Source organism: Paraburkholderia bengalensis, from assembly GCF_037126505.1.
GTDB lineage: Bacteria > Pseudomonadota > Gammaproteobacteria > Burkholderiales > Burkholderiaceae > Paraburkholderia > Paraburkholderia bengalensis.
Genome location: NZ_JACFYJ010000023.1, coordinates 57,459 through 100,398 on the forward strand (window position 1 = coordinate 57,459; position 42,940 = coordinate 100,398).

Here is a 42,940-nt window from a genome sequence, read left to right on the forward strand (position 1 = left end):
CAATGAATGCACCTTCTCCAAGTTGCCCCAGGCGAAACGAGATATCGACGCCTTCCGTCACGAGATCGACCACCCGGTCATTCAGCACGAGATCCAGGTCCAGTTGAGGATAGGTTGCACGGATGAACTTCAACGCCTCCGGCACGACCGTCTCGCCAAAGCAGTGAGGCGCCGCGATGCGTATGCTGCCGCTGAGGTCCCGCTCGTCGTTCGAGATTTCAGCGATGGCCTGTTCGACTGAGCACAGGATCTTCTTGCTGCGCTCATAGAAAGCCAGGCCTTCCGGCGTGCAGTTGAATGCACGTGCGCTGCGCAGCAGCAGGCGGCAGCCGAGATACTTCTCGAGCCGCTCGATGCGTTCACTGACGGCAGGTTGTCCCATATTGAGGTCTCGTGCCGCGCTCGACATGCTGCCGCGCTCAACCACTCTGGCATAAATGCGCATGGTTTCCAGCAGATTCATGGCGCCCACCCGGCCTTCGCCCCCGTCGCGCGTAGTTCGAACGTCGAAGGGTTGCGCCGTTTCAGCCACTCATGGGCGATATGACTCAGCGCGAGTGTTTCTGCATGTGATTGCCGGTAACCGTTGGCTGATTCCTTCGCTGATGTCCCGTTCATGCTGCGCCTCCTGAAGTGACGTACTGGTCAGCATCGCTGTCGAACGCTCAACGATGCGCGATGAGGCAAAGCGTAAGGCCAGTCTGTCTATCGCAGTGGGCACAAATCCGGGGCCGGTGAATCAGTACAGTTTTGCTAGCATCTCGATACCGCCCAAAACCAGGCCAGTGGCCGTTCTTGGGAAGATCGGACTGTGTTGTCCGTCCGACCGGTACAGCGTCAGGAACACGTCTGATGAATATCTACGAAAAGCTCGCAGACGACATCGAGCGGTTGATCCGTCAGGGCGTCTACCGTCACGGGGAGCGCTTGCCATCGGTGCGTCAGACGAGTCAGCAGCACCGGATCAGCATCTCTACCGTCATTCGGGCGTATTTGTTGCTTGAGAGCCGCGGCTTGCTGACGAGCCGGCCGCAGTCGGGCTACTTCGCGAATTTCCGTGAGGGTGACGAAGCACGGCAGGCGCTCGATCTTCGCCCGTCGAGACCGATCCCGATTTCGTCGCCCGTCGACGTCAGCCGCCTCGTGCTCTCCACCCTGCGCTCGATCGGCGTAGACGATGCGCTGCCGCTTGGCTCGCCGTACCCCGACCCCTGTATGTTTCCGTTCGAACGAATCAACCGATACGCGTATGACATCGGAAGGGGCAAGTCCCGCTGGGGCGTAACAGATGCATTGCCGCCGGGCAATCCGAATCTCGTGCGCCAGATCGCACGCCGCTATCTCGAGAACGGCATGGCCGTCGATCCGAACGAGGTCATCATCACGGTTGGCGCGACCGAGGCGATCAACCTCTGCCTTCAGGCTGTTGCGAAGCCCGGCGACGTGATCGCAGTCGAGTCGCCGACGTTTTACGCGATGCTCCACGCGATCGAACGTTTGGGCATGAAGGCGATCGAGGTGTCGACGCACCCCGAATACGGCATCGATATCGACGCGCTGGATGCTATTGCTGACTCTCAGTCTGTCGCTGCGTGCATGGTCATGCCGAACTTTCAGAACCCGCTGGGGTTTCAGATGCCTGACGAACGCAAGCGCAAACTCGTCGAATTCGCAACCAGACGGGACATCCCTGTCATCGAGAACGGCGTCTATAACGAGCTGTACTTTGGCAACTCACATCCGAGCACCTTGAAGTCTTACGACAGGAAGGGCCTGGTACTGCATTGCTCATCGTTTTCGAAAAGCCTCACGGCCGCCTACCGGATTGGCTGGGCGTTGCCGGGACGCTACCGCGATCAGGTCGAAAAGCTCAAGTTCCTGAATACGTTGACGTCCCCGACGATCCCCCAGCAGGCGATCGCCGAATACCTCGAACGCGACGGCTACGAACATCATCTGCGCAGGGTACGAAAGGCGTATGCCCAACAGGCCAGTCTGATGAAAGTAGTTGTGTCGCGTTTCTTTCCGCCGGGCACGCGCATGTCGAATCCCGCAGGCGGATATGTGCTGTGGATCGAACTGCCGCCCAAGGTCGACGCGATGCGACTCTACAATCTCGCGCTCGATGAAGGCATCACCATCGGACCTGGCTATATGTTTTCCGTGTCTGACGCGACGTATAAGAACTTTATCCGCCTCAACTACAGCAGCCCGTGGACGAGCGAAATCGAGCAGGCGGTGATCGCGATCGGCAAGCTGGCGGCCGCTTGCGCGGCCTAACGCGGAGATGGCTTGTGATTTCGTCAGCCGCCCGTACTGCTTTTACGAATGCTTGCCGATCAGCCTGGTGCGGCAATTGATCAGGCTGCATGCCCGGATGGCATCGCGTGCCGTCCAACGCTGTCTGTGGTGCATTGGCCCAGATTCACGTGAACTGATAGGGACGTACCGCGACGACCTCATCCGGCAGTTCGCATCCACACAGTTCGAGAATCGACCGTTCAATGTTGCGCGTCATGAGGTCGAGAGCGAGCGCGTTGGGCGCAACGCTGAACGGATCGGCAACTTCACTGGCGATCGCTTCGAGCGCGATCAGCGTGTACGAAATGAACACGCAAAGCAGTGGCGTGAAGAATTCTGCAGAGTCGACCAGGCCGAACGGCAGCAAAACGCAATATGTGTAGACGGTACGATGCAGCAACACGTTGTAGGCAAACGGAATGGGTGTGGACGCAATGCGCTCGCATCCACCCACGCACTTTTCGAGTTCGTTGACCTGCTCATTCAGCATCCAGAGCTTCGTATCCGAAATAGATCCTCGACTTTGCAGGTCGGCGAGTTGGCGACGGACCTCGTTAAGCAAGGCAACAGGCCGGTAGCAGATCTCCCGCAGCCGACTGGCTCGGTCGGTTCCGAGCAGTCGAGTGAGATCGATGTCGGGATCTGTGCCGCGCAATTGATGCTTGAGTGCGTAGACGAAGGCAATCAGAGTACGCGCGATGGAAAGCCTTGCTTCGCTCCCGGGCGCATAACATTGCAGCTGTGAGGTGAGGTCGCGAGCCGAAATCAGTAAATTGCCCCAGAGCCGTCGTGCCTCGTCGAATCGCTGATAGCTCGCCGTATTGCGGAATGCAAGGAAGATCGCAAGTGTGAGTCCGAACAGTGTGAAAGGCGTTGTATTGAGCGGGATCTTTTCACCAAAGACGCGGCCTTGTGTGACGACGGCCAGACTGCTGACGATCGCCATGAACAACAGCTGGGGAATAATCGATTGCAATACAGAACCGTTCCAGACGAACAACAAGCTGAACCAGTTTTGTCTCGGCCGCAAAATCATGGCGTGCTCTTCTTTTGTATGAATGTGGATCTGCCGCGAACGACGACATGACGTCTGCGGGCAGAAGGCCATGCCCGTTCATGTCCTTGCGAATCGCGATGCAGTCTAGTGATAGCCCGGATCGCCCTCGCGCACTTTGCCCCGAAACACACGATATTGCATCGCGTTGTACACAAGGATAATGGGCAGAATGATGACGGTGCCGACGAGTGTAAACATCTGGCTCGAGCGGCTCGACGATGCCTCCCAGATCGACAGCGAGGGCGGCACGATGTTTGGCCAGATGCTGATCAGCAAGCCGCTGTAACCGAGGAAGCAGATTGCCAGCGTGAGAATGAACGGCATGGCCTCGTACTGCAAGCGGACTGAACGGAAGATTCCCCACACGCACGCGATCACCAGAACCGGAACCGGAAGGAACCAGCCGAGGTTGCCGCTGCCGAACCAGCGATGCGCAACGGCAGGCAGGCCAATGACTGTCCACAGGCTCACGATGGTAATCGCGCCGAGCAGCACGCACACGAGCGGTCTCATCAACAGACGCATATTGCGTTGCAGCTCGCCTTCCGTCTTCAGGATCAGCCATCCGCAGCCGAGCGTCGCATACGTGATGAGCACGCCGATTCCGCAGAACAGGCTGAAAGGCGAGAGCCAGTCGAACGGACCGCCGACGAAACGTCCGTCGGCGATTTTGATCCCTTGCAACAGCGATCCCAATACGATGCCCTGGCAGAGCGCGGCGAGCCCCGAGCCGCAGATGAACGCGAGGTCCCACGCATGCTGCGTTCGGGTCGCTTTTCCACGCAGTTCGAACGCCGCGCCGCGAAAGATCAGACCCACGACCATCAGGATCAACGGCAGATAGTTGGCGGGCAGCAGCGTCGAATAGACAACCGGAAACGCACCGTACAGGCCCGCACCGCCGAGCACGAGAAACGTTTCATTGCCGTCCCAGACGGGGGCGACGGTATTGAGCATCACTTGCCGGTCGTTTTTTGCTTCGAAGAATGGAAACAGAAGGCCGATGCCGAGATCGAAGCCGTCGAGCATCACATAGATGAACACGCCCAGCGCGATGATCGCGGCCCAGATGACAGGAAGGTCGATTTGCATGGCTCATTCTTCTCTCAGCGCTTCGAGAGCGCGGTTGTGCAATACGGGATGCCTGCGTTGATCGCGGCGCTCGGTGTGTTCGTCAGGACCACGCTTCATCAGCATCAGCATGTAATAGATGCCGACGCCGAACACCAGGAAATACACCAGCACGAAGATGAGCAGGGACACGCCCGCCTGCTGCGCATCGACAGGCGACAGAGAATCCGCCGTGCGCAATACGCCGTAGACGGTCCACGGCTGACGGCCGACTTCAGTGGTGATCCAGCCGGCCAGCAGCGCCACGATGCCCGACGGTCCCATGCAGAATACGAAGCGCTGAAACCAGCGCGTCTCGTACAACTGGCCGCGTATTCTCAGCAGCAGACCGACCAGCGCCGTCAGCAGCATCAGCATGCCGAGACCCGCCATCAGCCTGAACGTCCAGAAAATGATGGGTGAGTAAGGCCGATCCTGAGGCGGGAACTCTTTGAGGCCGCGAATTTCGCCATTCCAGCTATGCGTCAGAATCAGGCTGCCCAGGTGCGGGATCTGAATGGCGTATCGCGTTACTTCGGCGTCCATGTCGGGCAGACCGACCAGATTCAGGGGGGTGCCGCCTTTCTCCGTTTCCCATAACCCTTCGATCGCGGCGATTTTCGCGGGCTGGTACTTGCGTGTATTGAGACCATGCGCGTCCCCCACCAGGATCTGGGTCGGTGTCAGCAGGAGCAATATCCACAATGCCATCGAAAAGCTGCGTATGACAGGCTTGTCGCGTCGACCGTGCAGCAAGTGCCACGCGCCGCACGCCGCGACGATGAAACCGGCCACGATGAAGGCGGCAATCGTCATATGCGCGAGGCGATATGGGAATGACGGATTGAAGATCACCTTGAACCAGTCGACGGGGACAATACGGCCGTTTTCGATTGCATATCCTTGCGGCGTTTGCATGAAGCTATTCGACGCGAGAATCCAGAACGTCGAAATCAGCGTGCCGATTGCGACCATCAACGTCGCGAAGAAATGCGCGCGCGGACTCACGCGATGCCAGCCGAACAGCATCACGCCAAGGAAGCCTGCTTCCAGAAAAAACGCCGTCAATACCTCATAGGTGAGAAGCGGCCCGGTGATATTCCCGGCGATGCTGGAAAAGCCGCTCCAGTTGGTGCCGAACTCATAGGCCATGACCACGCCCGAAACGACGCCCATGCCGAATCCGACCGCGAAGATCTTCGACCAGAACAGGAACATGTCCTTGTATGCCGTATCGCCCGTCAGCAGCCAGCGCCATTCGAGTACGGCAAGAAAGCTGGCCATGCCGATGCTGATTGCGGGAAAGACGATATGAAACGATACCGTGAACGCAAACTGCATCCTGGCGAGATGAAAGGCGTCGAAGATTTCCATGATCGGTCAATAGCTCCCGTTAATGACGACATCCGCCGACAGACTCGCGCTGATCGAATGCGGCACGGCCTGCCGTGTGCCAGCAAGCCCCGTGCGCGCAGACCGCCGGCAGCATCAGGGCGCAGCCGCGCGCGTGACCTTGACGGGCACGGATTTATACGAAGGCGTGCCGCTCTCCTTGTCGATGTAGTCGAGCGGGACCAGAACGTTGGCTTCCGGGTAGTACGCGGCCACCGAGCCCTTTGCAATGGCATACACGATCGCAGTGAGGTTCTTCATGCGCAACTGTCTGCCGGAGACGATCGTTTCGATGTCCACCAGGTCGCCATGTTCCAGCCCGTGTTCCTCGAGGTCGGCTTCGTTCATGAACAGCACGTCACGCCGGCCGAATACGCCGCGATAGCGGTCGTCCATCGCGTAGATGGTGGTGTTGTACTGGTCGTGGCTGCGTATCGTGATGAGGCGCAGTACATGCTCTGCGCCGAGCACGTCCGCGTCTTCCTTGACGCCGTCATAGACGGAGAAGATCGCCTTTCCGGACGGCGTGGGCCACTGCCGCTCGGTTGGCGGAAGCGGGAGGCGAAATCCGCCGGGATGCCGGATGCGTTCGTTGAACGCTTCGAAGCCTGGGACGGTCCGCTCGATCAGGTCACGGATCTTGTCGTAATCGGCAATGAGTTCCGTCCACGCTACCTTGCTGTTGGGTAGCGTCGCGCGAGCCATACCGGCGACGATGGCGGGCTCCGAGCGCAGATGTTCCGACGCCGGGGTGAGCTTGCCAGCCGATGCGTGAACCATGGACATCGAGTCTTCCACCGTCACCGACTGCTGGCCTCCCGTCTGCATGTCGAGTTCGGTACGGCCGAGGCAAGGGAACAGGTAGGTTTGCTTCGACACCAGCAAATGCGAGCGATTGAGCTTTGTGCCGATATGAACGGCCAGGTCGAGCCCCGCCATCGCGGGGAAGGACAGTTCCGGATCTGGCAACGCGACTGCGAAGTTTCCGCCCAGACACAGCAGCGCCTTCGCCTTGCCGTCGATCATCGCCTGCATTGCCTGGACGGCATCATGCCCGTGTTCCGAAGGGGGCGTGAAGCCGCACGTCTGTTCAATCAGCTTGAGAAACTCGCTGGATGGCTTTTCAGTGATGCCGACGGTACGGTTTCCCTGCACGTTCGAATGCCCGCGAAGCGGACAGATGCCCGCCCCGGGCTTGCCGAAGTTGCCGCGCAGCAATAACAGGTCGGCAATCAGACGGACATTGGCGGTGCCCTTGTTGTGCTGTGTGATGCCCATCCCGTACGTCACGATGGTCGCATTGGACTTCGCGTAGGCGAGGGCAACCTCCTCGAGGTCCGGGCGTGTGAGGCCGCTCGCCTTTTCGATGTCGTCCCACGACGTCGCTTCCAGATCGGCGGCGAACGCGTCGAAACCTTCGGTGTGCGCGGCGATGAATTCACGGTCGAGCACATTGCCTTGCTCCGCTTCCATCTGAAGCAATGCTTTCATGACGCCCTTGAGCGCAGCCGCGTCACCGCCCGCGTCGACCTGAAAGTAGGTCGACGCAATACGGGTCGACGCATAAGTCGCCATTTCGATGAAGTTCTGCGGGTCGGCGAACCGTTCGAGTGCGCGCTCACGTAGCGGATTGAAGACGATGATCGGCACATTGCGCCGCGACGCTTCATGCAGCGTGCCCATCATGCGCGGGTGATTCGTGCCGGGATTGTGGCCGATCGAGATGATGAGTTCGGCCGAGTCGAAATCTTCCAGCGAAACGGTGCCCTTGCCGATACCGATTGATCGAGGCAAGCCGACGCTGGTCGGCTCATGACACATGTTCGAGCAATCAGGGAAATTGTTTGTGCCGTACTCGCGCGCGAATAGCTGGTACAGGTATGCAGCTTCATTCGACGCGCGGCCCGAGGTGTAGAACTCGACCTGGTCCGGCGAAAGGGCGCGCAGGATTTCACCGATGCGCGCAAAAGCGTCTTCCCATTCGACCGCACGATAGGTGTCCGTTGCCCGATCGTAGACGAGTGGATGGGTGAGGCGGCCCATGTCTTCCAGCTCGTAGTCCGACTTTTGCAGCAGAGACGTGACGGTGTTGCTGGCGAAGAATTCGGGAGGAACCCGCTTGCTCGTCGCTTCCCAGGTGACAGCCTTCGCGCCGTTCTCGCAGAACTGGAATGTGGAGCGATGTTCCTTGTCGGGCCACGCACAGCCGGGACAGTCGAAGCCATCCGGCTGGTTGGTGCGCATCAGCGTAATCGGCGCGGTGATGCTCTCCATCTGCTGGCGGACGGCCTGAGCTGTCGCGCGGAGCGCGCCCCATCCGCCAGCGGGGCCGTCATAAGGCCGAATGCCTGGCACTTCGCGTCGTGTCGTCATCTCGCACTCCGTGAGTATCTCTGGATGAAAAATGTACAAATAAAACCAGTAAGCGGTGAGTCAGTTTCTTCCTGTGATACGGATGTCTAACTTAATGCGATGTCAACGAGTCGTGCGCTCTTGTCAGGAGCGCACAACCGATGCCTCTCGTATATAACGGGTGGGAAAAACGGGTAAGGGCGGCGTTTGGTGAAATGAGTCCGACGCCAGGTACATCATCTGAGAGGAAAGTGCATGTGATTCACCTGCTTTCCTTACCGGACCCGGTCGCTCCACGCTTCTTGCGTCCCTTGCCGGATGCGGAATCTGCGGGCGGTATCTCCGCGTCGCCATCGGGCTGCGCATCGTGCCCGTTGCCTGCTTTCGGCTTGTCCTTTGCCGGTTTCGATGCCGATGCGACCTTGTTGAATTTGACCTCACCGCTGTTCTTGTCATAAGTGACGTCGGCCGTGTCACCGGATCTGAGTGCATCGCCGAGCATTTCCTTCGCGAGCTTTCTTTCTATTTCCTGTCGAATCTGCCGTTTCAGTTCGCGAGCGCCGAACTCAGGCTGGTAACCCGCTTCGACCAGATGCTCGATGACTGAATCGTCGAGCCTGAGCGTGATGCCTTGCGCTGCAGCAGTGCGTATGACGCGGTCGATCTGGATCTGAACGATCGAGCGGATGTTCTCGCGCGACAGCGAGTGAAAGACGATGATTTCGTCGAGACGATTCAGGAATTCGGGGCGGAAGTGGCCCTTTAGCACCGTCATCAATTCGTCGCGCAAGGCCTTTTCGGTCATGCGAGCGGCTTCGGGCCGCTCCAGGTTTTCCATGATGATCGACGCACCCAGGTTACTGGTCGCGATGATGATCGTATTGCTGAAGTCCACGACACGGCCTTTTCCATCCGTCAGGCGTCCGTCGTCAAAGACCTGCAGCAACACGTTGTTCACGTCCGGATGCGCTTTCTCGATTTCATCGAGCAGGATCACACTGTACGGGCGACGCCGCACGCGCTCGGTGAGCTGACCGCCTTCGTCGTAGCCGACATAGCCGGGCGGCGCGCCGATGAGCCGTGCCACTGCATGACGCTCCATGTATTCGGACATGTCGATGCGGATCACCGCCTGTTCATCGCCAAATACGGTTTCGGCCAGCGCTTTCGCCAGTTCCGTCTTCCCGACGCCCGTCGGTCCGAGAAACAGAAAGGTCGCGATTGGCTTGTGCGTCTGACCGAGCCCCGCGCGCGACATGCGCACCGCATCGCTTACTGCGATGACGGCATCGTCTTGTCCCACGACTCTTTCACGCAGCGTCTCTTCCATCTTGAGCAGCTTCTGGCGCTCTTCCTGCGTCAGATCGGACACAGGAATGCCCGTGAGGCGCGAGACGACCTCCGCGATCGCTTCGACGGTCACCTCCAGCGTCTCGGAACCGGTTTTGCGTTGCCACGCCTCGGTCTGCTCATCGAGCGCCTTCTGTTTGTCGTTGATGCGATCCTCGAAGCCTTTCGCCTCGTCGAAGCGCTTGCGCGACGACGCGTAATCCTGCTCGCGCTTGAGTTGCGCAATCTCGGCTTCGAGTTCCTGAATGCCGGCAGGCCGCGAAGTCGCGCCGATGCGCACGCGTGCGGCGGCCTGGTCGATCAGATCGATGGCCTTGTCGGGAAGGAAGCGTGACGTGATGTAGCGATCGGACAATTCGGCAGCGGCGACGAATGCATCATCGGCAAACGTTACCTGATGGTGCGCTTCGAGCTTGTCGCGCAGCCCGCGCAGGATGACGATGGTCTGCTCGACAGTCGGCTCCGGTACCAGTACGGGCTGGAAACGCCGTTCGAGCGCGGCGTCCTTTTCGATGTGCTTCTGGTATTCGTTCAGCGTCGTTGCGCCGATCAGGCTCAGTTCTCCCCGTGCGAGCGCGGGCTTGAGCACGTTTGCGATGTCGAGTCCGCCTTCGCCGCCGCCCTGGCCCGCACCGACGATCGTATGCAGCTCGTCGATGAACAGGATCAGTTCGTCCTGTTTCGCAGTGACCTCATCGATCATCTGCTTTGCGCGCTCCTCGAATTCACCGCGATATTTGGCGCCTGCCACCATCGAATTGATGTTCACTTCAACCAGCCGCTTGCCGCGAAGCACCTCGGGCACATCGCCATTTACGATTCGCTGTGCAAGGCCCTCGACGATCGCCGTCTTGCCGACGCCCGGCTCGCCGATCAGCACGGGGTTGTTCTTCTTCCGGCGTGCGAGCACCTCGATGGTGCTTTCGATTTCCTGTGCGCGTCCCAGCACTGGGTCGAGCTTGCCCTGGCGTGCCATTGCCGTCAGGTCGCGTCCGAACTTGTCCAGATTCGGCGTGCCCGTCGGCATATCGACACGGCCGTCCTCAGCACCCTTGCCGACGACCTTCACGACTTTCTGCCGCAATGCCTCAGGCGTGACGCCATACTTCTTGAGCAAGGTGCCTGCAATGCTGTCGGGCACGGCCGCGAGACCGATCAGCAGATGTTCGGGGCCGACGTACGAATGCCCGAGATCGCGCGACGCCTGAAACGCGTGTTGAAATGCCTTCTTCAGGCGTGGGGAAATCGTCATCCTGTCGAGCGGCGTGTCGGGTTCGGCCGTTCCCGTCTGCGCGTGCTCGTCGATGTATCCCTTGATGTCTTGCGGCGACAACTTCAGTTCTTTCAACAGCGCGGCGACGACGTCGGTATCAGCGAGCACGTAGAGCAGATGCTCGGTATCGAGTTCTTTCCGGCGCAGTTCGTGCGCTTTTTCGGCGGCTCGTTGTAGCAGCTCCAACGTCTGTTCACTGAAGGCGTCGGTTGCATCGACCGATTCGCGTGGGACTTCGGCGGCAAGGCCCGTTTCGTCGCCGTCACCATCATCAAAGCCGCCGAAGAAGCGCGACAGGCCCGAGCCCCCGCCCAGCAACGAGTCGAATGGGTTCACCATGCTCTGATGGCGCATCAATTGACGGTAGTCGTAGTCGCATATCGACATCGTCTTGCGTTCGCCGTTTTGCACGACACTTACACGGGCCACGGCGGGTCGGGTATGGCAGATATCGCAAAGCAAGGGCATGGTGAGCGTGCCTCCGTCTATGGAGCGTTCGAATCCGGACACTGATCGCACAGATATTGCAGGTCGATCCTCGCGAATGGGTGCGCCGGCGAATACTCATACGTCCGGACTCACGCTACGAGGCGAGGACGACACTGCGAGTCCGGGTCTGTACTGTGTATATAGTCGATCGGTACGTAGTCTCCAAGACGAAACGCGAGCATTGCGGTCTCGCGCATGTAAAGCGCAGACGCGCTCGTTGCTGCGAAGGCAGCTTGTGAGCGGGCGGCTTCTTCCCGGTCGGCGCGCAACCGCGAAGAAGGCCACGGTGAAGAGATTCTAGGGACGGGGCAGGCGTGTGTGAATATCGGAAGTACCGATGATAGGTATCGGCATGCGCTGCCGCCCTCGACGCAATTTTTCGTGTTTGTTTCAGCCGCAAGGGCTGTCGCTCGATTTGCGGGAGATCGACGACCTCGTCAACGCGGGAGAAAATGGAGCGCGGCTAACGAATAAAGAAGCACAAGCGCTTGACGAAGATGGACGAGACGCGTCAACACCAGGTCATCACCTCCTCTCAGCGCCCCTGCCGGCTGCTAACTGCAACCGATCTGCGCGACAGCGGCCCGTAAGGCCAGCAGATAGCTCTCTACACCAAAGCCGCAAATCTGGCCAACGACGACCTCCGAGAAAACGGAGTGGTGCCGAAACGCCTCCCGCGCGTGAACATTGGACATGTGCAGCTCCACGACCGGGCAGGTGAGAATTGCCAGCGCATCGCGTATGCCGTAGCTGTAGTGTGTCCAGGCTCCGGCGTTGATAAGCACGGCATCGCAATGCTCTTCGAAGGCCTGGTGAATGCGCTCGCACATCGCTCCTTCGCTGTTCGTCTGAAACGATTCCACCTGCACGCCAAGCTCGGCAGCCAGAGCCTGCAAGCGGTTGTCTATTTCGGACAGCGTGATCGTCCCGTACTGCACCGGGTCGCGCTTGCCGAACATGTTGTGATTGATGCCGTGAAGCATGAGGACTTTCTTCATTTGTCACTCCATCGCGAAGTCATTCGAGCGGCACCGTGAGACGCTCGATCACCGCCCGCGTTGAAGGCCGAACGCCGCGCCACCAGTCGAAGGCTTCCGCCGCCTGTTCGACCAGCATGCCCACGCCATCCGCGATGGTGAACACACCCGCGTTGCGTGCAAGCCGCAGGAATGGCGTCAAACGTTTCCCATAGGCAAGTTCATAGGCGGCGCCGTCAGGACTGAAGACACTGGGAGGAACGGGCGGCAGGTCGCCCGTGAGGCTCGCCGACGTCGCATTCACGACCAGGTCGAAGCGCCCCAGTGCTTGCAGATCGCGATATCCGCAGGCGTGAAGAGCGCCATGCGCGCCGACCTGCGCCGCGAGATCGCTGGCCTTTGCGACATCGCGATTGGCAATGACGAGGCTTTCTGGCCGTGCCGCCAGAAAAGGCAGCAAAGCGCCGCGCGCAGCGCCGCCCGCGCCGAGCAGCAGCACCCGCTTGCCCGCCATCGGCAGGGCGAGATTGACTTCGATGTCACGCACGAGCCCGATGCCGTCGAAATTCTCGGCAATGATGCGGCCGCGCTCGAACTTCATCGCGTTGACAGCGCCAGCGAGCTCCGCTCTCTCGCTGCGTTCATCGGCCATTGCAAAGGCCTTGAGCTTGAAGGGCGCGGTGACGTTCATTCCCTTGCCGCCCGCGAGGGCGAACGCGCGCACCGTCTCGGCAAAAGCCTGCTCGGGTTCGAGCGGCCCTTCGATGGCTGTATACGCGATGTCCTGCTGCGTCTGCTCGGCAAACAGGCCGTGAATCAGCGGAGATTTGGTGTGTCCGATCGGATTGCCGATCACCGCATACTGGTCCGTCATCGTGTCCTCATCTGGAAAAAAGAACGCCGTCGGTCTGCATCGCATCGATCTCGGCAGCTCCGAAGCCCAGCGATTGCGCCACTTCCGCGTTGTGCTGCCCGAGGTCGGGCCCGACCTGGCGAATCGTCGTGTCGCAACCGGAAAACCGGAATGGAAGGTTCGGCAGGCGCAGAGTGCCGAAGCGAGGATGCTGCTGTTCAACCACCATGCCGCGCGCGATGATCTGCGGGTCGGCGAGCACTTCGTCGATGCGCTGCACCTTCGCGCAAGGCACGTCGACGCTGTCCAGCAGCTCGAGCACCTGCGCGACCGGCCGCGCGGCAACCCACGGCTGCACCACCGAGAGAATCTCCACGCGATTGGCGTTGCGCCCGCCGAGCGTGTGGAATCGCGCGTCGCTGCCAAAGCCTGCCGGCCCGCCCTGTGCCTCGACGAGCGCGGCGAACCGCTTCCACGCGTCGTCTACCTGCGCTGCGATGACGAGATCGCCGTCGGCGGCACGGAATACGCCATAGAGCGTCGACGTCGGCATGTCGTGACCCGTCTGTTCGGGCACGACGCCTTGCGTCGTGTAGCACTGCACCGCGTACTCGTGCATTGACACGAGGGTGTCGTAAAGCGCCATGTCGATGTGCTGGCCGCGGCCGCTCTTCTCGCGGCCCAACAACGCGGCATTGACCGCTGCCACCGCGTGAATGCCCGTGTACATGTCGCCGAGCGAGATGCGCATCAGCGGCGGCGGAGAACCGGGCTCGCCGATCATCTGCATGATGCCGCTCTTCGCTTCGGCGATCAGGCCGAAGCCCGCTCGATGCGCATCCGGCCCAGTATGTCCGTACGCCGAAATCGAGCAATACACGAGGCGCGGGTTGCGCGCCGAGAGCGCTTCGTATCCGAGGCCGAGTTTGTCGAGCGCGCCCGGGCGGTAGTTTTCGATGAATACGTCCGCCGAGTCGCACAGACGCTGCATGAAGTCCTTGCCGCGTGGATCTTTCATGTTGACGCTCACGCCGCGCTTGCCCATGTTCAGTTGCAGGAAGTAGGCGCTTTGCTGGTCGTCGAGCACGGTGGCGTGCTGGCGCCCGGCGTCCCCGCTGCCGGGACGCTCGACCTTGATGACTTCAGCGCCGAGTGCCGCGAGACACCGCCCCACATAAGGGCCGGCGAGAAAGTGGCTGTAGTCGACGACGCGAATACCTTCGAGTGGACGGGCTTGCATCAGTACGCTCCCGGACGGCGCGGGACCATCAGGCGGTGTTCGCCGCGCTGGACGACCTGGCCGTCCTGATTGATCAGATCGGACGGCAGCACCACAATGCCCCAGTCCGGACGGCTCTTGCTCGCACGCATCGCGCCCACGCGGAACTTCACGTGCAGTACGTCATTGACCTTGATCGGCAGCAGGAAGTCCCATGTCCAGCCGAGCGACATGCCGGGCAGGAAGCGGTATTCGCTCTGCGTCTTGAGACCATCTGCAATCGACAGACCGAACAGACCGTGCGCGACGATCGAGCCGAAGTGGCTGGCGTTCGCGTATTCCTCGTCGACGTGCACCGGCGTGTGATCGCCCGTGAGGTCGGCGTACGCCAGGATGCGTTCTTTCGTGACCGTGTAGGTCGGACTCACGCATTCGTCGCCTTCGCGGGCGTCGTCCCAGTATTTCTCAATGTTCGTCATGGTCACGCCTCCGCGCGTGGATTGATTGCCAGCGCCTGCGCGACGCATGCGGCGGGCTTCGCCTGAATCAGTTCGACCGCGAGGCCGTCCGGCAGGCGCAGCCAGTTGCGCCCCTGCGGCATTTCGCTGACGCCGAAAGGCTGCGCGGCAGCGATCGCGGCTTCGAGGTCTTCGCACATCACGCCCAGATGCGCGAGCCGTCCTTCCGGACCGTCATAACGTGGATCGTGGATGAATTGCAGACCGCCGAGCGTCCAGTACTGGCGCGGCGCCTCGCGGGTGCCGTCGACCTCGCGCATGGTCATGCCAAGGACCTCTTCGAAGAAACGGACGTGCCAGTGGATGTCCTTCACCCAGATCGCGATGTGCTCCAGATACGCTCTTGTGCCGCTCATGCCGCCGCTCCTTCGCGTTGCCGGTCGGCCATCGCGCGCTCGATGCCCTTGATGCATGCGACGAGCGTCGAGTTGACGGGCGTCGGGACACCCAGCCGTTCGCCCCAGCGCACGACCGCCCCGTTGATGAAGTCGATCTCCGTGACGGACCCTTTCTCGAGGCTCTGCAGCATCGAAGTCTTGAACGCGGGCGAGAGTCCTTCGGATGCGAGTGTCCAGGCCTGTTCCGCATTGGTCATCGACAGACTGACGCCGGCTGCCTGCGCAGCCGCCATCGCCTCGGCCACGGCTGCCAGCGCGGTCGCCTTGAGAACGGGTTCTTCGTAGAGTTGCCCGTAGGTGAGACGCGTGATGCCCGTCAGCGCGCCCGTCGCGACATTGATTAGCAACTTGTCCCACATCGTGCCGACGATGTTGTCGCTAACCGTGGTCGCGAGGCCCGCCGCATTGAACGCAGCGGCGATTGCCTGCACCCGCTCGGTGAGCTGGCCATCCAGCTCGCCGATGTAGGTGAATTTGCCGCTCACGCCGCGCTGGATATGGCCTGGCGCCCGCAGCACCCCGCCAACATAGGTTTTGCCGGCGAGCACACGTTCACGGCCCACGACGTCGCTTAGCACGTCTTCGTGGCCGAGGCCGTTCTGCAACGACAACACGAGGGTGCCGGGTCCGATGAGATCGAGCGCGCCGCGCATCGCCGAATCCGTGTGAAACGACTTGACCAGCACAATAACCAGATCCACCGCGCCGACTTCCGCGGCGTGCGTCGCCGCGCGGACGGCGACGCGGTGCGAACCGTCGGCATCGTCGACACGCAGGCCATCGCGGCGCATCGCCTCGACGTGCGCAGCCGACCGGTCGATCAGCCAGGTCTCGTGGCCACCTTGAGTCAGTGTAGAACCGATAGCGCAGCCCAGCGCACCAGCCCCCAGAATTGCGATCTTCATTGGCGTCTCCAGTCGGTCAAGGTGAGCGCTTTTGCGCCTACCCTGGCCCCATGCAAAGTCGATGGGTTGACGCCACGATAGAAGTCGCCGTTCATGATGGCAATGCAATGACTACAATGACCTCATTGCGTAACGTAATAATGGCGATGATCCCGACCGAACTGCCCGATCTGAAGCTGTTGCAGCTTTTCGACCTGCTCTATGACGTGCGCAGCGTGACCCGCGTGGCGGAGCAACTTGGACAAAGCCAGCCGACCGTCAGCATCTGGCTGGGGCGGCTGCGTGAATTCCTGCAGGATCCGCTGTTCATCCGCACACCCGGCGGCATGGCGCCGACGCCGCAGGCGGACGCGCTGATCGGGCCGTGCCGCGAGATTCTCGAGTCGCTGCGGCGCTTCGCGGCGTGGGAAATCGCCTTCGATCCCGCTACCGCAAAACGCCGCTTTCGCATTTGCATGACGGATGCGAGTCACGTCACGCTGCTTCCCCGCATGCTGGCGCACATACGCGCACAGGCGCCCGGCATTCGTCTGGAGGCCGCAACGATAGATGGCAACACGGAGCGGGCGCTCGAATCCGGCGAGGCCGATCTGGCGATCGGCCATGTGCCGTGGCTAGGCGGCGGCATTTACCAGCAGCAGCTGTACACGCAGGACTGGGTGTGTCTGGCGAATCCGCATCATCCTCGTGTGCGTGCCCGGTTCGGCGTGAAGCAGTACCGCGTAGAAGGGCACGTCGCGATTACGGCGGGGACGGGCGCCCAGTTGCTGGAGCAGGCGCTCCTGCGAGAACAGATTCAGCGGGACGTCGTGCTGGAGTTGCCGGGATTCCTGGGGCTCGGTGCCATCATCCGGACGACCGACCTGATTGCTACGCTGCCGCGACACATCGGTCAGACGCTCGCTCAGGTCAATGACCTGTCCGTTCATCCATGTCCGTTTCCTGTAGACGGCTTTGCCGTGCGGCAGCATTGGCACGCCAGGTATCACCACGAAGCGGGCAATCGGTGGCTACGTGAGACGGTCGTGCAGTTGTTTGGTGGTGCGCGTTGAGCGTTTGCGCCTCGCTTTCACAAAGGAATCTTTAACAGGCCTTATCCGGCGCACAGCTTTGCATACCACGAACCGGCGTGGCCTTGCGCGACTTCGCGCGATACGGCCATAGGGCGCTCGGATCATCGAAAAGAGGCAATGTGACAACCGCCGATAACGGCGCTTCAGAACAATTCAGGATTGCGCGAGCGTATAAGCACGGCGTGCATCGTGCCTATACGGCGCGGTAAGAAGACGCGCTTGCACAAGCCATCGTGTGCGCGTTGCGCCTGTCTGGCGCTTCAGGACTTTTAACGGCAGCACATAGTATCTTGCGTCGTGCGTTGCTACGCTCGAAAGTAACCATTAGCAGAGCGCAGTTTGACGTATTTCCGAAAAGGTTGATCGATGCATATCCCCGAACCCCCCGTTCAGCTTGGTACCCCGCCATCGGAGCTCGAAGTTCCGTATTCGTCGCTGGAGTACCGCCAGCATCAGATGTTTCCGCGCCTGTCCGCCGCGGAAATCGGGAGCCTGCAACGGTTCGCGACGCCGATGTCATTTAGCGAAGGCGACTACATCTTCAAGACGGGCCGTGTCGCGCTTGGCCTGTTCGTGCTCCTGCGTGGCCGCGTGCGTATCTTTTCGCGCGACAGCTTTGGCCGCAAGACGCTCGTCACAGAGCACGACGACGGTCACTTCATGGCGGAAATGGCGCAACTGTCCGGCAAGCCCGCGCTGATCGACGGGTTATGCCTGACCGACTGCCAGACGCTGGTGCTGGAACCGGAAAAGCTGCGAGCGCTGATCGTCGCAGATGCCCAGCTAGGCGAACACATCATGCGTGCGTTGATCTTGCGACGGCTTGGACTGATCGAGCAGGGGCTCGGTCCGATCATCGTCGGCAACGGTGGCGATCCTCGGCTCGTCAGACTGCAAGGCTTCCTTCGTCGCAATGCCTATCCCGCCACCGTGATCGACGCACGACACGATGCCGAGGCCGCCACGCTGCTCGCGGATATCACAACAGGCGCCGCCGACTTTCCGCTCGTCTTCTGTCCGAACGGTTCGGTTCTGCGCGCGCCGGACGAGGCGCAACTCGCGTCTTGTCTCGGGCTCGTTCCCACCTTCGAGCGCACTCACGTCTACGACGTCGCGATCGTCGGCGCGGGACCAGCGGGTCTCGCGGCGGCTGTGTATGCGGCAACCGAGGGTCTGTCCGTTGCCGTATTCGACCAGCGCGCGCCGGGTGGGCAGGCGGGGGCGAGTTCCCGGATCGAAAACTATCTCGGCTTTCCAACGGGCATTTCCGGTCAGGCGCTGGCCGCGCGGGCGTTCCAGCAGGCGCTGAAGTTTGGCGCGCATCTGGCGATTCCGGGCAAGGTCATCGACGTGAAACGTGAGGACGCTCAGTTCATGCTGAAGCTGTTCGACGGCCAGCAGATCAATGCTCGCACCGTGGTGGTGGCGAGCGGTGCGGCGTATCGCAAGCCGGGCGTCAATGGATTCGAGCGCTTCGATGGTCGCGGTATTTACTACTGGGCGTCACCCATCGAGGCCAAGCTCGCGCGAGGTCAGGACATCGTGCTGATCGGCGGCGGCAACTCGGCCGGGCAGGCGACCGTGTTTCTTGCCAATTTCGCTCGCAGTATCCGGGTTCTGATTCGCGGCGCCGATCTGCATGCGAGCATGTCGAAGTATCTGGTCGACCGTATCGGGTCCCTGCCGAACGTCAGCGTGTGTACGCGTTGTACGTTGCAAGCGCTGGACGGCGACGAGACGGGCCTCACGCACGTACGCGTGCGGCGCGAGGGGGAGGCGGACGAAGTCGTCGAAACACGGCACCTGTTTCTCTTCATCGGTGCAGACCCGAAGACCGACTGGCTGGCGTCCAGTGGCGTCGAGCTCGATAGCCGTGGGTTCGTCGTGACGGGCGCGCTGCTTCGCAGCGCAGGGCAGGCCGGGATGATCCATGCGTTTCCCCTGCAGACGAGCTTGTATGGCATGTTCGCGGTTGGGGATGTGCGCGCTGAATCGACCAAGCGCGTGGCGTCGGCGGTAGGCGACGGCGCTGCCGTTGTCAGCCAGATTCACGCGTATCTCAGTCAAGCAACGGCGACGGCGCAGAACGTTTAAGAACAAATAGCCGCAATGATGTGCCCGCCGTTGAATTGGCTATCCGTGTTATGCGATACGCCGCTGATGGATGGCCTCACCTGATTGACGATGGTCCGCGCGTTCATGCCGACGTCGTGGAGATCGACGCCCGCACTGCCTACGGTTCGTCGACACCGGCCATGTCGCGCTTTCGACCGGGCAGGTCAGTTTCAACGACGTGCTCGCAGAGTCCGTGCAGCAGCGTAACGTCGTACTCGACACCAAGACGGAAACGATTTGTCTACGGGCGCATCGGCGCTAGTTGTATCTGTTGCGCATCAGCTGCGACGCCGAATCGAGGGTGATAAACGGGAGACTCAGGAACCCTGGATTCCCCAAAATCGCGCATAGTCATGATATATTACATATCAACGTCACCCCATCGCAGCAACACCGGGCACCAGCGCAACACGCACCGGCTACCAGAAACACGAACCACTCATCCGCGCGCATCGCGCGCTCACACCTGGATCTCGCGCTCACCATGTTCGATCCATCGCTGCTGGGCCGTCTGTCGTTCACACCTGCCGATGCGGCGCGGGGCCCGTTGCCGCCCGGCCGTCATCGTCTGGGCATCGACGGCGAGCGCGACGCGATCCTGTTCGTTCCGCCAGGCCTCGACGCGCGTGCGCCCGTGCCGCTTTTCGTGATGTTTCATGGCGCCGGCGGGTTTCCGGAAAAAGTGCTGCCGTTCATCGAAGAGCATGCGCAGCGCGATGGGTTTCTCGTCCTCGCGCCGCATTCGATGTACGCGACGTGGGACATCGTGATCGGCGGCAGCGGCCCGGATCTGGAGCGGCTTGAACGCGCGCTCGTCGAAGTGAGTTCGCGTTACCGGCTCGACCGCGCGCGTCTCGCGTTCGCCGGATTCTCCGATGGCGCCAGTTACGCGCTATCGATCGGCATCACGAACGGCGATGTCGCGAGCCATGTGATCGCGCTGTCCGGCGGCTTCATGTCGGTGTTCACCCAGGAAGGCGCACCTCGCGTTTTTATCGCACACGGCTTGCGCGACGAACAGCTTCCCATCGAAACGAGCGGACGCGCGAACGCAGCAAAGCTGAAGGCGGCGGGCTATGACGTGCAATACGTCGAATTCAACGGACTGCACGTGATCCAGCCCTCGATCGTGGGCATGGCCGTGCAGTTTTTCCTCGACTAACCGGCAGGCGACTGCCCGATACGAGCGCGTCAATGGACTTTGAAATACCGGAATCTCTGGTGCATCCTCTGCTCGCGATGATCGAATCCGGATCGCCGCTTGCGCGACAACTGAATCAGCACGGCACGTGTCACGGCAGCATGGTGGTGTCGAGCACGCTGTTCGACGCGAGGTCGCTCAACACGCTCTATTCGCTGAGCAAGGCCAACAACGAACGCGCGCTGATGTTCCAGATGCTCGCGCTCGACAACATCTACAACGCGCCGCAAGCGCGCACGATTCCCGCCCTCGAACAGCTGATTCCCGGCCTCGTCGCGTATCTGTCGCGCGGGGTGATCGACGGCTGGCTCTACAGCCGCGCGAGAGACGGCACGCTGCTGCCGTGGCTCGTGCGGCGGATGCGTCTCGTCGAGCCCGAGCAGGGCGCGTCTTATGTCGTCGTCGATATGCTCGCGAACACGATGCAGTCCGCGAACTCCGAGCGTACCGATCCGCACATGCGCCTGTCCGGCATGACGACGTCGCTCGTGATCAACCGGCACGACATCGTGAACCGCACGATTCCCGAGTTGCTGGCGCAGTACGGCTTCTACAAGGAATGCGCCGAGTTCAAGCACGAATACGAGCAGCACGCGCAGCGCTTTCTCGCGTTCCAGCCGCGCTTTGGCGCGCAGTTCGTGGTTTCGAAGGCCGCCTATACGGTCGAGGCGAAAGGCACGCCCGAGCTGATCCGCCTGATGGACGGTGTGAGCGCCCGATGCGTCAACGACGAAGAGACGCTCGAACGCCGCTTCCAGATGACGGCCGACGCGGGGTTCTGGCGCGACGCGAACATCGAAAGCAGCTTCGACAAGGTGCCGCTTCACTGCTACGTATGTCTGTTCCATCTGGAGTGGCACCGCGATATCTGGGTGCATGTCCAGCACATGAGCGAGTATCGCTACCAGCCCGAGTTGCGCGACAAGCTGGTTCTCCCTGCGCATCATCGCGATCTGATCGACATCCTCACCTCGAAGACGAACGTGTTCGTGCAGGACTTCGTGCCGGGCAAGTCGGGCGGCACGACGATCCTGTGCCAGGGCGCGCCCGGGCTCGGCAAGACGCTGACGGCGGAAGTCTATTCGGAAGTGGTCGGCAAGCCGCTATATCGCGTGCATTCCGGCCAGTTGGGGACGACGGCGGCTTCCGTGGGCGCGGCGCTGTCCGGCATCCTGCAGCGCGCGACGCGCTGGGACGCGATTTTGCTGCTCGATGAAGCCGACGTCTACATTCGCCGCCGCGACAACGATCTCGAGCACAACGCAATCGTCGCCGAATTCCTGCGCACGCTCGAATATTTCAGCGGCTTGCTGTTCATGACGACCAACCGGATCGACGATGTCGACGACGCGATCCTGTCGCGCTGCATCGCGAAGATTCACTACGAAACGCCGACGCGGCCCGACGCGATCCGGCTGTGGACGCTGCTCGCCGCACAACTGGGCGCGGAACTCAGCGACGACCTGATCGACACGCTGACGACCGCGTGGCCGCAATCGAGCGGCCGCGACATCAAGGAACTGCTGAAGCTCACGACCCGCTATTGCCGCGCGAAGCAGATTCCGTTGTCGGAAGAAGCGTTCAGGATTTGCGCGCTCTTTCGCGGACACGCGTGACGGCGGCACACGCTGGCGCAGCCAGGCGGGCGATGATCCGCACATGTGCGCCTCGATGCGTCACGCGCTGCAAACAAACCCGGGTTGACGAAAGGCGCGCCGAAGGGCTCGCCGAAGGGCTCGCCGAAAGGCTCGCCGAAAGGCTCGCCGAAAGGCTCGCGTTGACGCGCGACGTCGTCAAGCGGCTCGCCTGAAAACGCCGTCGCGCGCGCCGCATCGCTATGCGTACCAGCGCGACGCCTTCGCCCGGAGCGTTTCGATGGCGAGATCGAGGAACGCGCGCACTTTCTGATTGGCATGCTTGCCTTCGCGATGCACCACGTGAACGGGCAGCGCGGGCAGTTCGTAGTCGGGCAGCACGACGCGCAGCGTGCCGTCGGCGATTTCCTGCGCGACCTGATAGGACATCAGCCGGGAGATGCCCAATCCCGCTCGCGTCGCTTCGATGGCCGAGTCATTCGTGGTCGTCACGAGGCGCGGCTGGATCGGCAGCGTGAGCGGCTTGCCCTTCGCGAGAAAACGCCACTCCGGCGCGGGCGTGAGCCCCGTCGACTGAATGGTGACGTGCGCATCGAGATCTTCGGGACGTTGCGGTGTGCCGTGCGCTTCGAGATACGCAGGCGACGCGCACAGCACGCGCCGCACCTTGCCGACGGAAATCGCCTGAAGCGACGAACTCGGCAACTCGCCGATACGGATACCGACATCGACACCTTCGTCGACGAGATTGACGACGCGGTCCAGAAACCAGCAGTTCAGGCTCACGGCGGGATAGCGTGTCAGGTATTCGTGGGCGATGGGCGTGACGTAGATCTTGCCGAACAGCACGGGCGCCGTCACCGTCAACTGGCCGCGCGGCGTGTTGTTGACGCCCGCTGCGGAGACTTCGGCTGCATCGATGTCGGCGAGAATGCGGCGGCAGTCCTCGTAGAACGTTGCGCCCGCATCCGTCACCCGCACGATGCGCGTGGTGCGGGTCAACAGACGCACGCCAAGATGTTCTTCGAGTTCCGACATCACCCGGCTGATGACGGACGGCGACACATTGAGCTTGCGCGCCGCCGACGCGAAACCTTCCGTTTCGACCACGGTGACGAAGGTGGTCATTGCCTGAAGCCTGTCCATATGCGACGCGGTCGACGAGGTGCGGTTAAGAGAAGCCTGCCGGCCGCGCGGGTGGCTGCCGTCGGCAGGCAAAGGGGGTCCAGCATAACAGCATTCGTCCGCGCGTTTCGTGCGACGTGCAGCATCAGAGATCGAGCAGCAGCCGGTCGCCGCCGCCCGTTTCGGGGTTGGCAGGCACGGCGCAGCAGATCAGCGCTTCGCCCTCCGCCGGCTGAAACTCCGGCGCGACGGGATACGCGACCGCGCCCTGAACGATGCGCGTGCGACAGGTTCCGCAACTGCCGCTGCGGCAGCCGAACTCCGGGTTCAATCCGCGCGACTCCGCGAGTTCGAGCAGCGTGCCGTTCTCCGGGCTCCAGCGCGCTTCCTTGCCGGACTTCACGAAAGCAACGGGAGTCGGCTTGTCCGCGGCCACGCGAATGGGGCCGGCCGGCGCGGCGGCGTCTTTTCGGCGGTGCAGTCCCGACGGGCCGAACGCCTCGGCGTGAATGCGGTTGTCGGCGACGTTGAGCGCGCGCAGGCCGTCGTAGATCGACTGCATGAACGCCGACGGCCCGCACAGATAGAAGTCGTAGTCGTTGAACGGCAGCGTCTCGCACAGCAGCGCGACATCGATACGGCCCGCGACGTCGAAGTCCTTGCCTTCACGCGCGCCGCCGGTATCGCTCAACGCGCGCACGACCTGCACGGCGCCGTTTGCGGCCGTCGCGAGTTGCTCGATTTCCCGGCTGAACGCCCGCTCTTTCAGCGAGCGGGCGGCGTGGAAGAACCAGGTGGGCCGCACCCTGCGCGTGCGCAGCCCTTCGTAGACGATGTGCCGCAGCATCGCAAGCATGGGCGTGACGCCGACGCCCGCGGCGAGCAGCACGGCGGGACGGCGCTCGCGGGCGTCGATCGTGAACTGTCCCGCAGGCGCGCGCGCCTCGATGACGCTGCCGATCCGAAGCGTGTCGTGCAGATATGACGACACGAGTCCTTCGCGCTTCACGCTGATCCGGTAGAGCCCGTCGGCGGGCGCCGTCGACAGCGTGTAAGTGCGGATCACGGGCTTGTCCGCGCCGGGCGGCGTGACGCGAATGGGCAGATGCTGCCCGGCGGTGTGCGGAATGAGCCCTGCGCCGTCGGTGGGTTCGAGATGAAACGAGCGGATCAGCGAGCTTTCGTCGACGACGTTCGTGACCTTGAACGGCCGCCATGCATTGGCGAGAGCGGCGGCTTTCAGGCGGCTTTGCACATCGTCCCAGCTGCCCGTCATCAGCGAGTTCGGCGACCAGCCGTTGGCCTGGAAGGTCCAGCGCAGCGCGAGCGCGCCCGGACGATAGACGATGCGGCGCGGCGTGAAGTGCCACAGCCGTTCGGCGCCCTGAAATGCGGCGATTTCCTCGGACTCGAGATCGACGGTCGCATCGCCCGTCAGTTGCAGCAGGTCGCCTGTTTCGAAGTCGGCGAACACGAGTCCGGCGCGCGGGTTCACGACAAAATTGCCGAGCGTCGCGAAGAACAGATTGCCGGCGAAGTCGGGAATGGTCAGCCGGCCGTCGTCGCCGATGCGCACGAAGCCCGCCTTGCCGCCGCGATGCGATACGTCCACCTGGCGGCGCTCGCCTTCGTCCACATACGACGCGACGAAAAACGTGTCCGCCGCTGCGATCATCTCGCGGGCGCGGCCCGTCAGCGCGTCGAATGTCTGGGGCGCGATGTCGGAAAACACGGCGGGATCGCGGACGAATTCGAAGTCGCGCAACTGGATGTATTGCGGACAGTTGCCGAAGCTCTGCGCCACATCGACGTCGAAGCTGCCCGCGCTCAGGGCGCGGATGTGGCCGTTCATCCGGTTGCGGCGGCGCGTGTTCAGTTCGATGCCGAGCAGGCCGACGGCCGCGCCGTCGCGCAGTCCCGACGAAGCGGGATCATTCGGATCGGCAGCCAGCTCGAAGCGCAGCGTCTTGTCGGTCGGCGATTGCATGAAGCCGGGCTGACCGGTGGCGAAAGTCGCCCACACGTCGCCGTCGTCGGCGACTGCGCCGAGCACGACGAACGGCAACTGTCTGAAAAACGTGCGGTGCTGCTCGGGCAGGTAATCGCGCACCACGCGGCGTCCGACGTCGAGCATTTTCGCCGCCACGCCCACTTTTTCCTGCAGCGCCCGCTCGCCTTCATGCCACGGCGAACCGCTTTCCATCGATACCGAACTCATGATTGCGCTCCTGAACTTGGAGAAGTGCGAAGCCCTTGCACCGGCTTCGCGCTGACAGACGTTCTCAGTGGCCGGCGGCGAGGCCGACGGGCGTCTTCCTGAACTCGACGAAGCCCGGCAGCGCCTCGATGCGGCGCAGCCACGCATTCACGTTCGGATAGAACGACAGATCGACGTTGCCTTCGGGCGCACGCGCGATGTAACTGTACAACGCGACGTCGGCGATGGTCGGATGAGGGCGCGCGATGAAATCGCGGCCAGCGAGCGCTTCGTCGATCAGCTTGAGGATGCCATGCGCGCGGGCGATCAGTTCCTCGGCGTTGTATTTGGCGCCGAACACCGTGATGAGCCGCGCCGCCGCCGGGCCGAAAGCGATCTCGCCGGCAGCGACGGACAGCCAGCGCTGCACGTCGGCTTCGAGCGCGGGCGTCTGCGGGAGCCAGTCGGCCTTGCCGAACTTGCGCGCGACGTAGACCAGAATCGCGTTCGAATCGGCGATCGTCGTATCGCCATCGACCAGCACGGGCACCTGGCCGAAACGGTTCAGCTTCAGGAATTCGGCGGACTTGTGTTCGGCGGCGGCGAGATCGACTTCGATCAGTTCATGCTCGATGCCGAGCAGCGACAGGAACAGGTGGGCGCGGTGCGAGTGGCCGGACAACGGATGGTAGTAGAGCTTCATGGCAGTTTTCCTTGGGTCAGAGGTGTCTGGGACATCCAGATCACTTGAGCCAAAGTCTAGGGACGCCATGCCGCCGATAGAATCCGTCGCCAGCTCAATTCATACTTCTCGTAACGCGAATGGTGACTGCCGCGCCTTGCTGGGCGGGGCTCCGCGCGGACCGCCCGCGGTTTGCCGGACCCCGTCAGCAGGCGAAAACGGCCTGCGCGGCGTTTAAGACTCGCCCGCCGGACCGCGTTCGGGCCCGACTACGCCTGCGCCGAACCGAGCACCTTCAGATGCATTTCGCGCCGGTCGACGAAGCCGAGCGTCCGGTAGAGCGAAATCGCGTTGAGGTTCGTCGTGAAGACGTGCAGGAAGGGCGTTTCGCTGCGCGCGCGGATCGCCGCGATCAGCGTTTTCATTAGCGCGCTTGCGTGCCCTTGCCCGCGAAACGCGGGATCGACACACACCGCGCTGATCTCCGTATAGCCGTCGAGCCGCATGCGTTCGCCCGCCATCGCGGCGAGCCTGCCTTGCCGGCGCGCGCCGATGTAGGTGCCGAGTTCGATCGTGCGCGGGCCGAACGGGCCGGGCTGCGTGGCCGTGGTCAGCGCGATCATCTCCGGCACGTCGCTTTGCGCGAGCTCGACGTACTCGTAGCCGGTGACGGGTTCGGTTGTGCCTTGCCAGATCATCTGCAGCAGCGTGGCTTGCCGGATCACGGGGAAGCCGGGCGGCACGGCGAGTTCGTCTGACGTGACGAGACTGAGCGGCCCGTGCGCGTCGAGCAACGCGCGTAGCGCTTCGAACGAAGACGCACTCGTATCGGCAATGGCGGCAAACGGGCCGATCTCGGGCGGCAACCGCCGCGCGCGTTCGTCGCCGATGGCAAGCCGCCGCTGCTTGCCGTCGAGCGCGTTCCACACGACGCGGTCGAGCGGGTGTGCGCCGTCGGTGGATGGGCGGGCTTGTGATTCGGTCATGGTCGACTCCTGCGTCGAGGATTTCGTTGCCGCTCAGAATAGACGCGAACGGCTTCGGGCAGTAGCATCGCAAATGACATTAATCGAGTCATTTACGCCATGCGCATTCTCGTGTTTTCTCTGGACGGCGTGTTCGACACGGGCATTGCCGTCGTGCTCGACGCGCTCAGGATGGCCAATTCGCTGTCGGTGGCGGTGCATCCGGGCGAGCCGCCGCCGTTCGAGGTCGAACTGGCCGGGCTGCGCACGCGCATCAAGACGGCGCTCGGCATGAGCCTCGCCGTGAAAAAGGCGGACACGGCGGCGCTGCCCGACTGGATCGTGATGCCCGCCATCAGCGCGGGCAATCCCGACGTGCTGGTGGACCGCCTCGGCTGTGCTGCCGTACGCGATGCCGGCAAGCAGTTGCGCGCCTGGCATGCGCAAGGCGGGCGGATCGCGGCGGCTTGCATCGGCACTTTCGTGCTCGCCGAATCGGGCTTGCTCGACGGCCAGGAAGCGACCGCGACGTGGTGGCTCAGTCCGCTGTTTCGCAGCCGCTATCCCGAGATTCGTCTCGACCAGGACCGCATGCTCGTGCCGTCGGGACAGTTCGTGACGGCGGGCGCGGCCATGGGGCACCTCGATCTCGTGCTGTGGCTGATCCGGCAGGCGAGCCCGGAGCTGGCCACGCTCGTCGCGCGCTACATGCTGGTGGACGGGCGGGTGTCGCAGGCGCCCTACATCATTCCCGACCATCTTTCGCATAGCGATCCGCTGATCGAACGGTTCGAGCGCTGGACGCGCGCGAACCTGGCGCGCGGCTTCTCGCTGCAGGAGGCCGCGCATGAACTCGCGACCAGCCCGCGTACCCTGCAACGGCGCGCCGAAGCGGTGCTCGGCAAGTCGCCGTTGTCGTACTTCCAGGACCGGCGGGTGGAGCGCGCGCGGCATCTGATCGAGACGAGCGCGATGGATCTCGACGCGATCGCCGCCGAAGTCGGTTACGCGGACGGCGCGACGCTGCGCACGCTGTTGCGTCGCCGGCTGGGGCGGGGCGTGCGCGAGCTGCGCTCGAACTGAAGGGCGACAGCCGCGCGTCAGGCTGTGTTGCGGGCTACGTCGCCGGTGCTGTCAACATCGCGTCTGCGCCCCGCGCGGCTTAGATCTTCGAGCCGCCGTCGACGCGCAGCGTGTCGCCCGTGACCCAGCGCGCGTCGTCGGAGGCGAGAAAGACGGCGGCACCGGCGATGTCGTCGGGTTGCGCGACGCGCTTGAGCGCCTGCATGCCGAGCGTAAAGTCGCGGCCCGCGTCCGTCTTCGCGAAGCTCGACATATCCGTCTCGACGACGCCTGGCGCGATCGCGTTGACGCGAATGCCACGTTCGCCGAGCGCGGAGGCGAAGTGCCGCACGAGCGTATTGACGGCGCCCTTGGTCGCCGCATAGGCGGAGAGGTTGCTCACGGATGCGTGCGCGGCCAGCGACGACAGCAGCACGACGCTGGCGCCTTCGCGCAGCGCGGGCAGCAACTGTTGCACGAGGAAGAACGGCGCGCGCACGTTGACGGCGAACAGGCTGTCGAAGTCTTCGACGGTCGTCTCTTCGATCGGCGCCGCCTTCGAAATGCCGGCGTTCGCGATGACGATGTCGAGTCTGTCGTCGGTCAGCGCGCGCACCTGTTTCGCGAGCGCGTGCGCACCATCGGCAGCGCGCAGATCGGCGGCCACCTTGTCAGCCTTGCCGCCTGCCGCGCGGATCGCATCGACGACGGCGTCGGCCGCCTGTTCGGCGCTGCTGTAATGGACCAGCACGCGCGCGCCGGCATGGGCGAGCGCGAGTGCCGTGGCGCGGCCGATGCCGCGCGAAGCGCCCGTCACGAGCGCGGTCTTGCCTGTCAGATTAGCCATGGTGAAGTGTTCCAGTATCGGTGAATGTGGTTCTTGGGAAGCGGTTCGGTTGCCAGGCGCTGCATCGCTGGAATGCATGGGTCGAACTGCGCGCGCGCGGTTAGCTGTTTTTGCGCAACGCCTGTCTGTTCGCAAAATGTAGGCGCCGCCCGTCAGGATGAAACAGACTTTGTACGCGGGGCTGCATGCCTGAAAGGCATGGCCGGTTTACCCGGCCGTGAGTCTGCCCTTCACGCGCCGCATCGCGCCCGCTAAGAAGTTCGCCGACGCCCTGTAGACGATCGCGTTGGCGCGTCGGCCCGACATCGCGATGCGAGCCCCCGCGCGCGAAGGCGAGCGCCGTGGCGCGTCCGCTGCCGCTCCACGCGCCGTCACGAGTACGACGGGCGATGTTTTCATATGGATGCCTTATGCCTGCTCTTCGATCGGGTCGACACGGTCGGTATAGAACGCGAGGTGCTCGCGGATCGGCTCGACGGCGGGAAAGGGCGACTCGTACGTCCACACCGCGTTGACGGCGCGTTCGCCGCCCGACGCAACGGAGAAGTACGCGGCATCGCCTTTGTACGGGCAATAGGTCGCGTGGTCCGTGCGCGCGAGCTTCGTCATGTCGACGTCCTTGCGCGGCACGTAGAACACGGCCGTATAGCCCGCTTCGCGCAATGTCAGCGCGTTGCGCGAGTCGGCCACGATCTGGCCTGCGACCGTCACGACGACGCGCGACGCGTTGGGTTCGATCGTGATGGGGTGATCGGGTCCGGGAATCTTGACGGTTCTGGCGCTCTGAACGGGCTGCGTGGTCATGCTGTCGTTCCTTGAATCAGATGGTTTCGTCGGCGGCGGATGCGGCTTCGATCGCGTCGCGGCTTTCCTCCGCCGCGTTGTTCGGCCGAACAGCGCCTTTTCACGTCGCAGCCGTCGTTGAGCCGGCAGATTCGCGATCTCGAAGACGAGGTGCGCGCGGAACTGTTCAACCGCAGCGCGCGCGGTGTCGAGCTGACGGCGTCGGGCAAGGCGTTTCTCGATCACGCGCGTCTTGCGCTGGCTCAGGTCGATGCCGCCGTCGAAGCCGCGCGCCGCGCCGCGCGTCCCGCCAAGCAGGTGTTCGCGCTCGGTTTTCCGACGGGGCAGGAAATGACGTGGCTGCCGCGCGCGATGCAACTGCTGCGCGACGAACTGATGAACATCGACGTGACGGTATCGAGCGGCTACTCGCCCGATCTCGCCGATGCCGTCGCGCGCGGCAAGCTCGACCTCGCGTTCGTGCGCACGGAGCCGGGGCTGGATCTCGACGATCGCGTCGTCCACCGCGAGAAGCTGGTCGCGCTGATGCCGAGCAATCACCGCCTGGCCGCGAAGCAGGCGATCCTCGCGTCGGACCTCGAAGGCGAAACTTTCATCATGGCCTCGAACAAGGCGCGCGTGCTGCACGACGTGGTCGCGCGCTATCTGCGCGAGAACAGCCTCGACTTGGAGTGCGCGCATGGCGTCGACAATCTCGCGATGGCGATGTCGCTGGTGGCGTCGACGCGCGGCCTGTCGCTGATGCCCGAGTACGCGAACAATCTGCTGCCTTCGTCCGTGGTGAGCCGGCCGCTCGAGGGCGAGGCGCCCACCGTCGATCTCGCCATCGGCTACAGCCGCGCGAATGCGTCGCCCGTGCTGCAACTGTTTCTGTCGCGCGCCGACGAACTGATGGCGGCTCGCTGAGCAAAAGGCGTCGAGCATCGATATGCTCCCGTAAGGGCGCAACGGACAGCGCTCGTCTCACGGGAGAATTGCGATGGACCGCCTTGCGGCGATCGAAATTTTTATCCGCGTCGTCGATACGGGTTCGTTCTCGGCGGCAGCGCGGCACTTCAATATCGGCCAGCCGGCCGTGTCGAAAGCCGTTGCGCAGCTCGAAGAATGGCTCGGCGTGAAGCTCTTGCTGCGTTCGACCCGCGCGCTCACACCGACGGAAGCGGGGCAGAACTTCTATCAGCGCGCCCGGCGCGCCGTCGAGGAAACCGACGAGGCCGTGCTGGCCGCGCGCGGTTCGGCGGCGGGACTGACGGGGAAGCTGCGCGTGTCGGCGGCCGTGTGCTTTGCGCGGCTGCACATTGTGCCGCGTCTGCCCGCGTTTCTCGAACGCCATCCGGAACTCGAGCTCGAACTGGTGCTCGACGACCGCAACATCGATCTGGTGGAAGAGGGCATCGACGTCGCGCTGCGCATGGGCGAACTCGCCGACTCGAACATGACGGCGCGGCGCATCGGCGAGGCACGCCGGCGCGTGCTGGCGACGCCCGCGTATTTCGAGCGGCACGGCATGCCTCAAGAGCCCGCCGACCTGGTCGCGCATCGCGCCATCGTCTACACACGCGATTTCGGCGGCGGCGAGGACTGGACGTTTTGCAGCGAATCGGCGGAGCTTGCCGTGCGTCTGCAAGGCCGCGTGAAGATTTCGGCGACAGAGGGCTTGCGGGCAGCCGTGTTCGCCGACATGGGCCTCGCCGTGGCGTCCGAATGGGCCTTTTCGCCGGAACTGAAGTCGGGCGCCGTCGTAGCCGCGATGGAAGACTGGATGCTGCCGACCATCCCGCTGTCCGCGCTCTATCCGACGGGCCGGCTCGCCAGCAGCAAGGCGCGGCAGTTCACCGCGTTCGTCGAGGAATGCCTCGCGCCGGAGTTTGCTCCCGAGCGGCTGACGGCACGCGGCAAGCCCGGCTACGCATGACGGCGCGCCCGCGCGCAACAACCCGCAACAACCCGCAACAACCCGCAACAACCCGCAACAACCCGCAACAACCCGCAACAACCCGATTACGCGCGGCGCGAGCCCATTGCATCGTTCAGGCCGTCTCGGCTTCGTCTGCGGTTGCGTCGTTTTGCGTGGCCTGCGACGCGTCATACGCACGGAAGTCCGAGTAGTGCGCTTGCGAGCCGCCCCAGAACGCGGCGCGCACATACGGCGTGAGCGGCAGAGCGTGCTGCAGGCGATACGGCAGGTCGGGATTCGACGAAAAATGGCGGCCGAACGCGACGAGATCGGCATCGCCCGATTCGACAATCGCGTGCGCGCTCTCGCGATCGAAGCCGCCCGCCGCGATGATGGGACCCGAGAAGTGCTCGCGCAGATACTTCACCGCGACGGGCGGATGGCCTTCGTGCAGCGTGTCGTCGCCTTTGACGCGCGGCTCGATCACGTGCAGGTAGGCAATCTTGTACGTGTCGAGCACACGTGCGACGTGCTTGAACGTCGCCTCCGGGTTGCTGTCGGACACGCCGCCCCATTCGCCCGACGGCGAGATGCGCACGCCGACGCGTTCCGCGCCCCAGACGGAGATCAGCGCTTCGAGCGTCTCGCGCAAAAAGCGGACGCGGTTTTCTACGGGGCCGCCGTATGCATCGGTGCGGCGATTGGTGCCGTCCTGAATAAACTGATCGACGAGATAGCCGTTCGCCGCATGCAGCTCGACGCCATCGAAACCTGCGTCCTTCGCGCGCTGCGCGGCGGCGCGGAATTCCTCGATGATGCCGGGGATTTCTTCGATACCGAGCGCACGATGCGGCGAAGCCGGGACGAAACCATCCTTCGTCAAGGCGATGCCGTCGAACGGCACGACGGAAGGCGCAACGGGCTCGAAGCCGCCCGTCACCTCGACGTGACTCTGACGGCCGCCATGGATCAGCTGCAGGAACACGAGGCCGCCTTTTGCGTGCACGGCGCGCGTGATCGCCTTCCAGCCTTCCATCTGGCCGTCGTGAAAGATGCTCGCCGCACCGAGATAGGAGCGCGCCGTCGCCGACACGCTCGCCGCTTCGACGATTTCCAGACCGCCTTGCGACGCGCGCTGTCCGTAGAAGTCAGCCATCATCGGGCTGGGGATGTCATCGGGTTGAATGGTGCGCAGGCGCGTCATCGGCGCAAGCACGACGCGATGCGAAAGTGCGTATGCACCGAGCTGGATAGGGTTGAACAGCTTAGCCATGATTGTTCCTCGATTCAGTGTGCGCGCCGGAAATCCGGCGCTGCGTTGAGGAGCAATGTATCTATTCCGGTGCGGCGCGGGAACGCTCGAAAAGGGATGACGCTCATTCCAGATCGGGATAGATGGCGCGCATCCAGCGGCGGCAGCTGGGGGGGCGCCTGACTCGCCTGACTCCATTGACTCCACCGACGAACGCCAGGCGCGGACGCTTTGCGCCGCCCGAAGCGACCGACGCCACTGGCGCAGAGCGCAGTGGCGTCGCGGGAAGCCCGGCCGTCGCGGCTAGCCGAACGTGAAGGAGAACGCCTGCACGCCGGGATCGAGGAATTCGATCGTGAAGGTCCGGTCGCGCACGTCATCGTGTTGACGCACGAGCTGATAGAGGCGCGCGCTCGTGACCGTGCCGCTGCCGTCGGGCGCGACGTCGGCGCCGTGCGAGTCGTCCGGCGGCGCGCCGTCGATCGTCACGCGAAACCGCACGGGCTTGCCGTTCGCGCCGGGTCCGAGCACGAGGTGCAGGTCGCGCGCATGGAAGCGGTAGGCGATGCGGCCATGCGCATCGCCCAGAACGGCCGCCTCGCTGCCGACGATCCATCGGCCGCCGAACGCCCAGCTGTTCAGCCGCAACTGCGGCGGCACGCTGTAGCTCGCGACGTCGTCGGGGCGGACGTCTTCCGGCGATGCAAAGCCTCGCGCCTGCTGATAGCCGACATAGGTTTCGCCCGACGCGACGTTCGCCGTGTCGGCCGCCGCCTGCGCGCCCGCGCCCTGGATGGGCGGCAGATCGCGCGACGGCGTCGACACACCCGATTGCGCCAGCAACTGCTGGATGACCTTTTCGGCCTCGGCATAGCCGCCTTCGCCGAAGTGGTGATAGCGGATGCGGCCCTGCGCATCGACGATATAGAACGCGGGCCAATACTGGTTGTCGAACGCGCGCCAGATCCGGTAGTCATTGTCGATCGCAACGGGATAACGCACGCCGAGATCGACGACCGCGCGCTTCACGTTCGACGGATCGTGCTCGAAAGCGAACTCTGGCGTGTGCACGCCGACCACGACGAGGCCGTCGTTGCGATAGCGGTCCGACCAGGTCTTCAGATACGGCAGCGTGCGCAGGCAATTGATGCACGAATACGTCCAGAAGTTGACGACGACGACCTTGCCGTGCAACGCGTCGCCGGTGAGGGGCGGCGAATTGAGCCAGGCTTGCGCGCCGTCGAGCGGCGCCTGACGGCCTTCGACGGGAAGCGCCGACGGCACGCGAGCGCTGATGCGCCGGATGTGCGTGCGGATTCGGGCGCCGCTGCCGTCGATGTTGCCGTTAGTGACGCTCGCGACGGCACGCGAGCCCGAGCCGGAACGCGAGCCCGAGCCGAGCAGGCCGACCAGCCGGCTCTCGATGCCTGCCGTCGAGGTCGACGGCACGAGTGCGAGTGCGCGCGTGTCGAAGCCCGATGCGATGGCGGCGACGCTCAGCAGCACGAGCCCGCCCATCGCGCGGCGCACCCGTTCGCCGAGGCCGAGCGAGCGCTTCAGGGTGTCGAGGGCGCGCTTGCCGAGCCCGGACACCACGGCCAGCGAACCGGCGGCGCCGCACGCATAGGCCGTGAGCGCGGCCGCCGTCTGCCATGTCGCGCCGTGCAGCGACGCGCCCGTGAGGATCAGGCCGAGAATGGGACCGGCGCACGGCGCCCACAGCAGGCCCGTCGCGGCGCCGAGCAGCAGCGCCGAGCCGATCTGGAAGCGCGTGCCGTGCGCATGCGAAAACGAGTTGAAGCGGTTGCCGACGTCGGCCAGCGGGCGCGACAGACGTTCGGAGATGGCGGGAAAGAGCAGCGACGCGCCGAACACGGCGAACAGCGCAAGCGACAGCCAGCGTCCGTAGTGGCTCAACTGCACGGCGCCATTGAGCCCCGCGATGCCGATGCCCGTGACCGCCGAGAACGTGAGCGCGAGCCCGGCCAGCAACGGCAGCCTGCCCGTGACGAAAGGCCGGTCGGCGCGCGCGAACACGAACGGCACGACGGGCAGGATGCACGGACTCAAGATGGTGAGCACGCCGCCGAGAAACGCGATGACGATGAGTAACATGAATTCAACCTCCTGATCCGCAATGGGTTGGTTCAACCGGTAAGCACGCAGCGACGTAATGGCGCGCGTGCCGTTATGCGCCATTACAGTCCGCGCATGTATCGGGTGAATGTCAGGAAGGAGGTGTTGCGTATCGCGTTGTAGCGAGCAGGGCGTGTGAGATACACGGCGATACAAATAAGCCGCTGCGAGGCCGCTGCGGGCCGCCGCGCGCATACCCGAATCGCCGGACCACGCGCGGACCGGGCGCCGGGCGGCGCACCCAGAACCGCGCGGGTCACGCGCTCATCGCGCGGATCTCGCCGTCACAGCCGCACGACCTGCATGACGGCGTCGGCGAATGCCTGCGGCGCCTCTTGCGGCAGGTTGTGGCCGATTCCGCCGCTCACGTTGCGGTGCTGATACTTGCCCGTGAACTTTTTCGCATAGGCCGACGGGTCCGGATGCGGCGCGCCGTTCGCGTCGCCTTCCATCGTGATGGTCGGCACGGCGATGTCCGGCAGCATCGCCAGACGCTGCTCGAGTTCGTCGTACTGCGGCTCGCCTTGCACGAGTCCGAGGCGCCAGCGGTAGTTGTGAATTACCACGGCGACGTGATCGGCGTTCTCGAACGATGCGGCCGTGCGCTGATACGTCGACTCTTCGAAATGCCACTTCGGCGACGCGAGTTGCCAGATCAGCTTGTTGAAGTCGTGGCGATTGGCTGCGTAGCCCGCCGCGCCGCGATCCGTGGCGAAGTAGAACTGGTACCACCACGCGAACTCCGCCTTTGGCGGCAGCGGCTTTTCGTTCGCCTTCTGGCTGCCGATCAGATAGCCGCTCACCGACACCAGCCCCTTGCAGCGCTGCGGCCACAGCGCGGCGATGATGCAGGCGGTGCGCGCGCCCCAGTCGAACGCGCCGAAGATGGCCTGATCGATCTTCAACGCGTCCATCAGCGCGATGATGTCGACGGCGACGACGGCCTGCTGGCCGTTGCGCGGCGTGTCGGAGGCCAGAAAGCGCGTCGAGCCGTATCCGCGCAGATACGGCACGATCACGCGATAGCCCGCCGAAGCCAGAATCGGCGCGACGTCGACGAAGGCGTAGATGTCGTAGGGCCAGCCGTGCAGCAGGATGACGGGCTGACCGCCTTTCGGCCCCGTGTCCACATAGCCGATGTTCAGCGTGCCGGCATCGATCTGCTCGATGGCATCGAACGACGTATGGTGGGCAGCCTTCTTCGCGGCATGGGCGCCTTTGGCCGATTGCGCATGGGCGAGATGGCCGAGGCCCAGTTCGAGCAGCCCGAGACCCGCCGCGGTCGTGCCCACCAACCGGCGGCGACGAAGATTGACCGTGTCTTGCATGTACATTCTCCTTGGAATTATTCAGATCGTCTGATGAGCATGATGGCCACGCGCAGTGTCCCATCTATTTCATCACGCGGCATCGTAACGTTCGCCTGTTGCGCCGGCATGCCTTCGTGCGACGCGGAACGTCGTCTGCGGCTGCGCTTGCGACCCGCTACTATCGTGGTTCAGCAACGGCTGCCGTCGTGCGTGCACGGCCTCTCGCGGGAGATGATCCTCGCGGCCACGCTCGGGCAACCGCCTGATCCCGTTCACGCGTGCGCCGCGACATTCCCCGTCAGACCTGAGGAGACAACATGCAAGAACTATGGCGCTTGTCGGCGGCCGAACTGGCAAGGCTTGTCCGGGCCCGCGAGGTGTCCGCGCGCGAGGCGGCGCAGTCCGCGCTCGAGCGCCTCGATGCCGTCAATCCCGTCATTCATGCAGTCGTCGAGCATCGGCCCGAGTCGGTGCTCGACCAGGCGGACGACATCGATCGTGCAATCGCGCGCGGCGATGATCCGGGGCCGCTCGCGGGCGTGTGCGTCACCGTGAAGATCAACACGGACCAGGCAGGCTTTGCGACGACCAACGGCACGCGTTTGCAGGCGGATCTGATCGCTCAGGCCAGCAGCCCCGCTGTCGACAACCTGCGCAAAGCGGGCGCGATTCTGCTTGGCCGCAGTAACTCACCGACCTTCGCGTTGCGCTGGTTCACGTCGAATCTGGTTCATGGGCGCACGCTCAACCCTCGCAATCCTTCGCTGACGCCAGGCGGCTCGTCGGGCGGCGCCGCAGCAGCCGTTGCCGCGGGCATCGGGCAACTCGCGCTCGGCACCGACATCGGCGGCTCGATCCGCTATCCGGCCTATGCGTGCGGCGTGCACGGACTCAGACCTAGCTTCGGACGCGTGCCCGCGTTCAACGCGTCGTCGCCGGAACGCCCGATCGGCGCGCAACTGATGTCGGCGGCGGGGCCCATCGCGCGCACAATCGACGATCTGCGCCTTGGGTTCATCGCGATGGCCGCGCCCGATCTTCGCGACCCGTGGCATGTGCCGATGCCGTTCGAAGGGCGCGCCGTGCCGCTGCGCGCGGCGCTGTGTCTGCGTCCCGGCGCCCTGCGGATCGCAAAGGAAGTCGAAGATGCGTTGCTCGATGCCGCGCGCCGCTTGAAGGACGCGGGGTGGACCGTCGACGAAATCGACGACGTGCCGTCGATCCGCGAAGCCGGTCAATTGCAGGAGCGGCTCTGGCTCGGCGACGGCTTCGACGCGCTCGCGGACGCCGTTGCGCGCGACGGCGATCCGGGCGCAAGCGCGGTCGTCGCGAACGCGCGTCTGAAGGTGAAGGATTTGCCCGCCGACGTCATCAGCCGTTCGCTCGTGCGTCGCACGACGCTGGTTCGTCAGTGGCGGCTGTTTCTCGATCAATACGCCGTCGTGCTGATGCCGGTTTCTGCGGAACTGCCATTTCCGGACGACCTCGACCAGCGCGGCGCGCAAGGTTTCGACCGGGTGTGGGAGGCGCAGCTCACGATGCGGGCGCTGCCCGCCATGGGCTTGCCGGGACTCGCCGTCACGACGCAACTGGTCGATGGCGTGCCCGTCGGCGTTCAGATCGTCGCGGCGCATCATCGCGAGGATCTGTGTCTGCTGGCAGGCCGTGCGATCGAAGCGCGCGGCGTTCCGCCTTCGCCGATCGACCCCGTCGTCTGAGCGCGCATGGCGGGCGGCGCGCGCCGCTTCGCCACACGGCGCATGGAACTTACGCTTGCGAAGCGACGACCGTCACGATGGTCGTTCCTCGCAAGCGCTCGGCCAGATCGAGGTGAACGGGGCGCTCGCCCCACCAGCGCGACAATCCCTTTCTTCGGCGATGCCCGATCACGACGATCTCGGGGCCGAACGTCGTCACGTGTCCTGACACGACGTCGACGGGCCGTCCGAACTTCACGAAGCCATACGCCGGCACACCGTGATCGGCGAGTTGCCCGACGGCCGTGTCGAGCGTGCGGCGAGCGAATTCTTCCATACCCTTGAACGCGAGATCCGACAGCAGTCCCCCGCATTTCGCGTTCGCCGTGGCAAGGTCGACGACCGCGACGACGTCGACATGTGCCGACAATGCCAGCGAGAGTTGCGTGCAACGTTCGAGCGCGGCTTGCGCTTCCGTCGTGCCATCGTACACAAGCAGCATTTTCGATAAGGAAGTCATGTTTTGGGCGAGGCAGTCAGGCGATGAAGTGGCGGTGGTCGTGCGAAAGGAAGCGGCTGATCGAAAACGGCTGATCGAAAGCGGCTGATCGAAAGCGGCTAATTGGCACGGCAAACCTCGGTGCATCCGATAGAAAAATCAGGTGCTTTACCCAACAACACCTCACTGCGCGGATCTATTCCGCCTGCATGGCGAGCAAGGCGAGGCACGGGCGTCATAAGCGCCACGTCACGATTCCGGCGACACGCGGAACGCGCCTTGTATCGCAATGTATCTGCGCAACCGCCTGTTACATAGCGATTCATTGGCGCACATGGCGGACATACCGCAGATACGTGCGCCGTGTCCAATACCTCCTGGCAGCCGACGTGGCTTAGGCAAGCGGCCAGCGCAAAGCACGCGCTGGCGTGTGAGGCAACCGGCTGATGCTCAACCGTGCAAAAAAGGAAAAGACCATGTCGGATCAGATCAACACTCGCCGCCGCCGGCTGTTAGGGACGACGCTTGCAGGCCTCAGCCTGATGGAACTGGGACTCGCGAGCGGCATTGCTCACGCGCAAACGGGCTCGGGCAATACGAAAGCAGCGGGTTCGCGCGCCGCCTCGTTCGATACGATCCGGCAGATCAACGCCGGGCCGCTGAATGTCGGCTATGCCGAAGCGGGGCCGCAAAACGGACCTGTCGTCATTCTGGTTCACGGCTGGCCGTACGACATCTACAGCTATGCCGAGGTCGCGCCGATGCTCGCGGCCGCGGGCTATCGCGTGATCCTGCCGTACCTGCGCGGCTACGGCTCCACGCGCTTTCTGTCCGCCGACACGCCGCGCAATGGCCAGCAGGCCGCGATCGCCGCCGACATCGTCGCGCTGATGGACGCGCTGAAAATCGACAAGGCAGTTCTGGGCGGCTTCGACTGGGGCGCGCGCACCGTCAATATCATCGCTGCGTTGTGGCCGCAGCGCTGCAAGGCGATGGTGTCGGTGAGCGGCTATCTGATCGGCAGCCAGAAGGCAAACGAAAAGCCGCTGCCGCCGAAGGCGGAGTTCGCGTGGTGGTATCAGTTCTACTTCGCGACGGAGCGCGGCTACGCAGGCTACGAGGCGAATCGCCACGACTTCAACAAGCTGATCTGGCAACTCGCGTCGCCGAAGTGGCAGTTCGACGACGCCACCTACGAACGCTCGGCGGCATCGTTCAACAATCCCGATCACGTCGCTGTGGTGATCGACAACTATCGCTGGCGACTCGGTCTGACCAAAGGCGAGCGTCAGTACGACGAGATCGAAAAGCGTCTCGCCACCGCGCCGACCATCTCTGTGCCGACCATCACGATGGAAGGCGACGCGAACGGCGCGCCGCATCCCGAGCCGTCCGCCTACGCGAAGAAGTTCACGGGCAAGTACGAGCACCGGAACATCGGCGGCGGCACCGGCCATAACCTGCCGCAAGAGGCGCCGCGGGCATTCGCCGACGCCGTCATCGACGTCGCCCGTTTCTGAGGGCACAGGGCGCGCCCACATGCTCACGCGCGCTGCGCCGTGAGCGAGTGGTCCGTGGTGGGCCAGGAGCCGCTTGCCTGCGTCGCGGCGATGTGAGCCGTCGGGTTGCCCGTGACCTTGGGCACGATCGAGGAACCGCTCAGCATGATTGGCGCATTGCGCGTGCGTCCAGTCTTGTTGCTTGAGTGCTTGAGCGGCGCGTCGGGCCGCGATATGCGAACGGCTGTCGCGCGCGGCGAAAGGCGGTGCCGCGCGGTCAATGCGTGGTTGTGGCCGCAGCGAGTGCTCGTTTGCGGCGCCGTCGTATCAGGCGCTCAGCGGCTGCTTGAAGGGCTTCACGTCGGCGCGCCGTTCGGCCGTGGCCTCTGCCCGTCGTTCGAGCACGGCCTTGCGTTTTTCCTCGGCGTTGGCGATGAAGTCGGACAGTTCGCGTTCCATTGCGGAATCGGGCGCGCCGGGTTTCCACGTCGCGGCACCGTGCCGGCGGCGCGTGGCGCGCGCCAGCGCCAAGGCCGACACCGCCGCTTTCGCGCATTCGTATTCGACGAGACTGCACACGTCGACGGGCTCGCCGAACTCGCGGAATGCCTCGACGTGCTCGCGCGCTGCATGAACCGTCACCGGATATTCGCGCAGCCCCGAAATCACCTTGCGGCTCAGGACGTGCCAGTGAATCTTGTCGGGATAGGCGAAGGCCGGAATCGACACGCCCTGGCTGGCTTCGAGGCTTTTCAGACCGACCGGCTCAGACGCTGCCCAGGCGGCTTTATGCATCATCGTCCGACAGGTGCGCGCGTAGCTTTCCAGCGAAAGCGCCAGTTCCAGCGCCGCGTCGCGCCGCTGGCGCCTGCCGTCGCGGGCATCGCGCGCCGAAATCCACGCCAGCGTGGTGACGGAGCCGACCGCCGCCGATGCCAACGCCAACACTATCGGAGTGTTCCAGCTGAGCCGCTGGAGAGAGTCAAGCCATTCCTGCCGCATATAAAGCGCCTCGGAGAAAGAGGTGCACAGAGTATAAGCAATCGTTTGCCAAATGATCGGGGCAAAAAATTCGATGTGTATTTTTGCGACAGTCGTTTCGAACAAAGCGCGCGCACCTTGACAGCGCGCGGCGAACCGGGCCATTCGTCCGGTCGCGCGCGGGCGTGAGCGGAAAAAAATGCCGCTCTACGTCGCTTTGCGCTGCTCTTCGCTGCTTTGCAGCCACGGACGGCGCGCCTACACTACGCGCAGACCGCCAATCCGCGGCCACTCCTCTTGCGCCCGCCGTCATGTCCGATTCGCCATCGAGCCCGCCATCCCGACGCGCCGGATCAGCCGGCCCGCGTCCCGCCGTGGCGCGCGCGGCGCGGCTGCAGGACCCTGCGCTGCTGCGGCGGCTGCTGCGCGCGAGAGACCGCATGGACGCGGCCTCGCACGAAGCCTGGCCCGTCGAACGCCTTGCGGCCGTCAGCGGCATTTCGAAGGCCCATTTCGCCCGCGCGTTCAAGGCGGCGTACGGCGTGCCGCCGCATCGCTATCTGCTGACGCGGCGCATCGAGCAGGCCAGCACGTTGCTGCGCGACACCGGACTCAGCGTCACGGAGATCGCATTCGCGACGGGCTGGGAGAGCCTCGGCACGTTCGGCAGGGTGTTTCGCGACATCACCGGCTGCAGCCCCAGCGCGATGCGCGTGGCCGCGCGCGCCGACATGCCCCGGCTCGACCAGGTGCCCGCCTGCATCCTGAAGGCCGCGCAGCGGCCCGACCTCACGAGCGCAGTTTCGGAGAAGCGCCGCTGCGAAGCGACGGATACAGTCGTCGCATCGACCAGGGAGGTGTGATGAATCAAGGTATCAGCGTGGTGGGTGTGTACGTCGACGATCAGGACGAGGCGCTTCGGTTCTACGTCGACAAGCTGGGTTTTCGCGTCCACACGGACGTGCGCAACGGTTCGTACCGCTGGCTCACCGTCCAGCATCCGGATCAGCCTTTCTTCCAGCTCGGCCTGTTCGCGCCCGGGCCGCCCGTTCACGACGAGGCCACCGCGCAGACGTTGCGCGCGATGGTCGCGAAGGGCGCGATGCCGCCGCTCGTGCTTTCCGTGTCCGATTGCCGGGCCAGTTACGCGCGCCTCAAAGCGGCCGGCGTGGAATTCACGCAGGAGCCCGTGGACCGCTTCGGCAGCGTCGACGCGGGCTTTCGTGATCCGGCGGGCAATGGCTGGAAGATGATTCAGGCGCCGCAAAATACGGCGTGAGCGCAGGTCGGGGCAAGCGCCGCGCGAACCGACGCGCGGCGGCTTACGGCGGCTTACGGCGCTGCCTCGGCGGCGAGGGATTTGTCCTCGGTGCTGATCGATTCCAGCACCGCCTGCACGACCCGTTCGACGGCCGGCCAGTTTTGCGCCGGCTGATTGGGCACGTACTGCAGCGGCGCCACGCTGCGGTATGGCGGCGGATAGCCCCAGATGGCATCGTGCACGTCGGGTTTCGTGATGCTTCCACCGAGCACGGCCACCGTCGGACGCCGGAACGCAGCCGCGACGTGCATCAGCATCGTGGAATTCGTCAGCACGACGTTGGCTGTCTCCGTGAGCGCGAACACGATACGCATCGGCACCGCGCCCGCCAACGAGCGGATGGGGACGCCTGGACCGGCTGCCGCGATGGCTTCGGCGGCGCGCGCCTGATCGGCCTCACTGCCGACGATCACGATATCGCACGCGTCACCGGCGCTTTCGATCGGCCCGCGCGATGTCCGCGAGCGCGCGCCCGCGCGATGGGCGGG

Annotated in this window: 38 protein-coding genes (1 of these 38 running past the window's edge); 12 read left to right on the forward strand and 26 right to left on the reverse strand. The window is 63.8% G+C overall.

The window, feature by feature from the left end:
- Window positions 1-463, reverse strand: partial view of a LysR family transcriptional regulator gene (locus H3V53_RS16165; RefSeq protein ID WP_336598788.1) — the 5' end (the start) only. Its footprint begins 494 nt before the window's first position; only the first 463 of its 957 coding nucleotides appear in the window; the start codon lies at window positions 461-463; its stop codon lies off the left edge, out of view.
- A gap of 389 nt (window positions 464-852) precedes the next feature.
- Between H3V53_RS16165 and H3V53_RS16170 the strand changes: the two genes are divergently transcribed.
- A complete protein-coding gene (locus tag H3V53_RS16170) occupies window positions 853-2,280 on the forward strand; it encodes an aminotransferase-like domain-containing protein (RefSeq protein WP_336598789.1) in 1,428 nt (475 codons plus the stop codon).
- Window positions 2,281-2,425: 145 nt separating this feature from the next.
- Here H3V53_RS16170 and H3V53_RS16175 read toward each other — a convergent pair whose 3' ends face one another.
- From H3V53_RS16175 to H3V53_RS16225, 11 genes are all read right to left on the reverse strand, one after another.
- Window positions 2,426-3,337: a bestrophin family protein gene (locus H3V53_RS16175; protein ID WP_336598826.1), complete on the reverse strand. Its 912-nt coding sequence runs from the start codon at window positions 3,335-3,337 to the stop codon at window positions 2,426-2,428.
- A gap of 105 nt (window positions 3,338-3,442) precedes the next feature.
- Window positions 3,443-4,450 (reverse strand): cytochrome d ubiquinol oxidase subunit II, encoded by a 1,008-nt coding sequence (gene cydB / locus H3V53_RS16180; protein ID WP_336598790.1) that lies wholly within the window; start codon window positions 4,448-4,450, stop codon window positions 3,443-3,445.
- Window positions 4,451-4,453: 3 nt separating this feature from the next.
- Complete coding sequence (locus tag H3V53_RS16185; RefSeq protein WP_336598791.1) at window positions 4,454-5,842, reverse strand: cytochrome ubiquinol oxidase subunit I; 1,389 nt, start codon at window positions 5,840-5,842, stop codon at window positions 4,454-4,456.
- A 114-nt stretch (window positions 5,843-5,956) separates the two neighbouring features.
- Window positions 5,957-8,233, reverse strand: coding sequence for an FdhF/YdeP family oxidoreductase (locus tag H3V53_RS16190; protein ID WP_336598792.1), 2,277 nt, complete (start codon window positions 8,231-8,233; stop codon window positions 5,957-5,959).
- Between the two features lie 241 nt (window positions 8,234-8,474).
- Window positions 8,475-11,303 (reverse strand): ATP-dependent Clp protease ATP-binding subunit, encoded by a 2,829-nt coding sequence (locus H3V53_RS16195; protein WP_336598793.1) that lies wholly within the window; start codon window positions 11,301-11,303, stop codon window positions 8,475-8,477.
- 575 nt (window positions 11,304-11,878) lie between these two features.
- On the reverse strand, window positions 11,879-12,322 hold the full coding sequence (gene aroQ / locus H3V53_RS16200; protein ID WP_336598794.1) for a type II 3-dehydroquinate dehydratase: 444 nt from the start codon (window positions 12,320-12,322) through the stop codon (window positions 11,879-11,881).
- Window positions 12,323-12,341: 19 nt separating this feature from the next.
- Entirely contained in the window at window positions 12,342-13,175 is an 834-nt protein-coding gene (aroE, locus tag H3V53_RS16205; RefSeq protein ID WP_336598795.1) for a shikimate dehydrogenase, read from the reverse strand.
- Window positions 13,176-13,182: 7 nt separating this feature from the next.
- A complete protein-coding gene (locus tag H3V53_RS16210; protein ID WP_336598796.1) occupies window positions 13,183-14,394 on the reverse strand; it encodes a CaiB/BaiF CoA transferase family protein in 1,212 nt (403 codons plus the stop codon).
- Complete coding sequence (locus H3V53_RS16215) at window positions 14,394-14,852, reverse strand: MaoC family dehydratase (protein ID WP_336598797.1); 459 nt, start codon at window positions 14,850-14,852, stop codon at window positions 14,394-14,396. Before H3V53_RS16215 ends, H3V53_RS16210 begins: the two co-directional genes overlap by 1 nt.
- A gap of 2 nt (window positions 14,853-14,854) precedes the next feature.
- A complete protein-coding gene (locus H3V53_RS16220; RefSeq protein WP_336598798.1) occupies window positions 14,855-15,247 on the reverse strand; it encodes a VOC family protein in 393 nt (130 codons plus the stop codon).
- Window positions 15,244-16,194, reverse strand: coding sequence for a ketopantoate reductase family protein (locus H3V53_RS16225; RefSeq protein ID WP_336598799.1), 951 nt, complete (start codon window positions 16,192-16,194; stop codon window positions 15,244-15,246). Before H3V53_RS16225 ends, H3V53_RS16220 begins: the two co-directional genes overlap by 4 nt.
- A 146-nt stretch (window positions 16,195-16,340) precedes the next feature.
- Between H3V53_RS16225 and H3V53_RS16230 the strand changes: the two genes are divergently transcribed.
- The 4 genes from H3V53_RS16230 (at window position 16,341) to H3V53_RS16245 (ending at window position 22,199) form a co-directional block, all read left to right on the forward strand.
- Window positions 16,341-17,246: a LysR family transcriptional regulator gene (locus H3V53_RS16230; protein ID WP_336598827.1), complete on the forward strand. Its 906-nt coding sequence runs from the start codon at window positions 16,341-16,343 to the stop codon at window positions 17,244-17,246.
- A 387-nt stretch (window positions 17,247-17,633) separates the two neighbouring features.
- Window positions 17,634-19,361: an FAD-dependent oxidoreductase gene (locus tag H3V53_RS16235; protein WP_336598800.1), complete on the forward strand. Its 1,728-nt coding sequence runs from the start codon at window positions 17,634-17,636 to the stop codon at window positions 19,359-19,361.
- A gap of 505 nt (window positions 19,362-19,866) precedes the next feature.
- Complete coding sequence (locus H3V53_RS16240; protein ID WP_336598801.1) at window positions 19,867-20,544, forward strand: alpha/beta hydrolase; 678 nt, start codon at window positions 19,867-19,869, stop codon at window positions 20,542-20,544.
- A 32-nt stretch (window positions 20,545-20,576) separates the two neighbouring features.
- Entirely contained in the window at window positions 20,577-22,199 is a 1,623-nt protein-coding gene (locus H3V53_RS16245) for an ATP-binding protein (RefSeq protein ID WP_336598802.1), read from the forward strand.
- A gap of 219 nt (window positions 22,200-22,418) precedes the next feature.
- Here the strand turns inward: H3V53_RS16245 and H3V53_RS16250 are convergent, their stop codons facing one another.
- The 4 genes from H3V53_RS16250 to H3V53_RS16265 all read right to left on the reverse strand — a co-directional run bounded on the left by H3V53_RS16250 (window position 22,419) and on the right by H3V53_RS16265 (window position 27,168).
- Window positions 22,419-23,324 carry a LysR substrate-binding domain-containing protein gene (locus H3V53_RS16250; protein WP_054922902.1) on the reverse strand — a complete coding sequence of 302 codons (906 nt, stop codon included), beginning with the start codon at window positions 23,322-23,324 and terminating at the stop codon, window positions 22,419-22,421.
- A gap of 124 nt (window positions 23,325-23,448) precedes the next feature.
- Window positions 23,449-25,521 carry a 2Fe-2S iron-sulfur cluster-binding protein gene (locus tag H3V53_RS16255; protein ID WP_336598803.1) on the reverse strand — a complete coding sequence of 691 codons (2,073 nt, stop codon included), beginning with the start codon at window positions 25,519-25,521 and terminating at the stop codon, window positions 23,449-23,451.
- Between the two features lie 64 nt (window positions 25,522-25,585).
- The gene (locus tag H3V53_RS16260) at window positions 25,586-26,203 is read right to left on the reverse strand and encodes a glutathione S-transferase family protein (RefSeq protein WP_336598804.1); all 618 of its coding nucleotides are present in this window, start codon (window positions 26,201-26,203) and stop codon (window positions 25,586-25,588) included.
- A gap of 248 nt (window positions 26,204-26,451) precedes the next feature.
- On the reverse strand, window positions 26,452-27,168 hold the full coding sequence (locus tag H3V53_RS16265; RefSeq protein ID WP_336598805.1) for a GNAT family N-acetyltransferase: 717 nt from the start codon (window positions 27,166-27,168) through the stop codon (window positions 26,452-26,454).
- Between the two features lie 99 nt (window positions 27,169-27,267).
- Between H3V53_RS16265 and H3V53_RS16270 the strand changes: the two genes are divergently transcribed.
- The gene (locus tag H3V53_RS16270; protein ID WP_336598806.1) at window positions 27,268-28,230 is read left to right on the forward strand and encodes a GlxA family transcriptional regulator; all 963 of its coding nucleotides are present in this window, start codon (window positions 27,268-27,270) and stop codon (window positions 28,228-28,230) included.
- A 79-nt stretch (window positions 28,231-28,309) separates the two neighbouring features.
- Here H3V53_RS16270 and H3V53_RS16275 read toward each other — a convergent pair whose 3' ends face one another.
- The 3 genes from H3V53_RS16275 to H3V53_RS16285 all read right to left on the reverse strand — a co-directional run bounded on the left by H3V53_RS16275 (window position 28,310) and on the right by H3V53_RS16285 (window position 29,860).
- Window positions 28,310-29,056 (reverse strand): SDR family NAD(P)-dependent oxidoreductase, encoded by a 747-nt coding sequence (locus H3V53_RS16275; protein WP_336598807.1) that lies wholly within the window; start codon window positions 29,054-29,056, stop codon window positions 28,310-28,312.
- A gap of 207 nt (window positions 29,057-29,263) precedes the next feature.
- Window positions 29,264-29,455, reverse strand: a complete 192-nt coding sequence (locus H3V53_RS16280; RefSeq protein ID WP_336598808.1) for a hypothetical protein — start codon at window positions 29,453-29,455, stop codon at window positions 29,264-29,266.
- Between the two features lie 9 nt (window positions 29,456-29,464).
- Window positions 29,465-29,860, reverse strand: a complete 396-nt coding sequence (locus H3V53_RS16285; RefSeq protein WP_336598809.1) for a DUF427 domain-containing protein — start codon at window positions 29,858-29,860, stop codon at window positions 29,465-29,467.
- Window positions 29,861-29,899: 39 nt separating this feature from the next.
- Here H3V53_RS16285 and H3V53_RS16290 point away from each other — a divergent pair, with 39 nt between their 5' ends.
- Window positions 29,900-30,766 carry a LysR substrate-binding domain-containing protein gene (locus H3V53_RS16290; protein WP_336598810.1) on the forward strand — a complete coding sequence of 289 codons (867 nt, stop codon included), beginning with the start codon at window positions 29,900-29,902 and terminating at the stop codon, window positions 30,764-30,766.
- 73 nt (window positions 30,767-30,839) lie between these two features.
- The gene (locus H3V53_RS16295; RefSeq protein ID WP_336598811.1) at window positions 30,840-31,775 is read left to right on the forward strand and encodes a LysR family transcriptional regulator; all 936 of its coding nucleotides are present in this window, start codon (window positions 30,840-30,842) and stop codon (window positions 31,773-31,775) included.
- 115 nt (window positions 31,776-31,890) lie between these two features.
- Here H3V53_RS16295 and H3V53_RS16300 read toward each other — a convergent pair whose 3' ends face one another.
- From H3V53_RS16300 to H3V53_RS16310, 3 genes are all read right to left on the reverse strand, one after another.
- Window positions 31,891-33,030 carry an alkene reductase gene (locus H3V53_RS16300; RefSeq protein ID WP_336598812.1) on the reverse strand — a complete coding sequence of 380 codons (1,140 nt, stop codon included), beginning with the start codon at window positions 33,028-33,030 and terminating at the stop codon, window positions 31,891-31,893.
- A gap of 282 nt (window positions 33,031-33,312) precedes the next feature.
- On the reverse strand, window positions 33,313-35,124 hold the full coding sequence (locus H3V53_RS16305) for a cytochrome c biogenesis protein DipZ (RefSeq protein WP_336598813.1): 1,812 nt from the start codon (window positions 35,122-35,124) through the stop codon (window positions 33,313-33,315).
- A gap of 305 nt (window positions 35,125-35,429) precedes the next feature.
- A complete protein-coding gene (locus H3V53_RS16310; protein ID WP_336598814.1) occupies window positions 35,430-36,473 on the reverse strand; it encodes an alpha/beta fold hydrolase in 1,044 nt (347 codons plus the stop codon).
- A 299-nt stretch (window positions 36,474-36,772) separates the two neighbouring features.
- Here H3V53_RS16310 and H3V53_RS16315 point away from each other — a divergent pair, with 299 nt between their 5' ends.
- Complete coding sequence (locus tag H3V53_RS16315) at window positions 36,773-38,173, forward strand: amidase family protein (protein ID WP_336598815.1); 1,401 nt, start codon at window positions 36,773-36,775, stop codon at window positions 38,171-38,173.
- Window positions 38,174-38,222: 49 nt separating this feature from the next.
- On the opposite strand, the gene H3V53_RS16320 is transcribed toward H3V53_RS16315, so the two are convergent.
- On the reverse strand, window positions 38,223-38,672 hold the full coding sequence (locus H3V53_RS16320) for a universal stress protein (RefSeq protein WP_336598816.1): 450 nt from the start codon (window positions 38,670-38,672) through the stop codon (window positions 38,223-38,225).
- Window positions 38,673-39,127: 455 nt separating this feature from the next.
- Here H3V53_RS16320 and H3V53_RS16325 point away from each other — a divergent pair, with 455 nt between their 5' ends.
- Complete coding sequence (locus tag H3V53_RS16325; RefSeq protein WP_336598817.1) at window positions 39,128-40,171, forward strand: alpha/beta fold hydrolase; 1,044 nt, start codon at window positions 39,128-39,130, stop codon at window positions 40,169-40,171.
- Between the two features lie 23 nt (window positions 40,172-40,194).
- Here the strand turns inward: H3V53_RS16325 and H3V53_RS16330 are convergent, their stop codons facing one another.
- Both H3V53_RS16330 and H3V53_RS16335 read right to left on the reverse strand, forming a co-directional pair.
- Complete coding sequence (locus tag H3V53_RS16330) at window positions 40,195-40,317, reverse strand: hypothetical protein (protein ID WP_336598818.1); 123 nt, start codon at window positions 40,315-40,317, stop codon at window positions 40,195-40,197.
- Between the two features lie 160 nt (window positions 40,318-40,477).
- Window positions 40,478-41,257, reverse strand: coding sequence for a hypothetical protein (locus H3V53_RS16335; protein WP_336598819.1), 780 nt, complete (start codon window positions 41,255-41,257; stop codon window positions 40,478-40,480).
- 185 nt (window positions 41,258-41,442) lie between these two features.
- Here H3V53_RS16335 and H3V53_RS16340 point away from each other — a divergent pair, with 185 nt between their 5' ends.
- Window positions 41,443-41,994 carry a helix-turn-helix transcriptional regulator gene (locus tag H3V53_RS16340; protein WP_336598820.1) on the forward strand — a complete coding sequence of 184 codons (552 nt, stop codon included), beginning with the start codon at window positions 41,443-41,445 and terminating at the stop codon, window positions 41,992-41,994.
- Window positions 41,994-42,410: a VOC family protein gene (locus H3V53_RS16345; protein ID WP_336598821.1), complete on the forward strand. Its 417-nt coding sequence runs from the start codon at window positions 41,994-41,996 to the stop codon at window positions 42,408-42,410. The genes H3V53_RS16340 and H3V53_RS16345 overlap by 1 nt, the downstream gene beginning before the upstream one ends.
- 53 nt (window positions 42,411-42,463) lie before the next feature.
- Here H3V53_RS16345 and H3V53_RS16350 read toward each other — a convergent pair.
- Window positions 42,464-42,940, reverse strand: a 477-nt coding sequence (locus tag H3V53_RS16350) for a glycosyltransferase family 9 protein (RefSeq protein WP_336598822.1), incomplete at its 5' end; no start/stop codon positions are given.

Excerpts from the sequence above, each read along its gene's own strand:
- H3V53_RS16170 (WP_336598789.1), top strand. The coding sequence starts at position 853 with ATGAATATCTACGAAAAGCTCGCAGACGACATCGAGCGGTTGATCCGT.
- H3V53_RS16175 (WP_336598826.1), bottom strand. The coding sequence starts at position 3,337 with ATGATTTTGCGGCCGAGACAAAACTGGTTCAGCTTGTTGTTCGTCTGG.
- cydB (WP_336598790.1), bottom strand. The coding sequence starts at position 4,450 with ATGCAAATCGACCTTCCTGTCATCTGGGCCGCGATCATCGCGCTGGGC.
- H3V53_RS16185 (WP_336598791.1), bottom strand. The coding sequence starts at position 5,842 with ATGGAAATCTTCGACGCCTTTCATCTCGCCAGGATGCAGTTTGCGTTC.
- H3V53_RS16190 (WP_336598792.1), bottom strand. The coding sequence starts at position 8,233 with ATGACGACACGACGCGAAGTGCCAGGCATTCGGCCTTATGACGGCCCC.
- H3V53_RS16195 (WP_336598793.1), bottom strand. The coding sequence starts at position 11,303 with ATGCCCTTGCTTTGCGATATCTGCCATACCCGACCCGCCGTGGCCCGT.
- aroQ (WP_336598794.1), bottom strand. The coding sequence starts at position 12,322 with ATGAAGAAAGTCCTCATGCTTCACGGCATCAATCACAACATGTTCGGC.
- aroE (WP_336598795.1), bottom strand. The coding sequence starts at position 13,175 with ATGACGGACCAGTATGCGGTGATCGGCAATCCGATCGGACACACCAAA.
- H3V53_RS16210 (WP_336598796.1), bottom strand. The coding sequence starts at position 14,394 with ATGCAAGCCCGTCCACTCGAAGGTATTCGCGTCGTCGACTACAGCCAC.
- H3V53_RS16215 (WP_336598797.1), bottom strand. The coding sequence starts at position 14,852 with ATGACGAACATTGAGAAATACTGGGACGACGCCCGCGAAGGCGACGAA.
- H3V53_RS16220 (WP_336598798.1), bottom strand. The coding sequence starts at position 15,247 with ATGAGCGGCACAAGAGCGTATCTGGAGCACATCGCGATCTGGGTGAAG.
- H3V53_RS16225 (WP_336598799.1), bottom strand. The coding sequence starts at position 16,194 with ATGAAGATCGCAATTCTGGGGGCTGGTGCGCTGGGCTGCGCTATCGGT.
- H3V53_RS16230 (WP_336598827.1), top strand. The coding sequence starts at position 16,341 with ATGATCCCGACCGAACTGCCCGATCTGAAGCTGTTGCAGCTTTTCGAC.
- H3V53_RS16235 (WP_336598800.1), top strand. The coding sequence starts at position 17,634 with ATGCATATCCCCGAACCCCCCGTTCAGCTTGGTACCCCGCCATCGGAG.
- H3V53_RS16240 (WP_336598801.1), top strand. The coding sequence starts at position 19,867 with ATGTTCGATCCATCGCTGCTGGGCCGTCTGTCGTTCACACCTGCCGAT.
- H3V53_RS16245 (WP_336598802.1), top strand. The coding sequence starts at position 20,577 with ATGGACTTTGAAATACCGGAATCTCTGGTGCATCCTCTGCTCGCGATG.
- H3V53_RS16250 (WP_054922902.1), bottom strand. The coding sequence starts at position 23,324 with ATGGACAGGCTTCAGGCAATGACCACCTTCGTCACCGTGGTCGAAACG.
- H3V53_RS16255 (WP_336598803.1), bottom strand. The coding sequence starts at position 25,521 with ATGAGTTCGGTATCGATGGAAAGCGGTTCGCCGTGGCATGAAGGCGAG.
- H3V53_RS16260 (WP_336598804.1), bottom strand. The coding sequence starts at position 26,203 with ATGAAGCTCTACTACCATCCGTTGTCCGGCCACTCGCACCGCGCCCAC.
- H3V53_RS16265 (WP_336598805.1), bottom strand. The coding sequence starts at position 27,168 with ATGACCGAATCACAAGCCCGCCCATCCACCGACGGCGCACACCCGCTC.
- H3V53_RS16270 (WP_336598806.1), top strand. The coding sequence starts at position 27,268 with ATGCGCATTCTCGTGTTTTCTCTGGACGGCGTGTTCGACACGGGCATT.
- H3V53_RS16275 (WP_336598807.1), bottom strand. The coding sequence starts at position 29,056 with ATGGCTAATCTGACAGGCAAGACCGCGCTCGTGACGGGCGCTTCGCGC.
- H3V53_RS16280 (WP_336598808.1), bottom strand. The coding sequence starts at position 29,455 with ATGAAAACATCGCCCGTCGTACTCGTGACGGCGCGTGGAGCGGCAGCG.
- H3V53_RS16285 (WP_336598809.1), bottom strand. The coding sequence starts at position 29,860 with ATGACCACGCAGCCCGTTCAGAGCGCCAGAACCGTCAAGATTCCCGGA.
- H3V53_RS16290 (WP_336598810.1), top strand. The coding sequence starts at position 29,900 with ATGCGGCTTCGATCGCGTCGCGGCTTTCCTCCGCCGCGTTGTTCGGCC.
- H3V53_RS16295 (WP_336598811.1), top strand. The coding sequence starts at position 30,840 with ATGGACCGCCTTGCGGCGATCGAAATTTTTATCCGCGTCGTCGATACG.
- H3V53_RS16300 (WP_336598812.1), bottom strand. The coding sequence starts at position 33,030 with ATGGCTAAGCTGTTCAACCCTATCCAGCTCGGTGCATACGCACTTTCG.
- H3V53_RS16305 (WP_336598813.1), bottom strand. The coding sequence starts at position 35,124 with ATGTTACTCATCGTCATCGCGTTTCTCGGCGGCGTGCTCACCATCTTG.
- H3V53_RS16310 (WP_336598814.1), bottom strand. The coding sequence starts at position 36,473 with ATGCAAGACACGGTCAATCTTCGTCGCCGCCGGTTGGTGGGCACGACC.
- H3V53_RS16315 (WP_336598815.1), top strand. The coding sequence starts at position 36,773 with ATGCAAGAACTATGGCGCTTGTCGGCGGCCGAACTGGCAAGGCTTGTC.
- H3V53_RS16320 (WP_336598816.1), bottom strand. The coding sequence starts at position 38,672 with ATGACTTCCTTATCGAAAATGCTGCTTGTGTACGATGGCACGACGGAA.
- H3V53_RS16325 (WP_336598817.1), top strand. The coding sequence starts at position 39,128 with ATGTCGGATCAGATCAACACTCGCCGCCGCCGGCTGTTAGGGACGACG.
- H3V53_RS16330 (WP_336598818.1), bottom strand. The coding sequence starts at position 40,317 with ATGCTGAGCGGTTCCTCGATCGTGCCCAAGGTCACGGGCAACCCGACG.
- H3V53_RS16340 (WP_336598820.1), top strand. The coding sequence starts at position 41,443 with ATGTCCGATTCGCCATCGAGCCCGCCATCCCGACGCGCCGGATCAGCC.
- H3V53_RS16345 (WP_336598821.1), top strand. The coding sequence starts at position 41,994 with ATGAATCAAGGTATCAGCGTGGTGGGTGTGTACGTCGACGATCAGGAC.